General features: G+C 47.5%; 55 protein-coding genes and 1 tRNA gene (2 of these 56 cut by a window edge). 35 read left to right on the top strand and 21 right to left on the bottom strand.

Features of this window, described 5'->3' with window-relative positions; all coding sequences use genetic code 11:
• A protein-coding gene (locus DHAF_RS16655) for an aspartyl-phosphate phosphatase Spo0E family protein (protein WP_005811219.1) crosses the window boundary here: on the top strand, positions 1-131 show its 3' portion. The gene continues 22 nt to the left of window position 1, outside the view; the window shows 131 of its 153 coding nt (coding positions 23-153); its start codon lies off the left edge, out of view; the stop codon is at positions 129-131.
• Positions 132-204: 73 nt separating this feature from the next.
• Here DHAF_RS16655 and DHAF_RS26145 read toward each other — a convergent pair whose 3' ends face one another.
• Positions 205-381 (bottom strand): hypothetical protein, encoded by a 177-nt coding sequence (locus DHAF_RS26145; protein WP_015944548.1) that lies wholly within the window; start codon positions 379-381, stop codon positions 205-207.
• A 130-nt stretch (positions 382-511) separates the two neighbouring features.
• Here DHAF_RS26145 and DHAF_RS16650 point away from each other — a divergent pair.
• Positions 512-598 (top strand) — tRNA-Leu (locus DHAF_RS16650).
• Positions 599-940: 342 nt separating this feature from the next.
• A complete protein-coding gene (locus tag DHAF_RS16645; protein ID WP_015944547.1) occupies positions 941-2,011 on the top strand; it encodes an HD-GYP domain-containing protein in 1,071 nt (356 codons plus the stop codon).
• 80 nt (positions 2,012-2,091) lie between these two features.
• On the opposite strand, the gene DHAF_RS16640 is transcribed toward DHAF_RS16645, so the two are convergent.
• Positions 2,092-4,191 carry a thioredoxin domain-containing protein gene (locus tag DHAF_RS16640; RefSeq protein ID WP_015944546.1) on the bottom strand — a complete coding sequence of 700 codons (2,100 nt, stop codon included), beginning with the start codon at positions 4,189-4,191 and terminating at the stop codon, positions 2,092-2,094.
• 812 nt (positions 4,192-5,003) lie between these two features.
• Here DHAF_RS16640 and DHAF_RS16630 point away from each other — a divergent pair.
• Both DHAF_RS16630 and DHAF_RS16625 read left to right on the top strand, forming a co-directional pair.
• Entirely contained in the window at positions 5,004-5,714 is a 711-nt protein-coding gene (locus DHAF_RS16630) for an ABC transporter ATP-binding protein (RefSeq protein ID WP_015944544.1), read from the top strand.
• Positions 5,711-7,300 (top strand): putative ABC exporter domain-containing protein, encoded by a 1,590-nt coding sequence (locus DHAF_RS16625; RefSeq protein ID WP_015944543.1) that lies wholly within the window; start codon positions 5,711-5,713, stop codon positions 7,298-7,300. Before DHAF_RS16630 ends, DHAF_RS16625 begins: the two co-directional genes overlap by 4 nt.
• Before the next feature lie 11 nt (positions 7,301-7,311).
• On the opposite strand, the gene DHAF_RS25290 is transcribed toward DHAF_RS16625, so the two are convergent.
• A complete protein-coding gene (locus DHAF_RS25290; protein WP_338009686.1) occupies positions 7,312-7,434 on the bottom strand; it encodes a VOC family protein in 123 nt (40 codons plus the stop codon).
• Positions 7,435-7,464: 30 nt separating this feature from the next.
• Positions 7,465-8,103 (bottom strand): hypothetical protein, encoded by a 639-nt coding sequence (locus DHAF_RS16620; RefSeq protein ID WP_015944542.1) that lies wholly within the window; start codon positions 8,101-8,103, stop codon positions 7,465-7,467.
• Positions 8,104-8,360: 257 nt separating this feature from the next.
• Between DHAF_RS16620 and DHAF_RS16615 the strand changes: the two genes are divergently transcribed.
• The 4 genes from DHAF_RS16615 to DHAF_RS16600 all read left to right on the top strand — a co-directional run bounded on the left by DHAF_RS16615 (position 8,361) and on the right by DHAF_RS16600 (position 10,890).
• Positions 8,361-8,927, top strand: a complete 567-nt coding sequence (locus DHAF_RS16615; protein WP_015944541.1) for an RNA polymerase sigma factor — start codon at positions 8,361-8,363, stop codon at positions 8,925-8,927.
• Entirely contained in the window at positions 8,917-9,681 is a 765-nt protein-coding gene (locus DHAF_RS16610) for a DUF4367 domain-containing protein (RefSeq protein ID WP_015944540.1), read from the top strand. Before DHAF_RS16615 ends, DHAF_RS16610 begins: the two co-directional genes overlap by 11 nt.
• An 87-nt stretch (positions 9,682-9,768) precedes the next feature.
• Positions 9,769-10,200, top strand: coding sequence for a hypothetical protein (locus tag DHAF_RS16605; protein ID WP_015944539.1), 432 nt, complete (start codon positions 9,769-9,771; stop codon positions 10,198-10,200).
• A gap of 108 nt (positions 10,201-10,308) precedes the next feature.
• Positions 10,309-10,890, top strand: a complete 582-nt coding sequence (locus DHAF_RS16600; RefSeq protein WP_015944538.1) for an alanine--tRNA ligase — start codon at positions 10,309-10,311, stop codon at positions 10,888-10,890.
• Between the two features lie 152 nt (positions 10,891-11,042).
• On the opposite strand, the gene DHAF_RS16595 is transcribed toward DHAF_RS16600, so the two are convergent.
• Complete coding sequence (locus DHAF_RS16595; protein ID WP_015944537.1) at positions 11,043-11,708, bottom strand: hypothetical protein; 666 nt, start codon at positions 11,706-11,708, stop codon at positions 11,043-11,045.
• A gap of 220 nt (positions 11,709-11,928) precedes the next feature.
• Here DHAF_RS16595 and DHAF_RS26140 point away from each other — a divergent pair, with 220 nt between their 5' ends.
• Positions 11,929-12,105, top strand: coding sequence for a hypothetical protein (locus DHAF_RS26140; RefSeq protein WP_015944536.1), 177 nt, complete (start codon positions 11,929-11,931; stop codon positions 12,103-12,105).
• A gap of 28 nt (positions 12,106-12,133) precedes the next feature.
• Here DHAF_RS26140 and DHAF_RS16590 read toward each other — a convergent pair whose 3' ends face one another.
• The 3 genes from DHAF_RS16590 to DHAF_RS16580 all read right to left on the bottom strand — a co-directional run bounded on the left by DHAF_RS16590 (position 12,134) and on the right by DHAF_RS16580 (position 13,623).
• Complete coding sequence (locus DHAF_RS16590) at positions 12,134-12,955, bottom strand: DUF3102 domain-containing protein (protein WP_015944535.1); 822 nt, start codon at positions 12,953-12,955, stop codon at positions 12,134-12,136.
• A 169-nt stretch (positions 12,956-13,124) separates the two neighbouring features.
• Positions 13,125-13,367, bottom strand: coding sequence for a DUF2922 domain-containing protein (locus tag DHAF_RS16585; RefSeq protein ID WP_015944534.1), 243 nt, complete (start codon positions 13,365-13,367; stop codon positions 13,125-13,127).
• Positions 13,368-13,401: 34 nt separating this feature from the next.
• Positions 13,402-13,623 carry a DUF1659 domain-containing protein gene (locus DHAF_RS16580; RefSeq protein WP_015944533.1) on the bottom strand — a complete coding sequence of 74 codons (222 nt, stop codon included), beginning with the start codon at positions 13,621-13,623 and terminating at the stop codon, positions 13,402-13,404.
• A gap of 225 nt (positions 13,624-13,848) precedes the next feature.
• On the opposite strand from DHAF_RS16580, the gene DHAF_RS16575 reads away from it, so the two are divergent.
• From DHAF_RS16575 to DHAF_RS16550, 6 genes are all read left to right on the top strand, one after another.
• Positions 13,849-14,901 (top strand): ArsR/SmtB family transcription factor, encoded by a 1,053-nt coding sequence (locus tag DHAF_RS16575; protein ID WP_015944532.1) that lies wholly within the window; start codon positions 13,849-13,851, stop codon positions 14,899-14,901.
• A gap of 2 nt (positions 14,902-14,903) precedes the next feature.
• Positions 14,904-15,713, top strand: a complete 810-nt coding sequence (locus tag DHAF_RS16570) for an ABC transporter permease (RefSeq protein ID WP_015944531.1) — start codon at positions 14,904-14,906, stop codon at positions 15,711-15,713.
• 21 nt (positions 15,714-15,734) lie between these two features.
• Positions 15,735-16,733 (top strand): ABC transporter ATP-binding protein, encoded by a 999-nt coding sequence (locus DHAF_RS16565; RefSeq protein ID WP_015944530.1) that lies wholly within the window; start codon positions 15,735-15,737, stop codon positions 16,731-16,733.
• Positions 16,730-17,545, top strand: a complete 816-nt coding sequence (locus DHAF_RS16560; protein ID WP_015944529.1) for an ABC transporter permease — start codon at positions 16,730-16,732, stop codon at positions 17,543-17,545. The genes DHAF_RS16565 and DHAF_RS16560 overlap by 4 nt, the downstream gene beginning before the upstream one ends.
• Positions 17,546-17,784: 239 nt before the next feature.
• Complete coding sequence (locus DHAF_RS16555; RefSeq protein ID WP_005811261.1) at positions 17,785-18,453, top strand: PspA/IM30 family protein; 669 nt, start codon at positions 17,785-17,787, stop codon at positions 18,451-18,453.
• Positions 18,454-18,489: 36 nt separating this feature from the next.
• Entirely contained in the window at positions 18,490-19,023 is a 534-nt protein-coding gene (locus tag DHAF_RS16550; protein ID WP_015944528.1) for an NfeD family membrane protein, read from the top strand.
• A gap of 325 nt (positions 19,024-19,348) precedes the next feature.
• Here the strand turns inward: DHAF_RS16550 and DHAF_RS16545 are convergent, their stop codons facing one another.
• Positions 19,349-20,650 carry an IS110-like element ISDha10 family transposase gene (locus tag DHAF_RS16545; RefSeq protein WP_015942795.1) on the bottom strand — a complete coding sequence of 434 codons (1,302 nt, stop codon included), beginning with the start codon at positions 20,648-20,650 and terminating at the stop codon, positions 19,349-19,351.
• A gap of 343 nt (positions 20,651-20,993) precedes the next feature.
• On the opposite strand from DHAF_RS16545, the gene DHAF_RS16540 reads away from it, so the two are divergent.
• The gene (locus DHAF_RS16540) at positions 20,994-22,481 is read left to right on the top strand and encodes a flotillin family protein (RefSeq protein WP_011460095.1); all 1,488 of its coding nucleotides are present in this window, start codon (positions 20,994-20,996) and stop codon (positions 22,479-22,481) included.
• A 74-nt stretch (positions 22,482-22,555) separates the two neighbouring features.
• Here DHAF_RS16540 and abc-f read toward each other — a convergent pair whose 3' ends face one another.
• Together abc-f and DHAF_RS26800 are read right to left on the bottom strand one after the other, a co-directional pair.
• A complete protein-coding gene (gene abc-f, locus DHAF_RS16535) occupies positions 22,556-24,466 on the bottom strand; it encodes a ribosomal protection-like ABC-F family protein (RefSeq protein ID WP_011460094.1) in 1,911 nt (636 codons plus the stop codon).
• Between the two features lie 198 nt (positions 24,467-24,664).
• Positions 24,665-24,775, bottom strand: a complete 111-nt coding sequence (locus tag DHAF_RS26800; RefSeq protein ID WP_015944527.1) for an RAxF-45 family protein — start codon at positions 24,773-24,775, stop codon at positions 24,665-24,667.
• 313 nt (positions 24,776-25,088) lie between these two features.
• On the opposite strand from DHAF_RS26800, the gene DHAF_RS16530 reads away from it, so the two are divergent.
• The 13 genes from DHAF_RS16530 (at position 25,089) to DHAF_RS16470 (ending at position 40,863) form a co-directional block, all read left to right on the top strand.
• Positions 25,089-27,101, top strand: coding sequence for a methyl-accepting chemotaxis protein (locus DHAF_RS16530; protein WP_011460093.1), 2,013 nt, complete (start codon positions 25,089-25,091; stop codon positions 27,099-27,101).
• A gap of 123 nt (positions 27,102-27,224) precedes the next feature.
• Complete coding sequence (locus tag DHAF_RS16525; protein WP_011460092.1) at positions 27,225-29,051, top strand: ASKHA domain-containing protein; 1,827 nt, start codon at positions 27,225-27,227, stop codon at positions 29,049-29,051.
• Between the two features lie 132 nt (positions 29,052-29,183).
• Positions 29,184-31,037 carry an AAA family ATPase gene (locus DHAF_RS16520; RefSeq protein WP_015944525.1) on the top strand — a complete coding sequence of 618 codons (1,854 nt, stop codon included), beginning with the start codon at positions 29,184-29,186 and terminating at the stop codon, positions 31,035-31,037.
• A gap of 364 nt (positions 31,038-31,401) precedes the next feature.
• On the top strand, positions 31,402-32,583 hold the full coding sequence (locus DHAF_RS16515; protein WP_015944524.1) for an MBL fold metallo-hydrolase: 1,182 nt from the start codon (positions 31,402-31,404) through the stop codon (positions 32,581-32,583).
• A gap of 12 nt (positions 32,584-32,595) precedes the next feature.
• Positions 32,596-35,385: an NACHT domain-containing protein gene (locus DHAF_RS16510; RefSeq protein ID WP_015944523.1), complete on the top strand. Its 2,790-nt coding sequence runs from the start codon at positions 32,596-32,598 to the stop codon at positions 35,383-35,385.
• Positions 35,386-35,398: 13 nt separating this feature from the next.
• Positions 35,399-35,800 carry a hypothetical protein gene (locus DHAF_RS16505; RefSeq protein WP_015944522.1) on the top strand — a complete coding sequence of 134 codons (402 nt, stop codon included), beginning with the start codon at positions 35,399-35,401 and terminating at the stop codon, positions 35,798-35,800.
• A complete protein-coding gene (locus DHAF_RS16500; protein WP_015944521.1) occupies positions 35,797-36,213 on the top strand; it encodes a hypothetical protein in 417 nt (138 codons plus the stop codon). The genes DHAF_RS16505 and DHAF_RS16500 overlap by 4 nt, the downstream gene beginning before the upstream one ends.
• Entirely contained in the window at positions 36,213-37,274 is a 1,062-nt protein-coding gene (locus DHAF_RS16495) for a radical SAM protein (protein WP_015944520.1), read from the top strand. Before DHAF_RS16500 ends, DHAF_RS16495 begins: the two co-directional genes overlap by 1 nt.
• Positions 37,271-38,194, top strand: coding sequence for a hypothetical protein (locus DHAF_RS16490; RefSeq protein ID WP_015944519.1), 924 nt, complete (start codon positions 37,271-37,273; stop codon positions 38,192-38,194). The genes DHAF_RS16495 and DHAF_RS16490 overlap by 4 nt, the downstream gene beginning before the upstream one ends.
• 237 nt (positions 38,195-38,431) lie before the next feature.
• The gene (locus DHAF_RS16485) at positions 38,432-39,010 is read left to right on the top strand and encodes a HEAT repeat domain-containing protein (protein WP_015944518.1); all 579 of its coding nucleotides are present in this window, start codon (positions 38,432-38,434) and stop codon (positions 39,008-39,010) included.
• Positions 39,011-39,342: 332 nt separating this feature from the next.
• Complete coding sequence (locus tag DHAF_RS16480; protein WP_005812819.1) at positions 39,343-39,591, top strand: type II toxin-antitoxin system Phd/YefM family antitoxin; 249 nt, start codon at positions 39,343-39,345, stop codon at positions 39,589-39,591.
• Positions 39,592-39,593: 2 nt separating this feature from the next.
• Positions 39,594-39,917 carry a type II toxin-antitoxin system RelE/ParE family toxin gene (locus DHAF_RS16475; RefSeq protein ID WP_015944517.1) on the top strand — a complete coding sequence of 108 codons (324 nt, stop codon included), beginning with the start codon at positions 39,594-39,596 and terminating at the stop codon, positions 39,915-39,917.
• 160 nt (positions 39,918-40,077) lie between these two features.
• Positions 40,078-40,863, top strand: coding sequence for an immunoglobulin-like domain-containing protein (locus tag DHAF_RS16470; protein ID WP_015944516.1), 786 nt, complete (start codon positions 40,078-40,080; stop codon positions 40,861-40,863).
• Positions 40,864-41,179: 316 nt separating this feature from the next.
• On the opposite strand, the gene DHAF_RS24770 is transcribed toward DHAF_RS16470, so the two are convergent.
• The 7 genes from DHAF_RS24770 to DHAF_RS16430 all read right to left on the bottom strand — a co-directional run bounded on the left by DHAF_RS24770 (position 41,180) and on the right by DHAF_RS16430 (position 50,608).
• Entirely contained in the window at positions 41,180-43,300 is a 2,121-nt protein-coding gene (locus tag DHAF_RS24770; protein WP_015944515.1) for an RCC1 domain-containing protein, read from the bottom strand.
• Between the two features lie 248 nt (positions 43,301-43,548).
• Positions 43,549-45,132, bottom strand: a complete 1,584-nt coding sequence (locus tag DHAF_RS16455; protein WP_015944514.1) for an ABC transporter permease — start codon at positions 45,130-45,132, stop codon at positions 43,549-43,551.
• Between the two features lie 2 nt (positions 45,133-45,134).
• Positions 45,135-45,908 (bottom strand): ABC transporter ATP-binding protein, encoded by a 774-nt coding sequence (locus DHAF_RS16450; protein WP_011460087.1) that lies wholly within the window; start codon positions 45,906-45,908, stop codon positions 45,135-45,137.
• A complete protein-coding gene (locus DHAF_RS16445; RefSeq protein WP_011460086.1) occupies positions 45,890-46,516 on the bottom strand; it encodes a TetR/AcrR family transcriptional regulator in 627 nt (208 codons plus the stop codon). Before DHAF_RS16445 ends, DHAF_RS16450 begins: the two co-directional genes overlap by 19 nt.
• Before the next feature lie 130 nt (positions 46,517-46,646).
• Positions 46,647-49,160 (bottom strand): phosphoenolpyruvate synthase, encoded by a 2,514-nt coding sequence (locus DHAF_RS16440; RefSeq protein ID WP_015944512.1) that lies wholly within the window; start codon positions 49,158-49,160, stop codon positions 46,647-46,649.
• Positions 49,157-49,762, bottom strand: a complete 606-nt coding sequence (locus DHAF_RS16435) for a TetR/AcrR family transcriptional regulator (protein ID WP_242659896.1) — start codon at positions 49,760-49,762, stop codon at positions 49,157-49,159. The genes DHAF_RS16440 and DHAF_RS16435 overlap by 4 nt, the downstream gene beginning before the upstream one ends.
• Positions 49,763-49,918: 156 nt before the next feature.
• Positions 49,919-50,608 (bottom strand): TerC family protein, encoded by a 690-nt coding sequence (locus tag DHAF_RS16430; RefSeq protein WP_011460083.1) that lies wholly within the window; start codon positions 50,606-50,608, stop codon positions 49,919-49,921.
• A 388-nt stretch (positions 50,609-50,996) separates the two neighbouring features.
• On the opposite strand from DHAF_RS16430, the gene DHAF_RS16425 reads away from it, so the two are divergent.
• From DHAF_RS16425 to DHAF_RS16405, 5 genes are all read left to right on the top strand, one after another.
• Positions 50,997-52,139: a glycerate kinase gene (locus DHAF_RS16425; protein WP_011460082.1), complete on the top strand. Its 1,143-nt coding sequence runs from the start codon at positions 50,997-50,999 to the stop codon at positions 52,137-52,139.
• 219 nt (positions 52,140-52,358) lie between these two features.
• Positions 52,359-53,798 carry a diguanylate cyclase gene (locus DHAF_RS16420; protein WP_041271982.1) on the top strand — a complete coding sequence of 480 codons (1,440 nt, stop codon included), beginning with the start codon at positions 52,359-52,361 and terminating at the stop codon, positions 53,796-53,798.
• A 114-nt stretch (positions 53,799-53,912) separates the two neighbouring features.
• A complete protein-coding gene (gene lepB, locus DHAF_RS16415) occupies positions 53,913-54,434 on the top strand; it encodes a signal peptidase I (protein ID WP_011460080.1) in 522 nt (173 codons plus the stop codon).
• A gap of 61 nt (positions 54,435-54,495) precedes the next feature.
• On the top strand, positions 54,496-55,656 hold the full coding sequence (locus DHAF_RS16410) for an aminotransferase-like domain-containing protein (protein ID WP_011460079.1): 1,161 nt from the start codon (positions 54,496-54,498) through the stop codon (positions 55,654-55,656).
• Between the two features lie 2 nt (positions 55,657-55,658).
• A complete protein-coding gene (locus DHAF_RS16405; protein ID WP_018211349.1) occupies positions 55,659-55,841 on the top strand; it encodes a hypothetical protein in 183 nt (60 codons plus the stop codon).
• Here DHAF_RS16405 and cobS read toward each other — a convergent pair.
• The 3 genes in view from cobS to cobT are tightly spaced (at most 19 nt apart) and all read right to left on the bottom strand, a layout consistent with a single transcriptional unit that may run on beyond the window.
• Complete coding sequence (gene cobS, locus DHAF_RS16400; RefSeq protein ID WP_011460078.1) at positions 55,832-56,596, bottom strand: adenosylcobinamide-GDP ribazoletransferase; 765 nt, start codon at positions 56,594-56,596, stop codon at positions 55,832-55,834. The two genes, DHAF_RS16405 and cobS, sit on opposite strands and share 10 nt — an antisense overlap.
• On the bottom strand, positions 56,589-57,203 hold the full coding sequence (cobU, locus tag DHAF_RS16395) for a bifunctional adenosylcobinamide kinase/adenosylcobinamide-phosphate guanylyltransferase (RefSeq protein WP_011460077.1): 615 nt from the start codon (positions 57,201-57,203) through the stop codon (positions 56,589-56,591). Before cobU ends, cobS begins: the two co-directional genes overlap by 8 nt.
• A 19-nt stretch (positions 57,204-57,222) precedes the next feature.
• Positions 57,223-57,671: the end of a nicotinate-nucleotide--dimethylbenzimidazole phosphoribosyltransferase gene (cobT, locus tag DHAF_RS16390; protein WP_018211350.1), read on the bottom strand. The gene runs 691 nt beyond the window's last position; 449 of the gene's 1,140 nt are visible here — the last part of the coding sequence; its start codon lies off the right edge, out of view; it ends in the stop codon at positions 57,223-57,225.

Here is a 57,671-nt window from a genome sequence, read left to right as displayed (position 1 = left end):
GGCTCATTGAGGATATGAGAAAAGAGCTTAATCAATTAGGTAAGAGAAAGCCTCTTACCGACCCGGAAGTGATTAGTTTAAGCCAAAGGCTGGACGAGCTTCTCAACGAATACCACCTTACAGCGAAATAATGATTATTAATATGTAGCCCTATCAGCAGATAGGGCTTTTTTGTATCTTTCCGAACGGTCTACATCCCATGCTTCAATTACTGGAATTAAAGATATTCCAAATATAATCTTTGATGGTAATCATCGCTTTTTGGTACCCTTTGCTCCATATCCTAACCTCGTAGTTGTAGTCTTCGAGTGGTTTTTCGGCTTCGCGCTCGACAAAATCCAGTAATTGTTTTAGTTTTACATACAGTTCATCATTCATCATAATGCTCACTCCCTATTTGCCCTCTCTTTAATGTATGCACAGGGCGGCAGAGTCGTGTACAAGCTTTTAAAGTAAATTAAAATATTCTATTGACAAGTCGGCTCAGTTTTCATATAATGAATATTGTCTCGCGGACGTGGCGGAACTGGCAGACGCGCTAGTTTCAGGTACTAGTGAGTGTACGCTCATGGAGGTTCAAGTCCTCTCGTCCGCACCATAATGAAATTTTGAAGCCCTTGAAAAATCAAGGGCTTTTTCATTTACACCTTGCAATGACAGAGCGCCTAGAAGAGTTATTTCGGTAAAGGATGTAATTTTAATTATTATAAATATAAATTTTTTTGTTAATCTTAATAATTGGTTGTTCATTTTTCACAAAAGCATAAGTATAATGGTTTTAAGGGAAATAGGCCCGTTTAAAGCCTTATAGGACCAAAGGGAAAATATTTGGAGCAGAAAAAACAGAAGAGGATAAAGAATAATTTTGGCGAAATTGTATATACGTTTTGTTTAAATGAGATAAAAGTACATATTTGTAAATTGAGAGCAGGAGTGTTATATGCGTTTAGTAAATATTGCTTATGTGGGCGAAGGAGAAGTGCTTGCTCGTCCGCTGGTTAGTCCCAACGGAAAGGTCCTATTGCAGGCAGGAGTAAAGCTCACTCGTAATTATATAGATAAATTATCTCGTTTGGGGTTTGATACCATGTTTATTGAGGATGATACATTTCAGGATGTGGAGATTTATTCTGCGGTATCCATAAAAACACGTGAAGCAGCTTACGCGTCTCTGGAAAATCTGAGCAAAAATCTCAATGAAGCACAACCTCACACCGTTAATCTGGGTGAGGTTAAAAAGGCAGTGCAAAACATCATCGCTGATCTTCTTTACAGCAAGGACATGCTGGGAAACGTTATGGAGATTCAGGGATACGATGATTATACTTTTCATCATTCCGTGAATACCACCATTATCGCCTTAATTATGGGAATATCTATGGGCTGGCATAACGGAAAACTGCTGGAGCTTGGCATGGGTGTGCTCATGCACGATGTCGGCAAGATAAAGATCCCTTCGGAGATACTTAATAAGAGAGGACCCCTTACTCCTGAAGAATTCGCGGAGATTAAGAAACATGCTGAATATGGATTTGAAATCCTCCGGAAAAACCATGACATTAACTTACTGTCTGCTCACATCGCTCTTCAGCACCAAGAGCGTTGGGATGGCAGCGGTTATCCGAGGGGATTAAAAGGGAACCAGATTCATGAATATGGCCGGTTAGCTGCTGTTGCGGATGTTTATGAGGCATTAACCAGCAAAAGGGTTTATCGGAATGCTCTGCAGCCGTATGAGGCCTACGAATATGTTATCGCCAATTCGGATACCCTTTTTGAACCTAAAGTAGTGCAGAACACCTTTTCCAAATGCATTACGCCCTATCCTACAGGTACAGGGGTCCGTCTTACCAACGGACTTCGCGGTAATGTGGTAAAGCAAAATTTCACTTTTCCGACCCGGCCTTATGTCCGAATGACCCATGAAGGAGAGATTCGCCTCATTGCCCCCATTGATTATAACCTGGCGGAACATCCTTCCTTGATGATTGTCGGCATAGAGAACAAATAAAGTATTAAGATTAAAGATGAAATAAAGAAGCAAAACCGGATTGGGTATAGTATGCCCGGCTTTGCTTCTTTTTGCGTGGATTAGGTCAGTAAGGCAGACAGCTCTTCAGCTTTATGAACGGGTTTATGGCAAGCGTAATTCTGACACAGGTAGGCGGTCATCTTTTCAGAATCCAGGGGATAGTCTTTTAACCAAGGAATAAGCTCAGAAAGGGTACCCTCCTCATAAAGAAGAGTGGTATAGGGATGGAACTTTTTAAAGATTGCGGTCTTCATGTTCTTTAGCTCAGGATGCTGCAGAGGGCCGGCCAGGATAATCTCCCTGCTTTCCTGGAGAGCAAACTGGATGGCTTGCAGAAAAGCGCTGTACCCTGAAGGATAAGTGGAAAGGGTGGCTTTAAAGGCATTTATCTGTTCATAGGCTCTCTTTTCCAGTTCCCCGTCGCCGGTAAGCCGGGCCAGGCGGATCAGGTTCAGGGCAGAGATAGAATTGCCGGAGGGAGTGGCCCCATCATAGATTTCTTTAGGGCGGATCAGCAGTTCCTCAGCATCCCGGCCTGTTAAGAAGTATCCGGACTTTGCCCCATCCCAGAAAAGTTCATCCTGTTCTCTTTGCAGCTGGAGAGCGAATTCCAGATGCTCTTTTTTTCCGGAAGCTTGATAGAGTTCAATAAGGCCCCAGATTAAAAAGGCATAATCATCCAAATAGCCTAAATGGGCGGAATCCCCATCACGGTAGCGGGCTAACAGGCGCTGGTTGGCATAGAGATTTTTCCGGATAAAATAAACAGCCTGCTCTACCGCTTCAGCATAGGCGGGCTCGCCAAGGACTTGAGCGCCTTTGGCTAAGGCAGCGATCATTAATCCATTCCAGGAGGTGAGGAGCTTGTCATCCTTGTGGGGAGGAATCCTTTCCTTGCGGACAGCAAAAAGCTTTTCCCGGGATTTTTCAAGGCGTCTTTTGAGGACTTCGAGGGAATGCTGCCTCTCTGAGCCCAGAGCTTCCCAATCTGTATCCAGAAGATTGGGGATGCTTTTCCCTTCGAAATTGCCTTCCGGGCTGACTCCGTAAGCTTGGCAGTAGAGCCGGCCTTCTTCACTGCCAAGAATTTCGTGAATTTCCTGAGGAGTCCAGACATAGAATTTTCCTTCCACTCCTTCGGAGTCCGCATCTTCTGCAGAGTAAAAGCCTCCTTCCGGAGCGGTCATATCCCGGAGGACGTAGGAGAAGATCTCCCGGGCCTTTTGTTCGTCATGAGGATCATGCTGAGCCTGATAGTTTTCAAGATAGGCGATGGCTAATAAGGCATTGTCATAGAGCATTTTTTCGAAATGAGGAACAAGCCAATGACGGTCCGTGCTGTAACGGGCAAAGCCAAAGCCCACATGGTCAAAGATACCCCCTTGCCCCATGCGCTCCAAGGTGGTTCGGACCATAAGAGCTGCTTGCTGGGCTTCCAGCCCATCACTATGGTCATGGGCGTAACGCAGGAGAAAGGTTAAATGATGGGGAGTGGGGAATTTTGGCGCCCGCCCAAACCCTCCGTATTGACGATCAAAGGACTTCTGCAGGGTTTGGAAAGCTGTGTCCAGAATCTCCTTAGCCCAAGGAATAAAATCATCCTGCAGAGCAGGGGTCAGTGAACTTACAGAGGGCTCTTCACGAGAAGTAACGGCCTTATAGATAGAGTCAGCCGAGCCGCGAATCTTGGGCTGATCTTTTGCCCAAAGCTCTCCCAGCTGGGACAAAAGATCGAGAATTCCCGGTCTTCCGTAGCGGCTTTCTTTGGGGAAATAGGTCCCGGCATAGAAAGGCTTCCGCTCATCTGGAGTCAGAAACAAAGTCAAAGGCCACCCCCCTGAGCCGGTGAGGGCCTGGCAGAATTCCATATAGATATGGTCTACATCGGGACGTTCTTCCCGATCCACTTTAATGGGTACAAAGTAACGGTTGATGAGCTGGGCGACCTCTTCGTCTTCAAAGGATTCCCGTTCCATGACGTGACACCAATGACAGGTGGAGTAGCCTATGGATAGAAAGATGGGTTTATCTTCTGCTTTTGCTTTGGCAAAGGCTTCTTCTCCCCAAGGATACCAGTCCACGGGGTTATGGGCATGCTGAAGGAGATAGGGTGATTTCTCCTGCAGCAATCGATTGGGTACTTTGTTTAAGTTAGTCATTATATCACCTTTTTTCACCATCAAATTCGGTTTTAGTATACCCTTAATGAGTGAAAGATACCATGAATTGTCTTATGATAAGAGAAGGGATAGAGGAGCACATGGTTGAATTTACAAAAGAGCACTTGGATTGGTGCTCTTTTTGTAAATCATAATCAGTATAAATATCCTGAAAAATATATTTATAAATATTCTTCAGGTGGGTAATCCCAAATTTCCCTTTCACAGTCTGTTCACTTTCAAGCTCATACTGCCGGATTAATGTAATATCCGCTTCGTACTCAGCCAGTGCTTTTCCGTCACGGATATTTTCTTTGTTTATTAATACATCTGTCCCTCTATAGCAATAGGCCGATTGCCGATTATCAGTAGGGTCATAGGTAGAAAATTTACTGCTCATTTTGTACGAAAGTTAGAAGCATGTTTCGCTTTTACTTTCGCGACAGCTTCTTTAGCGGTAATTTTATTTTCGAGATATTGTTTGCCAACAGTCCTGGCATGGGAACTTGGCTGTAAACCTTCCATAGCCATTGATGCCCCAACACTTGATATGGACTCTTGCATTGTTTTTTACAGGTTTTCTGTTTATTGCTTTCAAAGCCCTCACCTCTTAGTATTATTATACGAAAATCCAAGGTAAAAGACAATTTAGATAAGGCTATTTAAAGTCACTTATTGGTTATAGTAACTGTTTTGCCATTAATACAGTCCACGGGGTTATAGGTGTGTATAATCGTATTGCCATATTGGAATCATGAAAGGCAGGGAAGGACTTTTTGCTCTAGTTATCTGAACAGGGAAGGAAGATTGCAATGATCGACGTACATAATATGACCAAAACCTATGGCAAGTTAAAGGCTAACGATAATATCAATCTTTCGGTGTCGGCCGGGGAGCTGGCCGTTCTTCTGGGCCCCAACGGCGCGGGAAAATCCACATTAATAAAATCCGTATGCGGGCTGTTGCGGTATGAGGGTTCCATCACTATCGGAGGGCATGAAAATCATACGGTGGAAGCGAAGCGGCTCTTGGGGTATGTGCCGGAATTCCCCGTACTCTACCCGATGCTGACGGTGGGCGAACACCTGGAGTTCATCGCCAAGGCGTACCGGCTGGAAAGCTGGGAGGAAAGAGCCCAGGAACTGCTCCGCCGCTTTGAACTGGATGATAAGCAGCTGAAGTTAGGCAAAGAGCTTTCCAAAGGAATGCAGCAAAAGGTCAGTGTCTGCTGCGCGCTTTTGCCGGAACCCAAGACCGTTATTTTTGATGAACCGCTGGTCGGGCTTGATCCCCATGGCATTCGTGAGCTGAAAAACCTGATTGCCCGTCTGCGGGACAGCGGCTGCGCCCTGATTGTGAGCACCCATATGATTGAAAGCATGGAAGACAATTGGGACGTGACCTATATTATGGTCAAGGGCAAAATAGAGCGGGTGGTCCGCCGTGGGGATATAGCAGGCCAAAGCCTGGAGGATGTCTATTTTGCGATCACGGAAGGACAGCTTCAAGGGGGTGCACAATGAGCAGCCTGGTTTTCCTGTTGGTGAAAAGCGCCAAAAACAGTTTTTTTGAGTTACTGCGCAAGCCGGCAAAGCTGATCATGTGGATTGTATTCCTAGCCATGATTGTGGGGCTCATTGTTCTTTCGCTGTTTACCACCCAGGAAGGGGACAGTTTCCAGGATATCATCTGGCTCAAGGGTATTCTTTTTCTGCTCATTCTGCTTTTTGTCGGGATTGCGGTTCAAAAAGGACTTTCCAACGGTGATGCGATCTTTGACATGAATGATGTTAATTTGCTGTTCATTTCTCCGGTCAATCCCCGCCTGATTTTGATGTACGGAATTGTCAAAATGGCAAAAACGTCCTTTCTCGCCGGATTTTTTATTCTCTTCCAAAGCAATTCGCTGAAGCTCGGCTTTGGGGTTGGATTTGACGCAGTGCTCATTGTCCTGCTTGGGTTTATGCTGGCCAACAGCCTGCTTCAGGTTATATCCCTGTTGATTTACACCCTGACCAACAGCAGGCCCAGGCGGAAAATGGCGGTGAAAATCATCGCTGTAGCGATCTTTCTTCCGCTTATAGCAAAGTTGGGCATCCAGCTTGCCGGGGCCGGTAACCCGATGACTGCGCTGGAAAACACCATGCGCTCACCGGTATTCTCCTGGACACCGGTAGCAGGCTGGACCTCGGAGGGTGTTGTTGCGCTGATTGCCGGCGACCTGGCAAAGGGCCTGCTGTTTCTGGGCATAACGGTGCTGACCGGTGCGCTCCTGATTCTCTATATCGCCTTGAGCAACCCCGATTATTATGAGGATGTACTGGTGGCCACGGAAACCACCTTTGAGAAAAAACGCAGCCTGTCCGAGGGGCAGATTAACCCGGAAGCTGCTTCGACTAAGAAAATAAAGGTGGCCGGAACGGGCATCAGCGGACTTGGTTCGAACACTATTTTTTATAAACACCTGCGTGAATCCTTCCGCGCCAACCGGTTTGGTCTTTGGGGATTACCATCCGTGATTACGATTGTGAGCGTGGCGATTCTTTCTTCGTTTCTGCCTTCCGATGCCGGCGGTCTATTGATTATCCTGCAGATTCTGATGTGGATGCAAATTTTCATGATTGGGACAGGGAGAGGGTTGAAGGAACTTTATACCCATTATATCTACCTGATTCCCGAGAGTTCTTTTCGGAAAATCGTCTGGAGCAATTTGGAGATTGCTTTTAAGGTTCTGGTGGAAAGTGTGGTTTTGTTCTCTGTCAGCGGTTTGATCATGGGTGAAACTATTGTGTTGATCGTTCTGACCATTGCGGTTTATACTTTGTTTTCTTTCCTGCTGCTGGGCATCAATTATTTATCCATGCGCTGGACGGGTGCGGACATCAGCGCCGGGATGATGATCATGCTTTACATGTTCGCCGTCATGATCATCATGGCACCGGGTTTGGCGGCCGCGATTGCCCTTGGCACTACGATCGAAGGGATTGGGGTGTTGATCGGAATGGGAGTTCTCGCCGGATGGGAGCTCCTTGCCGGCCTCCTTTGCTTTGCCCTGTCCAGGGGAATTTTGCATAACAGCGATATGCCTGTGTTAAGAACCGGAAAATAATGCGGAAACTATCACTCAACGACAAAACAAAACGGATGTCCCACAGGGTCAAACAGGACCGTCCACTCGTCGCTATACTGGGTAGCTGCTTTGGTTGCGCCGCATGAAATGACGTGTTTCACAGCACGTTCCATTGAAATATATTCCAGGTATTGAGCAACTTCTTAAACCACTTTTTTGATGGACAAATACTGATAACCTTCCGCAGTAAAACGAATGGTATAGGCTTTGGTATAGAAAACATTTTTATATTGATCGTCATAATAATCAACTATCAGCTTCAACGTATCATTGTTCTGCTGTTCTTTCGCAACTAATTTCGGAAAGCGGCCTCCGCCGAATCCACTCAGGCCGCCGACCACAATCTCTTGTGCTTGCGGCTGGTAACCGTCGATTTGAGCTGGGTCGAAGTTATGTCCGTCAAAATAGCGGTTTAACACCTCCTCGATATCAGCTATCGGGACATGATATTTATCATCTGTTTTGGAATACCATTTCTTGTCTTGGTAGTTTCGCTCATATACATATTGATTGCTGGTCATATAACAGAAAAAAGTAAAAAGTGTTTCAGAAGGAATATCTTTTGCGTAGGCGAAAAGCAAATCGTCCCCAAGACAAAGGTCTATACCGCTGCAGTAGCTGTCCAGCAGTTCTTCATCCGGCAACTTTAACGCCTGCTCCAGCCCTGGGACACTTGCCGGGGCCGGAACGTCATTGGCGCTGGGTGTGCTTTTCTTGTTGCAGCCTGACAGCAGACTCGCGGTAATCAATACTAATAAGAAGAGATAGACAGCTTTTTTCATTTTCTCATCCTCCCAAATTTTAATTTCTATATAATATAAACAACCGACATGAGTTTTTGCAACAAGTTATTTTGATTCTGAATCCAAAGACAAGCCTGGGCAGAAATGCCAGGCTGAATTTTTTAGATCGGCTGTTCCTTAGTTACAAAACAAAATCATGTTCAGATGCTTCCCTCCTAACCCCTCTGTAGTTACCATAAACACCTATTTAAAGGAATATGTGTTATTATTGTTATGAGAGGAGGAGTGAATGTGCGGTGCTGATGTTGTTAACCGGTATAAAGGATGATGGCGATAGAGCTTTTATATTAAGTTTATATCAGGATTATTACGGTCTCGTCCGTAAGAAGATTATGGATATCACCCGTGATCAGGAAAGCCTGGAAGATCTGATCAATGATACCTTTATTAAACTTATGGAAAAGATTTCTTTAATTCGAACTTTAGAGTGTTGCAAAACTGCCGCCTATGTTGTCTATACTGCTAGAAGCGTGGCGATTAACTTTATAAAACACAGAGATGTGGAAAATAAATATTTGTTTTATGGGGCAGGGGAAGATTTAGCTGAGAAGATTCCTGACTATGAAGCAGTTGAGGAGAGCATTATTCGCGAGGAACGAATTGAAGAGCTGGGTAAGGCCATAGCCAAGCTTCCTGAAAAAGAAAAAGATTTGTTGTATTTTAAATATATCCTGGAAATGGATAATGAGCAGCTTGGGCAAATCTTAGGCATAGCTTCCGCCAGTGTACGGCAGTATTTGACCAGAAGCCGCCGCAAGGCCAAAAAGCTAATCGACAAGGAGGTGAATCAGGATGGCAAATAAGAGCTCGGAACAAACCCGCAAAAAGCTCTATGAGGATTATGAAGACAGCTTATTCAGGTTGATTATGGATGAAGCTGCTGAAAAAGAGGGAAAGGGTTATTTAGAAGAAATTGAACGCTTAAAAAGTGAACCGGAGTTTTTGCCATCCCAGGAAGCACTTGAGAAATTTAACCGACGACTGGATACCTACTTCAAAAAAGGGAATGCCGCCCTCAGAAGGAAGCGTATTATAGGCATTTCCAATAGAGCGGCTATAGCCATGCTGATTGTCATTGCGTTGTTATTTACTACAGTAGCGAGTGTGCAGGCGTTAAGAGTTAAGGTATTGAACTTATTTATAGATATTCAACAGGATCATACCTCTTTTCAAATAAGGGATGAGGATAATCGTGCCAATAGGGAAGGACCGGTTGTTAATTGGACTAAGGCCTATGTGCCGACATATATACCGGAAGGATATGAAGTCAGCAAAGTTTCCAACGGAACTTTTGTAAAAACAATTGTGTTCAGCGACCAGCAGGATTCCACTATCTCCTACTCGGAATTAAGAGAAGGAAGTGAACTCGCACTGGATACAGAGAATGCTGATAAATTTGAAGCCATCGACATCAATGGGCATCAGGGAAGAGTCATCGTTAAAAATTCTGTAGTTACGATCGTTTGGGAAATGGATGGTTGTATGTTTTGGATTTATTCTCAGATCGATGAAGATATAGTGATAAAGATAGCCCGAAGTGTAAAATATGTAGAGTAGCGTAGTATAAAAAGAAAATAAAAATCTGTTGCAAAAACCTTCCTTGGTTGTCTCTTTTTACGAGAAAAACTCAGGAGGGTTTTATTTATGAAAAAAGTTGTTTGTATGTTTCTCATTGTTTTTATGACCGTATTCTCCGTCATACCGGCATATGCGATGAGAGGTGAAAACCTGAAGGAACAAAGTATTATAGCCCCTTTATACACATATATCTACGCTATAGTTCCAGGTCTATCGATTGACTCATCAGGAAGATCAACCTCTTTTGGGGCGGCTTCGACTTACAGCAGTTCTCATACAATAACTTTAAATGTTGAATTACAGAAACTTTCCGGAAACAGTTGGATTAGGATTAAAGACTGGAGTGTATCTGGGCCGGGCGTTCCTGGAGTTGAAACAATAAATGATTACTATGTTACCAGGGGAACTTATCGGGTCTGTGTTACTGTCAAAGTATACGATGCTTCCGGTAGGCTCTTGGAAACCCAATCTGAGTATTCGGCCACAAAAACATATTAATGGTTAGCTTTTAGATTTCAAAGTGGCATAGAAAAAGGCAAGCTACATAAGCAAGCTGACTCCGTACCTCAATGTCAGAAATTTAAAATGGAACAAGGGTGATTCGGAATGAAAATTTCACAGAAAGCTATCGTCATCCTCCTTGTGCTGCTCACTATAGGTCTGGGAACCGCCTTGGCAATCCAGATTAGCGAAAAAAATGAACTGGCTTCCCAACTGAGGAAAGCTACTGCTGAAGTGGATCAAAGAGTAGAAGAGATACTAGACGAAAGAAAAGCAGCAAGAGAAAAACATCAGGATGCACAGGACAAACTGTATCAAGCAGTATCCCTATGCGGTGTCTACGACAGCTTTTTTGTGAATTCAGCTAAAAACTGGGGAATAGAACTCCCGCTGTATGAATATGACCTAAAGGATCAGGAGATTGTAGAGAAAGCGGAAGCCTATATCCAAAGCCAGATAAACCCTGAGCAGGAATTGATCTATAAAATGGGGCCCGTCACTCAGAAAGAAAACGGGGACTATATTGTAAAATTTATCACCTATAACAAATTGGGTTTGGATACACATTTGAACAGAGATCCTGCTGATTTGGATAAGGATTTGGCTAAGATTACAAGAATTATGCTGATTCCGCTAAAAGGCTATAGTCTTAAATATAGTGATGGTCATTTTGAGTACTGGGGGTAGCATGAAAAAGTATCTTATGTGATCTTGGCTGGTTTATCCTTAGATTAAGGGGGAGCCAGCTTTTTCTTGTTGCAAAAAGGGACCTTGGTTGTCTTAACTTATGAGAAAGCAAGGTATTGCTTGCAGATAGGTAAGATTTTAGGCTCAAATTTTTACAGTGCGTTTGTCATATAAGCAAGCATATCAATTTCTTTGGCCAGCCAGGGTCCGCAGCCAGGAAGGGCATGAATCTCCCAGAGGTTATCATTTTGAGGGTCCTGAACTCCTAAGAAAGCGTTACTCTCACAATCAGGATCAATATAGATAATGAGATCCTTATGGGTCCAGGTATTCATTCCCTGACCGGGGATATAAGGCTTGTAATTCAGCCTGATCCAACTATGCTTACTGCCGGTATGATCATAAAAAAGCATCGTTTCATCATGGGGAAGGTTTAGCTCGCTTTCTTTAATGACGGGAAGCTCTGCGGCACTTTTTTTCTCACTTTCAGTATCGGTGAATTCACTGCGGGATACCATCCACAGTATCTGCTCAATATCGGATATCAGTCCATAACTGCCAAGAGTTCGTAATTTATCGGAAGCATCATTGTTTATCCCCACGCATAACCAGAGCTTATCCCAGCCCCGTTGGTAAATGATAGATTCCAGTACCGGCCGATCCTGAGGCAGATCTTCCAGGGAACGGGATAATCCGGGAAGGGATTCCGGCAGCGTCTCCGGGGAATTTACTGTGTTTGACTTAGCCGCTGTGCTGCAGGCAGTGCTCAGGGTCAGGGTGAGTACCAGTATCAAGCCTATAGACGATATTTTTTTCATTCCTCATTCTCCCCAATGATTAGTTTCGTAAATATTAGACAACTAACCTGATAATTTGCAACAAGCAATCTGGCTGTATCAACCCCAAACTTACCGTGCCATAAAAAAATTAAATAGTTGATTCTGTAACCTTATCGCCGGATAAACCCTCTAAATAGTAGGGGAGTAAATTCGGCCGGCTGTTAAGCACAGTAGGGCAGCTAAGAAAGGAGGTAAGGGAATGAAATGGAAGAGTATGAACGAGCGGCAATTGGATGAGGCGATCAAAAGGGAGATTGAAAAGGAATTATCCCTCATTCCAGTTCCCGATGTGGATGAGGAATGGAAAAAATTTCTCTTGCGGCTTGAAGAATTGGAGTCTGAAAATAAGAAAGACCGGGACGGCAGCCCCGGTTGAGATGGCCGCTAAGGTTAGCTTCGGCTCTTTATGACGACAGCATGTTTCCCATTTTTCCGATAAACTCACCGATCTCGCCTTTGTATTTTTGGTGGGTTTCCGGGTCTGCCGGGGCTAATTTCGTCAGCTCCTTCAGCAACTCGTTGAAGGATTTGGTCAGGCTATCGAAATGAAAAATAATTTTGTTGGCTGATACTTTAGCCCGGGCGGTCTGGAGCTCTTTTTCCAGGGCGGCGATTTTGCCGGCCGAGGCGTCCCCTTTTTTGGCGGTCTCCAGTTGCTCCTGCAGGGTTCTGATGGTGGCCTCATTCGTTCTGCCCGCCGCCTTCAGCCCTGAGGCCTGCTTTCTCAGCTCGTCCCGCTCGGCGGTTAATTGAGTAATGGTGCCGGTGTTGGAATCCACGGTTTCCTGGAGCTCCGCATTTTTGCCGAGAGCCTCATCTCTTTCTTTAACAGCTTGCTGGAGTTCCCGGGTGGACATAGCGGACACATCATTCTCGACGATGAATGACTCACGTTCAGTCTCCGGAACCCCCAGAAGGATAACCGCTTGGGTGTAGCTTAAACTCGTCATCGCTTCCGAATTTGCGCCGGCCTGGTGGTCGGCGGCCAGTTTGGACCCGTACTCCGCGAAGACGCGCATCAGTTTATTGGCCGTGCTTTGGGAGTAACTCACCGAACTTTCCAGCCATTTCTGCCATTCACCGTGATTGACCATGGCCTTGGCCTCCGTCAGGCGGCGGCCAATCTCAATGGCACTGTGCAGGAGGATCTTTCCGGTTTGCTCTTTGATACTGTTGATTTCAGCCGCAATGATTTGAGGTGTGCGGCTGTTTAGTTCCAGATCCATACAATCTGCCCCTTTACTTATTATTCAGCTTTTCCAGTAGAAAAGCTCCATAAGATTCCGGCGGCAGGGCCGGACCCGGTCAGAAGAGCGGCCTGAATGGCCGCTAAGGAGTAAATGGTTTCAGCCGGCGGGATCTCCCCCGCCCGCAGGATATCTCTCATCTGCAGAATTAATACTGAGGCGGATCATATAAATCCGCAGTGGTCGTATCGACGACCTTGATGTCCTTCAGGCCGATCAGTTCCCCTCCGGCTGTCATGAACATATTTTTAGCCAGGATAAGGTTCGTGGCGGCCTCTGCTTCGACAGCGGTTAAATCCTCCCTGGGAGACGGTAAGGTAAGAGTAAAGGTGCTCCCCTGGGTAGTGGCGAAAGTCAGACGCAGGATCTTCTGCTGCGTGCTCTCTGCCATAGTAATCCCTCCTTATGATGGGTTTTTATTAGACTTACTCTTCAATGAGCTCAAAGCGGTTATTCCGGGTTACGGAGATCAAGGGATAGTCCAGCAGCTCGAACAGCGCAACCGCTACTTCATAAATATCTTCGTCAGCTGTGTCCGTCTTAAGCCAGGAAATGCTCTTTTGCCGGATAACCGGAGAGCCGTTGACCATTCCGGTCTGATACCGGAGGATCATTTCAGTGACCAACGGCGTAGAAATGACGGTCATGATTCTTTTCCCCCTTGTGCTGGTTTTTGACCGGCCTTGAAAGGCCCTGTCACTATACTCTATGCACCCTGTCCAGCCGGGGTTACTCTTGTCTCCTAAAAGATCTTGACATCCGATAGACATATCTCTATAATTTAGACAATTTACCTAAATCCAATCAAGGATTAGCCGAATGGCTAATCAAATGGGGGGAGCGCACTGCTCGGCAATTGGCTGCAAAAACATGTGCTGATCGAATACTCACCGTTTTTAGAGATGGTGGCCAGCCTTCATGTTTTACAGGATCCGGAACACCATCTGGGGAGACTGAACTGGGCACGGGAAACAGAGGCCTTACTTTCCCCTGCTCTGAAAAGGCAACTAGTCGAATTGGGGAAGATTTCCAACGATTGGCTGAATCTTTATGATCTCCATGATCTGGGTAATTTTCAGGAGTCCTCGGTAGAAGAAGGAATCGAAAGGCTTTTGGCAGTTGAGGAGAGACAGTTTGTCTACTGCTTGTTGGGACAGGTCATGCCGCTGGACCACGTTGATCAGTGGTTACAGGGGAACGAGGTAGATAAGGAGCAATGGCGGAAGCAACGGCCCCTTTTACTCAAGCCTGCCACTTGGCGCCGACAGTTTGCAGAGGTGCTCTTCACCTATTATCAGGAGTATTTTTCTAAAGAGCTGCGCCGGATCGAGCCCTGGCTGATTTCCTCCGTACATACCTTCCAGGAAAGGCTTCGTAAAGAGCCTTTGGAGGCCATGGAATCCATTCATCCGCGTTTTGTCCTGCGGGAACAGGAAATTCTTTTCTATAAAGCTCAGACCTGGCGCTTTTCCTATCAGGATATCTCCGGAATTATGGTTCGGCCGTCCACTTTTATAGCCCCTCATCTTTTAATGGGGACCAATGAAGCTGCAGTTACTGTGGGATACGCGGTAACCGTTCCCGGTGCGGAACGCTATGACGCTGTCCCCAGGGATTTGCTGGGTATTATGAACGCCATGTCGGATGAGAGCCGGATGAAGATTCTCAGGCAGGTGTTTTATCATCCCTACTGTACCCAGCAGTTAGCAGAGATGTACAATCTTTCCGAAGCAACGGTGTCCAAGCATTTGAAAGTTTTAAGCCGGGCGGGGTTGGTTTATAGTCAACGTAAAGGAAACTATGTGTTTTATTACGGGGACAGGAACAGGATTCAGCTGATCCCTGTAGATTTGAATCAGTTTTTTGACCAACCTCTTCTTGACCAACCGATCCTTGATCAATTGAATGAGCGGAAGGGGAAATAGAGATGTGGCAAACCTTCAGAGCCACTTTCCGGCGCAATTATCTCACCATGCGCCGGGCTTATCCGTGGTCCTTTTTTATAGGCAATATCTTAAGTGCCGTCTACACGGTTTTGTTTGCTTATCTAACCTATAACTACGTCTTTTTAGGCCAGATGGAAACCCGGTTTGCGGATTTTGCCGGAACCGGGGATTATATCTCCTACGTAGTGCTGGGAGGAACAGTGTATTCTTTAGCTGTATCCATGCTCATGATCGTCAGCCGTGCTCTGATCACGGAGCTCAGGGAAGGAAGCCTGGAAGCACTGCTGTTAACCCCATCTTCCCGCAAAGGTTATTTCCTGGGAACAGGGCTGCAGGGATTGATGCGTGTCGGAATAGAGTTCAGTGTTATCATCCTGATCGGCTGGTTTCTTGGGCTTAATCTGACCCATATCAATGGGCTGACCGCCTTTATCGTCCTATCGATCACGATAGGCTCTTTTTTTGCCCAAGCTTTAGTCTTGGGGTCAATCATGCTCTACTTTCGCGATACTTACATAACTCAAAACACACTTTTCATCGTGATGGCGCTGGTGTCGGGGGTGACGTTTCCCGTTCAGTACTTGCCTGGCTGGCTGCAGCCACTGAGCATGATGATGCCGCTGAATTATGGGCTGCAGGCTTTCCGGAGCAGTGTCATAGAGGGAAGTGGGCTGTGGGCCAGCAGAAATGAGCTCACTTCATTGATCGTCCTCAGTTTAATTTATTTTGGGATTGGGATATGGGCTGTTCAGGTCACAGAAAAAAGGGTTGTGGAAAAGATCTTTGATTAATTGATATAGGGAGGCTGGAACATGTTAACAGCTATAAATTTGCGCAAAGTTTTTGTCACCAAGGAAAAAAAGGGGCCTTGGCGAAGCCGGAAAAAAGAAGTAGTGGCCGTCAATACCTTGGATTTGGCAATAAGACCGGGGGAAATCGTTGGGCTGCTGGGAATAAACGGAGCCGGTAAAACCACCACGATCAAAATGCTCTCCACCCTATTGGTGCCTACAGCCGGAAGCATTATGGTTGATGGAACAGATGCCGTAAAGGAACCTATGAAGGTGAAGAAACGCATTAATATGATTGCCGGGGGCGAGCGGATGCTCTACTGGCGATTGACGGCACGGGAGAATCTAGCCTATTTTGGCAGTTTATATGGATTAAGCGGGAAAGCGCTGACGGAGCGCATCCATCGTTTGCTGCAAGCGGTGGAACTGGAAGCTGCCGCCGATACTCCGGTGGAGCAGTATTCAAAAGGGATGAAACAAAGGCTGCAAATTGCCCGGGGCCTGATCAATAACCCCAGTTATCTTTTTCTTGATGAGCCGACTTTAGGGTTGGATGCCCCTATCGCGAAACATTTGCGGGAGCATATACGCAATCTGGCTGTTAAGGAGGGAAAAGGGATCCTTTTAACCAGTCATTATCTCACGGAAGTTGAGGCCCTGTGTGAACGGGTCTATATCATTGATCAGGGTGAATTGGTGCTCCATGATAGCCCGGAGAGGATTATCCAGAAAGTGGCTGCAGGTGAAATTCTTTCTCTTTGGGTTTCCGGGCTTCTGCCTGCAACCCAGGAACACCTGAGACAAATGCTGGTGCCCCTTGAAGCTTCATTAACCATCCTGGAGCAAAGTGATGGGGTGGAGCTGCGTATACAGTCTAAGGGAGAGATTACGGCACAGGTGCTGAAATTTTTATTTGAGCATGGTGTCATTCCTCATCGTTTGGAGGTGGAAAAACCAAAGCTTGAGGATGCTATCCTAAAGCTGGCCGGAAGAGAGGAAAAAGGGAGGAAAAAAGCATGAAAGAACTCATTCAGGTTTTGGGGGCCGAGATGAAAAAAAGCCATCGTCTCAATTTTCATAGCTCACTTATTTATTTCTCTTTACTTGTCTGGCCGGCTATTACTTATGTCTCAGCCTACTATTCATTTAAGCCCTTTGATTTGGGGGAGTACAGTCCTCTGAACCGTTTTTTGAGCGCTGAGAATATAGGCTTGTTTCTTTTAACCGGGTATTTAGGATATATTTTCTTCTGGTCCCTGGTCCAATCCGCCTGGCAGATGTCCTTTGAACGGTATGCCGGGACCATAGAACTGATCTTTCTTTCCCCTGTATCCCGCTTGGGAGTAATTTATGGGCGGGCTGCCGCTGATCTTTTGGCAGGAGTATGGCTTTTTTCCACCTTCGCTTTTTTGGCGGCGGTGTTGGTGGGCGGCGTTCAGATAGCCGGTTGGTGGAGCGTTCCTTTAGGGTTGCTGGTTCTGGCAGTTTCAGCTGTGATTTGGGGTGGATTTTTAAATGTGATTTTCTTATTTTCCAGGGACTCGGGTTTTCTCTACACTATCCTGGATGAACCCATGCTGATTTTTTCCGGAGTGCGTATTCCCGTTGCCGCCCTGCCTTGCTGGGGAAAGCTGATCGCCTTGGTATTTCCCCTTACCTATGTCTTGGCGATTCTGAGAGACCTGGTCATCGAAGGATATGGCTTTACTCAGATTCTTCCCTCTTTGGGGGTCTTGCTGGCAGTGCTGGCGGTACTTTTTCTTTTCAGCAGCCGTTTGGTGATCCTTGCCGAAAAGCATGCTTTGAAGACTGGGAATCTTAATTTGTTCTAAAGGGACAAAGAATGGGGATGTGAAAGTGGGGAAACATAATATTTACTAGATTTCCACAAGATTCTTATATTGGAAAGGAATATATCCTAATGATGACGAAATATAGTAGTAGTGCTACTTGAATAGTGCTGCTTAGTGGTCGCGGTCAAGGCTCGATTGTGCAGATGGTTTCTTAGTCAGTTGATGAGAGCCCCCATAGGGCGGCGTCGACTAGGAATAATCTAAAGGGAGTGAGAGTTATGAGTTTATTCAAAAGGGTGAGTGACAACATCAGGGCCAATCTTAACAGTTTGCTGGATAAGGCAGAAGACCCGGAAAAAATGTTGGATCAATATCTGCGGGATATGGAAGAGGATATTGCCGAGGCGGAAGTGGCTGTAGCCAAGCAATTGGCAGTGGCCTGGAAATTCAAAGCTCAGCTGGATGATGCGGTGGCTCTGGTTGAAAAACGGGAAGCTCAGGCTATGGAGGCTTTGGGAAATAACCGTGAAGACCTGGCCCGCCGAGCCCTTGAGGACAAAAAAATCAATAAAGCTAAAAGCGAGGAATTCCGCCGGCAACACGAAAGCAGCAGTGCCATGGCGGAACAGCTTCGCTCTGAATTAAAAGAGATGAAAAACGAATACGAAAAGCTGCGGATTAAGCGGGATACCCTAGTAGCCAGAGCCCAGGCGGCTAAAGCCCAGCAAGAAATCCATGGGGCTGTGAGCGGATTGGGCAAGGACAGCACCCGGCGCAATTTTGACAGAATGGAAGACAAAGTCCTGCGTATGGAAGCCGAGGCCAAGGTTGCGGGGGATTTAAGAGAAAAAGATCTTGATCAGGAATTGGAGTCCCTGGGCAAGGATGCCGAAATAGAGAAAGAATTGGCAGCATTAAAAGAACGCCTTATGACTAAAAACGAGTAAGGGCCGTAGGTTGAACAGCGCGGGGAGGGGATAGTAGTGCTGGAAGTATATTGGATGTGCTTAAGCGGCGGAGTGCTGTTCGCGCTGGTGAGCATTATCTTTGGTGATGTATTAGGAGATATCTTTGACGGTGTATTTGATGCCCTCTCTTTCGATCATGTTGATTTTCTCCATCCCATGGTTTTGGTGGGAGGAGTTACGATCTTCGGCGGGTCCGGGGTGATGTTGAGCCGCTATACGGCTATGGAGCCTGTTCCCGTGGCTCTTCTTTCCTTGATGATTGCTATTGCCCTCTCGATTTTGGTCTATTTTGCCTATGTGAAGCCCATGAAAAACAGTGAGAATTCCACAGGTTTTTCCATGAAGGATCTTGTGGGAAAAATCGGTGAAGTAAGTGTTCCTATCCCGGTGGGAGGTTATGGAGAAGTGATTCTTAGGGTTGGGGCCGGCAATACCAACCAGATCGCGGCCACTCTTGAGCAGGCGGACATACCTGCCGGAACGAGAGTTGTGGTTGGGGAAACGAAAGACGGAGTACTTTATGTATTCCCTTATGATAAGACCAGCTAATTAAAGTCAAGGTGTAATGTAAAAAAAGTTTAGTTCCAAGGTCCAAGAAAAATGGGTATAAGAAACCAAGTCATTGAAAAATCCGAACAATGACCAAATCGAGGTATTTACTATGGGGGGAACGAAACGCTCGGCGCTTGCCAGGCAAACTCTCTTTAATATGGAGTAATACTTTGGGGCATTAGAGACTTTGCCGTCTTCAAGCTTCTAGGTGTTGTTCCGTGTCAATGGGATGATGGCGAGCATATCCTCGGCCTGAGGGCCTCGGTATCCCTCGCATCACCCTTGACACGGGCAAACTTACAATCATGCAACAAAGAGATGTTTAAGCAGCAGGTGCTTGTCTGAGCTTAGTATTTCTCCAGGATTGATGATCCTCAGGTTGCCTGATTTCAAAGGGTTTCTGGTCACGAAGAACAGCAAAGATGTAGTGGAGAAGTTTATGCATTACGGCTACGAGAGCTACCTTTTTCTTCTTGTTCACGCATTTTGCCGCGTAGAATTCTCGCAGAACCGGATTGATCTCATCCCCCTTACGTGTTGTACGAATGGAGGCCATAGCGATGGTAAACAGAATTCTTCTCCCGATCCGTGTGCCGCGTTTCGAGATTTTATTTCGGTCACCCTGGAATTTTCCAGACTGATTGACGGATGGATCCAGCCCAAAGAAAGCTGTCAAGGCCTTAGCCGAGTTGAAAAGCCTAAAGTCTCCGATTTCTGCAATCAGCGTAGCTGCTGTCAGAAAGCCAATACCAGGTATACCATCAAGAAGCTCAATATGACGCTTAGCATCGGCAGGAAAGAGCTCAGAGTCAATCATCGCTTGTATTTGCGTTACAACCCCGTCTAAACTGGCCTGCATGCTTTCGATCCCGTCGATATGGACTTTGATCTTAGCATCCAGCCAAGAGAACTCATGAGGCATGGAGGAAGCAAGCTGGGCACAGTCTTTGAGTTGGTTCACCTTCTTTGTTGCCCAAGCGGTCCCCTTACGACTGGTTTTCGAGATAAGAGAAGTCAGTGAATCGGTATCAGCGGCTAGAATGGCCCGTGGTGAAGGGAAATCTTTCAGAATGGCTAAAGCTGTTTTGCCAAAGGCCCCAGAGAACACATCAAGGAATCCCGGGAACAGAAGATAGAGGTCCGTGGATAGTCTGTTCTTCATCTCGGTGAGGGTATCCGACAGAGCATAATACTCCCGAGTCATCATGCGTAGAGCCAGAATTTGGGGCTCAGGAACCAGAGAAACCTTCACATCTTGGTATTTAGCCAGTCTAGCAATCGCTTCGGCATCCTTACTATCATTTTTCACTTTTCTTAAGTCGAAATTTTTGGTAGAATGAACACTCAAGGGGTTCAGCACAAAACCCTTAAGGTTATTCGACCTCAAGAAGAAGAAGAGTGGTAAATGAAAGATACCCGTAGATTCTACGAAGTAGATGGGCTTTCGTTGTAACCGCTCTTCTTCCTTTTTTAGGATATCGAGCAGTTTATGAAAGCCAGCGGGATTATGATCAATCCGAAAAGGTTTGCGGATGAGTTCCCCAGAGGGAGCGAGCATAGCAACGACAGAGAATTCAGAAGAAACATCGATTCCAACAACAAAGTCATGAAGAAACTGGGACAAATTAACACAACCTTTCCAACAGATGAGTCAGAGCATCCACTAAAAAAGAATGCCAACACCCTTGCATTTGAAACGGGTAACACGAAATCCGTGACCCAACCAGCTAAACATCGAATCATTCTTGTGGAGTGACACGCTTTTTCACGGATAAGCCTCAAAGAGGGATCCAGGAGGTACGCACATCTATCTCTCTGACCAAGAAATGATTATACCAGAGGTTTAGCGATATTGGTTACGTAGAGTGTCAGCTCATTCATCTGAACAATAAGGATTAGGTTTTCAAAGAACGTTCGGGTAGGTTTTTTAACTTAACCCAATATCTATCTTACAAGGAGGAAATATAATGTTGGATTTTTTAGCCATACCGATGATTGTGCTGGCGGTTATTATTGTGCTCGGGTTGGCCTTTTGGGCCAGGTATAAGACGGTAGGTCCGGATCAGGCCATGATCGTCACCGGTTCTTATCTGGGCACGAAAAATGTTTATACCGACGAATCGGGCCGCAAGATTAAAATCGTCCGCGGCGGCGGGGCCTTTATTCTGCCGGTTTTCCAGCAAGCGAAATTTATCTCTCTGCTTTCCCATAAGCTTGACGTTACCACTCCGGAGGTGTACACGGAGCAGGGGGTTCCGGTGATGGCGGATGGGGTGGCTATCATCAAAATCGGCGGTTCGGTGGAAGATGTGGCTACAGCGGCTGAGCAATTTCTCAGCAAGCCTGCTCAGGCTTTAAGTCAGGAAGCCCAGGAAGTTTTGGAAGGACACCTGCGGGCGATTTTGGGGATGATGACTGTTGAAGAAGTCTACCGTAACCGGGATAAGTTCGCTCAGGAGGTTCAGGGGTCGGCAGCCAAGGATTTACGGAAAATGGGTCTGCAGATCGTCTCCTTTACCATCAAAGATATCCGCGACAAAAACGGTTACCTGGAAGCCTTAGGTAAACCGAGGATCGCTATCGTCAAGAGGGATGCCGAAGTTGCGGAAGCGGAAGCAGTGCGTGATGCCCGGATTCAGAAAGCGAAAGCCGCCGAAGAAGGTCAGAAAGCGGAGCTGTTGAGAGATACCAGCATCGCTGAAGCAACGAAAGAAAAGGAACTCAAAGTCGCTTCTTTCAAGAAAGAACAGGATACGGCTATGGCTGAGGCTGACCAAGCCTATCATATTCAGGAAGCCCGTTCCCAACAACAGGTCACAGAAGAGCAGATGAAGGTTACTTTGGTCCAGAAAGAAAAAGAAATCGAGATTCAGGAAAAAGAAATATTGCGCCGCGAGAAGCAATATGATGCTGAAGTGAAGAAAAAGGCCGATGCTGACAGGTATGCAGTGGAACAGGCTGCGGAAGCGGATAAAGCCAAAAGAATGCGGGAAGCTGATGCCCTAAAATATAAGATCGAAGCGGAAGCCAAGGCCAATGCCGAGCAGAAACGCCTGGATGGTCTGGCTATAGCCGAGGCTGAAAGGGCGAAAGGAACGGCTGAAGCAGAAGTGGTCCGCCTGAAGGGATTAGCTGAAGCCGAGGCTAAGGAGAAACTGGCGGAAGCCTTTGAAAAATACGGTCAGGCTGCCGTTCTGGACATTATCGTCAAGATGCTGCCCGAGTTAGCCGGCAAGATCGCCGAGCCCTTGAAAGCCATTGATAAACTGACGGTTGTCGATACCGGAACGGGGCAGGGGGCGGCTAAGTTAAGCAACTATGTCACCACCCTGATGGCCACCGCCCCGGAAATGCTCAACAGCGTGTCGGGCATCGACTTGGACAAACTGGTCAAGCAGCTCACCGGTGAGATTGTGGATGCAGCTGAGCCTGAAGATAAAAATAGGCAGGGATAGTCAGGCCAACCAAAGGTGCGGAAAATTTTCCGCACCTTTATCAATGTGCACATGGCCGCCAGTGGTGCCAGGGACTACTCCAGCAGCTCAAAGATCTCCAGCCAGCGCTTTTCCAATCCTTCCTTCTCTGCATAGACCTGTTGCAATTGGGCCAGGTCCACAATCTCCCGGAGTTGAAGATCCAGGGATGATATCTGCTCCTCCAAGTTCTTGAGCTCTGATTCCAGTTTTTCGAGGCGATAGTCCGGAGTTATTTTATCCCTGGTCGGGAGGGAGTCACTCCCGCCTTGTTTGACCGTCGGTTTCTCTCTTTTGAGTTGTACTTCCTCGTTATGAACCCTCTCATTTTGATGGTGGGCGGTTCCCATCTTCTCTTCCGCATAGCTGAAGTTTCCCTCAAAGCAGTGCACCGCTCCGGCTTCAAGCCAATACACCTTGTGAAAGAGCTTATTGAGAAAGTAACGGTCATGAGAGACAGCCAGCAGGGTTCCATCATAGTTTTCCAGGGCATCCTCCAGGACCTGCAGGGAGTCCATGTCCAGATGATTGGTGGGTTCATCAAGGATCAGGAGATTATTGTCCTGATACATAAGCTGGGCTAAGCGGAGCCGCATCCGCTCCCCGCCGCTCAGCTGAGATACCTTCTTATAAACCATAGGCCCGTAAAAGAGGAAGCGGGCGAGAGTATTTCTGGCCTCTCCTTCAGTCATGGGGATGTCTTCACGGAAAAGATCGATCACTGTTTTTTCTTTCGTGTCGGAGAAAACCTGCTGGGATAGATAGCCAATTTTGACATTGCTGCCGATGCGCACTTCTCCTTGGTCCGGGCTCAGTTCCCCTAAGATCAATTTAATTAAAGTGGATTTTCCCGTGCCGTTTTCACCGACGATGGCAGCCCGCTGCCCAAAAGCAAGGTGGAGGTTGACGTTGGTGAAAAGGGGTTGATTGCCGCTGAAGGCCTTGGCGACATCTTGGAGCAGAACCACATCTTTACCGCTGCGCTCTGAAGCCTCCATCTCCAGATTCATTTTCTTGCGGTTGAGCTGAGGGCGGCTGAGTTTTTCCATGTGCTCCAGGGCCCTTTCGATATTCTTGGCCTGCCGGTAGAGTCCTTCGCCGGAGGGATAAGCCCGATTTGCCCATTCCCGCAAACGCTTGATAGTTTCCTTCATCTTCTTGATCTGCTTTTGCTGTTCTTCGTAATCGTGGAATTCCTTAAGAAGGCGTTCTTCTTTTTCTTTCACATAGCCCGTGTAATTGGTATGGTAATGGTACAGCTCACCGTCCGCTAAATCCAGGATCTTCGTCACGACTTCATCCAGGAAAAAACGGTCATGAGAGATAACCAGGACAGTGCCGTTATAAGTTTTCAGGAAGCTGCCCAGCCACTTGACGGCAAACAGGTCGAGATGATTGGTGGGTTCATCCAATAATAAGAAATCCGGGTTTTTAAGAAGAGTGAGAGCCAACCCGACCTTCGTTTTTTCTCCTCCGCTGAGAGTAGCAAAGGACCTGGGCAGCAAGTCTCCGATGTTGAGTCCCTGGGCTATTTTTTCAAGGTTAGCCTGGATTTCGTAGCCACCTTGGAGTGTGAACTGATTGAGGAGAAGGCCGTAATGTTCCATAAGTTTGTCCAGTCTGGGGTGTTCTTCTTCCATAGACATGGCTGTTTCAAGTTCCCTCATCGTCTCTTCCATCTCTAAAAGTTCGCGATAAGCGATCATCAGAACATCACTGGCCGTTAATCCATCTTCAAAGTCCGGGATTTGCGTAAGATAGCCGGTTTTTGAACCTTTCTTCCAATGGACCTGCCCGGCATCAGGATCTTCTTGGCCGGCCAGCAGCTTGAATAAGGTGGTTTTGCCGCTGCCATTAGGGCCGACCAAGCCGACCCGCTCATTTTCTTGGATCTCCAGGGATATATTCGAAAAAATGGTATTGCCGCCGTACATTTTAGTCACTTTGTTAACACTGCATGCAATCATAATTTACCTCCGTTGTTCATTCAAGCGTTATTCATTCAAGATCTGTAAACACAAAAAAGCCATGGAAAGACATTACCCCCATAGCTAAAAAAGGATACGATGGCACAAAAAAGAGGAGCTTTCAACTCCTCAATAACCACCACATAGTATATAAATAGAAATGGGTAAGAGATGTTTTCGCCGTTTTAGATTTGCTATTCAATTGCTAAAAAAGGGTATAGTAATCCCCTTAAAAGCAAAAGTGGCAAATTTAGCACGGTTAATATATAAGAATTCCATTAAAAATCCGTGCCTAAAAACAGCTTGCATCCCTACTCACCTCCTCAGTAATCCCAGTGATTTTACTATTCTATTCTATCAGGAATAGCATAATTTTCAAGAGCCAGGAAGAATGATTATTAAAAAATAAAAAACGAAAAAACACTTGTTAAAACAATTATTAACAGGTTATAGTAGATTATCGGATAATATTACCTTTTAGCGATAGTATTAAATAAAAATAGGGAGGGGGGAAGGGAAAGCAAGATACAATTTAGGGATAGTTACTTTGGCTGTGACGGTAAGAAGTAAGGGAGATCTCTTAAGTAAAAACAAAGAGGTTCCGGTGGAAAGGTTGAGGAGAATGAATTTTGGCTTGAGAAAGAAATTAGTAGTGAGTTTCATAATACTGATTTCTATTCCTGTGGTTGTCTTGGGGTTTATGTCCTATACTATGGCTGCCAATGCCTTGCAAGAGACGATAGAACAGCAGCTAAGCGATACTACCAAACAAACAGCTGAAGCTATTTCAGGGGATATGAAAGCAGCCCGGAATATTTTAAATGTAATGGCCACCAATGAAAATTTGGCAGAAGTTATTCTTGATCAAAACAATGGGGAACTAAGCTCCCGGGTGTTCACCTATCTGAGTACCCTTCAGAAAGAAAACAGTGATCTGTTTGAAAGTCTGATTCTGACAGATGCTCAAGGCCGGGGGGTAATGGATAACAGCAGCATTAATACGACGGCTGATTATGCCCAGCGAGAGTATGTGCAAGAGGCTTTGCTTGGCTCGGTCTCACTTAGTGATGTGATCATCTCTATGGTTACGGGAAATACTGTAGTCGCGGTAGGCCAACCGATTAAAGCGGATAATCAAGTTGTCGGGGTGCTTATTGGCACAATAAATTTCAATCAGATCGTCAAGCATGCGACAAAAATAAAGATCGGTGAAAGCGGTTATGCTTATATGGTGGATCGGGAGGGATTGCTGGTAAGCCATCCTGTTCAGGAAAAGATACTGACCGAAAATCTGTCCGATACAGCCAGCGGAGAGTTAAAACAGCTGGTCGAGCGCATGAAAGCGGGAGAGGCCGGGGAAGGATTCTATAGCTATGAAGGGGTATATAAATATACTTGTTTTGAGCCTGTAGAGAGCTGGGTAGTAGCTGTGACAGCCAATTATGATGAATATATGGCAGCGGCCTTATCGATCAGGAAACAAACCATTATCCTCATCTTCAGTGCTTTAACCATCGCGCTGCTCATTGCCGTGCTCATCGCCAATAATATTGTCAAGCCGATCAAGCAACTGCAAAGTCTTATGGAGAAGGCAGGACAAGGAGATTTGACCGTTCAGTCGGAGATCAATACCAAGGATGAAATCAAGACTCTGGGCGAATCCTTCAACCAAATGATCAATAGCCAGTCAACTATTGTCAAGCATGTGCGAAGAGGTGCCCAAGATCTTGCCGCATCCTCTGAAGAGCTGGCAGCCTCTTCAGAGCAGGTAAGCACCAGTAGTCAGGAAATCTCAGCCAGCATCCAACATGTGGCCAGGGAGGCGGAGGAGCAGAGCCATGCGGTTTTGGATGCTTCGCAAACTCTAGTGGAATTGTCAAGCATGGTTCAGCTGGCTCAAAACCGGGCTTTAAAAATCAATCAAAGTTCGGAAAATACCAAGCAAGCCGCTCAGGAAGGCCGAATTAAGGTTAATAATACAGTGGAAGCTATCGAAATGATCAATATAAAATCACAAGATACCATGACTGTCCTCCAGGAATTAAATCAATTGTCCACAAAAGTGGGTGAAATTATTACTACGATCAACGCCATTGCGACTCAAACCAATTTGTTGGCTTTGAATGCTGCGATTGAAGCTGCCAGAGCCGGTGAACATGGCAGGGGGTTTGCCGTTGTTGCTGATGAAGTGCGCAATTTAGCCGAGCAATCCAATCTTGGCTCCACTGAAATATCCACCCTGGTCACAGAGATGATTAAACAAACCGAGAAGGCGGTCCAATCGATGCAGCAGGAAAAAGAAGCCGTCGAGAAAGGGGTGGAAGTGGTCAGAGAAACGGATCACACCTTTGCGCAAATCATCAAAGTAGTAGAGGAAACGGTTGGCAATATTAAAGAGATCGTTGAGCTTACGAAGGAGGAGGTTGCTACTTCCGATCAAGTCATTAGTTTGATTGATAAGGTAGCGACGATTACCGAGAATACAACTGCAAACAGCCAACAAGTTGCCGCGGCGGCAGAAGAACAAACCGCTTCAACAGAGACGGTTGCGGCAAGTGCTGAAGAAATCAGTGCCTTAGCGGTTTCTCTTGATGACTTGGTACGGCAATTCCGCACCAAAGAAGCGGGGAAATAAACAAGGGGAGCTCTTGTTCTAAGAAGTTTTTTTCCTTATTGTAAGAATAGTGTTACAATAGAGCCAGAAGCTTAATCATCTGCACTGGATGAGGCATGGGCAGCATACAAGGAGGAGAAAACGATGGTCCAAGTTACGTTTTTACCAGGGAAGAGAGCAATTGAAGTATCGGAAGGCAGCACCGTTATGGAGGCAGCCATCGCGGCAGGGGTGCCCTTGGAAAGCACCTGCGGAGGCAGAGGAACATGCGGGAAATGTAAAGTTCAAGTCGATCCCACCCTGGTCGATCCTGCCCTTGATATGGGGAAATTTCTAAGTGACTCGGAACGAAAGGCCGGCTGGGTTTTAGCCTGCCGCTATAAAGTGGCGGAAGATTTAATCGTCAATCTCAGTGAATCCAAAGATGCTCACCAGCGCAAAACCAATTTAAGCCAGTTGGAGGATATCGACCTGGTGCCAAGCGTAAAAAAATATGAGCTTAAATTGGCTAAGCCGACGGTTCATGATCAGACGCCGGATTGGGACCGCCTCATGGCCGCTTTGCCTTCACCCAAGATTCATTTTAACCGTACTCTGGCGGCAGGACTTCCCCAAATCCTTCATCAGTCCAATTTCCATGTGACTGCGGTTGTGGACGGGAATGCCTTATTGGCTGTGGAGCCGGGAGATACCACTCAGAAAAGCCATGGCTTGGCCATCGATATTGGCACGACGACTACGGTGGTTTATCTGGTGGATCTGCTTCAGGGAAAGATTCTGGACAGCGACGCACTGACGAATCCTCAGCGTGTCTTTGGGGCTGATGTGATTTCCCGGATTACCCATGCGGCTAAGGGACCGGAGCAGTTGCAGCAGCTGCAGACGGTGGTGGTGGAAGGTCTGAATACGATCATCTCCAGATTATGCAAGAGAAATGACTTGAAGCAGGAGGACATCTATCAGGCCGTCGTGGTGGGAAACACCACTATGAGCCATTTATTCCTGGGGATCGACCCAACCTATCTGGCGCCGGCGCCTTTTATTCCCGTGTTCCGTCAGTCTGTTCAGGTGAAGGCTGCGGAGTTGGGACTAAATATTCTTAAGACAGGTCATGTGGTGGTGGTTCCCAATGTGGCGGGTTATGTGGGAGCGGACACGGTAGGAGTGATGATCGCCGCTAAAGTGGATCAGCTGCCCGGTTATACTCTGGCTGTGGATATCGGTACCAACGGAGAAATCATCCTAGCCGGCGGGAAGCGGATTCTTACCTGCTCGACAGCCGCAGGTCCGGCCTTTGAAGGAGCAGAGATTAAATACGGCATGAGGGCAGCGGACGGAGCCATCGAGCGGGTCAAAATCACCGATGATGTGGAACTGGCGGTGATCGGCAATGCCAAACCCATTGGTATCTGCGGTTCAGGCTTGATTGATGCTATTGCCCAAATGGCAGAAGCGGGAGTCATCCATGAAAGCGGACGGATTGTCAATACACCGGAGGATCTGGCCAAGCTCCCTGCCAGGATTCAAGAGCGGATTCGTAAGGCAGAGGGCGGATTTGAATTCGTATTGGCTTGGGGAAAAGACACCGGTTTAAAGGAAGATGTGGTTCTGACCCAAAAAGATATCCGGGAACTGCAGCTGGCGAAAGGGGCTATTCTGGCCGGGATTAAGATTCTCATGAAAGAGATGGGAATCGGCCTGGAGCAGCTGGACCGGGTACTGCTGGCCGGAGCCTTCGGCAACTACATCAGCAAGGAAGCGGCACTGCGGATTGGCCTGCTCCCGGATGTGCCCTTGGAGAAGATCAGAGCGATTGGCAACGCAGCCGGTGATGGGGCCAAAATGATCCTGTTATCCAAAGAGGAACGCAAAAGGGCTGCCCTGTTAGCCGAACTTGCCGAGCATTTGGAATTGTCTACCCGGAGTGATTTCCAGGAGGAGTTTATAGAGGCCTTGTCATTTGAAAAGTAGCACACAGGGGACTGTCGCAGTGGCAGTCCCCTGTATTTTGGCAGGGGAAAGGAAAGAGGAAATGAAGGAAGGATGTGGAATAGTAAAAAGATTGTGAAATAGGCTCAAAAGGAAAGAAAAGAGGTCGCTGTGATGTGGAACTCGCTTAAAAAGATATTGTTTAGTGAATCAATACTCAATGATTCTGTTTTTGAGTGCAGACTTTGCCAGACCACATTCAATATCAAGGAAAGACCTTCGGAAGAGTATCAGCTCTGCCGTGCATGTTTTAAAAAAGCAAATGATCATGTGGAATCAATGATAGAAAGCTTTGAAATGTTAAAAGAAAAAGCAAATAAGGCAGGGCAAGCGGGCAATTCTTATGTGCAAATGCACTATCTAAAGGAAATTCTGGCTAGGCTAACCGAATACAAAGAATCCTATTACAATAAGGGTGTCAACTTTATTGCTGAGGATATCAATCAATTAATAGAAGCGGCTCGTAAAGTACGTGCTGAAGCGGCGAAAGAAGCCAGAGAAAGCAGACGGCGCAGAGTTAAAATGGATGTATCAGAAATGGAAGCCCAGACCGGAGAACAGTGGAAGGAACTTCGTGCCGCTCAGACAAGTGCTCTGAAAAGTATATTAAATTTATACGATACTATAGATAGCAAAGGATATGGATTAAAGGATGGCAGATCTCTGGCCAACGAAGTACTCCAAACCGCAGTACACTTCTTAGCTTATATAGCGATAGCGGATGGTGACTTAACAGAGCTCGAAAGCCAAGTCATCAAGGATTATCTAAGTGTAGGCAGAGCTTATGCCATAGATACGGAAGCCTCAAAAAAATATATAATAGAGAATCCCCAGTTTGCAGAAGAGATCCCATCTTTTATGGATATCACTAAAAAGTTCGATGAAGCCCTGATTGAAGCAGGTGAGCGCTCAGAAGGAACATATGATACTATGACTGGGATTGTCACGCTTTTTGGATATCTGGGTAGGCATTTCTTGTATGAAAGCTGCAATGACATTGATATTAACAAATCGACGGCGTTATACGAGTATTTATTGCATCTCAATGAGTACTTGGAAGATAACGGATGTGAAACAGAATACCTGGGAGAATTCCAAGAGATAGACTCGGAGGGCGTGGCTGTAACCGGCAGTTCTGAGCGCACAGGTTCTGACAAAAGTCTTGAGCAATTACTCCAGGAATTGAATGAACTGATCGGATTAGCCCGGGTTAAAAAGGATCTGAATAGTCTGGTTAATTTGATTAAAGTGCAGAAAATACGCGAGGAACGGGGCTTTAGTCAACCGGCGATGTCCTTGCATTTAGTGTTTTCGGGAAACCCTGGAACAGGAAAAACAACGGTGGCCAGGCTGCTGGCCGAAATATATAAAGCCTTAGGATTGGTTTCCAAGGGCCAGCTTATTGAAACGGACCGTTCAGGACTTGTTGCCGGGTATGTGGGACAAACCGCGCTAAAAACCCAGGAAGTGATCAGTAAAGCGAAAGGCGGTATATTATTTATTGATGAAGCCTATTCGCTTACAGAAAACCGGGGAGAAGCGGATTTCGGAACGGAAGCCATCGATACCCTTGTCAAAGCCATGGAGGATAACCGGGCCGATTTAGTCATCATAGTGGCAGGGTATCCTGAACCAATGGAGCGTTTTCTGGATTCCAACCCAGGCCTGCGGTCACGGTTTAATAAGTTTATTAGCTTTGATGACTATAGCGCGGAGGAATTGCTATTAATTTTAAAATCCATGTGTAAAAAAACGAATCTGAGTCTGTCAAGCCAGGCAGAAGCATATGCCTATTCATTCTTCCAAAAAAGATGTGATTCAGATACATTTGCCAATGCCAGGGATGTAAGAAACTTTTTTGAAAAAGCGCTTGTTAACCAGGCGGATCGGTTAGCACATATTGAAGATTTGAGTGATGAAATGCTGTTTGCCATAGAATATGATGATATAAAGGATATGACTTGTTGAACACAGGGGACTGCCGCAGTGGCAGTCCCCTGTATTTTGGGCTGGATTTGGCGGGGAGCGCTGGTATGGCGCGGGGCAAATTCGGAATCGATTACGAATTATGAGTGAGGTCTTAACGGTGATGGGGCAGAGCAGCCGGGGTGTTTGCCGAATTTAATCGGTCACAGGCTTGCTAGTGGGTATGAAGGAAGATTAGTCATGCTTCAGATGTTACCAGCTCTATCATGTTAGTCCAAAATATGGCATAATATAAGAAAATTCTTAATTTGTTTGGTATCATATGATGTTATTCAAAAGGTTAAATCGTAGAGGTAAAAATGTTGCATAAATAGCGGCGGTCAGCCGATAGAAGGAAGGAGCTGCTGTGGGCAATTGCATAGTACATTTTCTTCCCGCCAAAGCCGGAGACTGTTTTGTTGTGGAATTCGACAACGGGGAATGTATCCTGGTCGACTGTGGCTATAAGTCCACATACGAATCCGAGCTGAAGCCCTTATTGACTCAATTAAAGCATAAGGGCCGCCGTGTGATACTGATGTTGATTACGCACATAGATCAGGATCATCTAGAAGGAGCGATCGCATTTTTACGTGAGAACGGTCCCGCAAATGCGCCTCATATTATTGAGGTGGAAAATATTTGGTTCAACGGATTTTTTAACACGCTATTTATGCGGGATGAATTCCAGGAGAGAAAACGGGCGGCAATCGGGGAGCTGCAAAAGAAACGGATGAATATGATCTTGGGCCAGTTGTCCATGCAGAGCGATGGCAATGTCGGCCCTATATCAGCAGCACACAGCAGGAGTTTCGAGGAGCTATGCGCTCAGAACGGATATCGGTTAAACGCACAGTTTGCAGACCGAGTCGTTAAAAGAAATGCTGACAACAGGAATCAGCTGGTCGATCATTCCATTCAAATTGGAGAATGCAAACTGATCGTGTTGTCACCAAACGAATCGTCCTTGAACAGGCTTGCCCACAAATTGAATATTGAGATGATCCGGAATTTTGGCATCCACTATGAGCTTTCGGAAGATATGGAATTTGCAGCATTGTTTGAGCGATTAATGGAGTTGCAAATAGAACCGGGCTGTTTGGAGGAATATATTTCGGCTTCAGAGCCGCGGCTTGAGCGCTGGGTTGGTACATCTACACTGGCGCCGATGAACGAGGTAAATAATGCGTCCGTTGTAATCGAAATTGAATATAAGGGTACGAAGCTGTTGTTTAGCGGAGACTCGGATAGCGACAGTTGGGCGGAGTTTTTGACGGATGAGTATGATCTGATTAAGATATCTCATCATGGTACGACCAAACCGAATATAAAGTTGCTGGAGAAAGCAAAGGGGAGAACGCTTCTCATATCGACGGACGGCGGAAAGCAAAACCGGCATCCGGAAAATGACCTGTTGGCTAGAGCTATTCTAGCCGGAAATAAAACCATATGTTTTAACTACGACATTAAACAGAAACAAGAGCTGATGGATATGCAGGAAAAATACGGATATTCAGCGATGTTTGGGTACCGGGAAATCAGATTGTAAAGGGAAATAGGTATGGAGAAATATATAGTCAAGGTACGTTCTTATCTTAGAGAAGAGTGTATTGAATACGGAACCGGGATCATGATCGGGAGAAATCTCGTGCTGACTCCCAGGCATGTGACCTGTGGAGAGCGCCATACGGTGTGGGTCGGTGGCAAAGAAGAAGAGTCCTGCGTCGTAAATGAGAATAATGTGGCAGTAGTGCTGGAGATCGGCAATTCCGATGATAGCTACTGTATAGCTGATATTTTTTCCGATGATGAGGTCTTGGATGAAGAATCCAGATGGTCGGTCAGTGGGTTTATTACATCCCAGCAATGTGAGCATCATGTGCGGGGGACCGGGATCATCATTTCACCGGTAAAGGATGAGGAATGGGATTATCATCTGGCAGCAATTACGGCTGGAATAGCGGACAATTATCAGGGATTGTCCGGCTCTCCCGTATTCTGCGATCACAGAATCGTCGGCATCCTGCAAATGCAGGCGTATAATAGCAGCGGCGCATTGGGCGTACGCATGTCATCGGTGGAGATGTTTCAGGACTTGCTGGCGAAGGAAAACTTCAAGCCTAATGCATATCACATGCTGCTGAAAGAGGCCTGTGTTCAATATACGAGAAGCCAGATTGATAAAAACGTAAAAAGCAAAAAGTATATTGCAGACATATTTGTGGAAGAAGGCGACTATAAAGAAAACCTCCGATATTTTGCAGACCCTATGTTGTTTTTGAAGAAGGCGATCCGTGATGCGAAGATGCTTGATTTTAAAAATGTTAATTTTTATCTTGGAAAGCAAGGTAAACAGGAAATTGATTTTTCCGATCTGACTGAAAACTTTTCAGTGACGGAATTGGAACCATTACATAGTTGCCTGGGGGACCGGGTTTCAGATGGGATTTCCTTGTTGGCGGAATTAGATAAATATTTCTACTCTGATACTTCCAGTCTGGAGGAGAGTTATGATCTCAGACAGAACAGTCTCAATAATTCCGTTAAATACTACTTATCTGACATAAAAGACAATATCGACTTTATAGAAAAGAAATATATTCTGCTAACCAAAGACGCCGGTCAGGGCAAAACCAACTTCGTATGTGACTTCACAGCGAATTTTCTGATGAGAAAAGGCTATTGCGCGTTATATTTTAATGCCTATGATTTCAGGGAAAATCCAATAGCGCTTCTCAAGCAAAAGCTGTCGCTGGACGGGGTGTATTCGTTCTCTTATGGGAATAAAATTCTCCGCCGGGAATGGAATCGTACCAAGAAGCCCCTCGTCGTCATCATCGATGGTTTAAACGAGAATTCGCTGGTGAAGAACTTTGGCCAGTGCATACGGGATTTTCTTGAGGAATGTCAGGCCTACCCATATATCAAAGTGATCATGACCACCCGGAACGAGTTCCTGAAGGAGCGGTTTGAGGTGATCGAGGAAGGAACGTATTCAAGGGCATATAAACATATCGATATGTGGCAGAGGAGCGACGACTTCAAGGGGCGGATCTTCCGAGGGTACCTGAACTTTTTCGGGATCACGATCAGAGAGAATACATTAACAAATCGATTCTATGATGCCTTAACGAGTGATGTGCTGCTGCTGCGATTTTTCTGCGAAGCAAATGAGGGCAAGAAGCAAATCTACGTCTATGATGTTTACAAATATGATGTATTCCGGCAGTATTTGAATCTAAAATCACAGGAATATCAAAAGGATCAGCCGGTCTTAAATCCTCAGGATTCTTTGTATACCTTGCTTGATAAAATTTCGGAATATATGATTCGTAAAAAAACGTTCTTTAATGTCCCCTCCGGAATTTTCAACAAATCTGAGCAAGAGCTGCTCTATCAAATGCTGGATAACGAGGTGATATTCAAGGACGAGCAGATATTGAAAACAGGTATGTTGATGAAAAATACTATAGTGATCAGTTTTACATTTGATGAATTCCGGGACTTCTGTATTACAAACTATATTTTGACCCATCTTGCGGAGCAGGATGCCTTTCTATCGTTCTGGGATCAGATGAATGAAGAAAATCTGACAATCAGGGAAGGCGTTCAAAAATACATTTTCTATTTGGCGCGAACTGAATCGCAGGAGGATTTATTGCCGATCATCGAAGCTCTTCCTGAATACGAAAATCTCTACTGGCTCTATATATGGGGGCTGGAGGATCGTCATTTTACCGCTCATGATAAGGAAGCCTGGAGGATGCAACTTGTGGCGAATGGGCCTCATGCGGAAAAAGTTGTTCATGATCTGCTTGGCAAATATGATTGTGAGTTTTTTGGTAAGATTAATATCCGTTTGCTGTTCGAGGCGCTGGATGTGCTTGCCGAAAAAATAGACTTGTATGATGCTTTTATTAAAAGGATGTTTGGTGTCTACCGTGAGAAGAAAGGTGCTTATAACAATCCTCGGCCAGAGTCTGTATGGCCTTTTAACAGGATGATCCAGCGCATTGCGGAAGACGTAAATGATGATGCTTGGAATGTGCGCCATTCTGAGTGGTATCGACTGAGCATTTATTTACTTGAACTGGAGAACCGGGGCGCGTTGGATTTATGGTGCAAGCTCTATGAAGTGTCACCGGAAGTGGCTGTGCGCATTCTGGAAGAAATGAACCGACACCAAAGCAGCTTGATTTTAGGCAATGTTAAGGAGATTCTGCAACATCTTGAAAAATTCAGGAAAGGTGAGCCATGGGATCAGAGAATAGAACGGCTGGCTCAGGAAAACAGCTTTTGCCGGGATATACCTGGTGGTAGGGAGCTGTTTTCAAAATTGCTGTTCGATTAATCCGGAGGATAACATGCGGATACTTAAATTAGCAGGTGAATATTATTGCATAGCTGACGATAGCTTCGCTTATGCTGAACTTGAAAAAAGGATATCCTCTGCATTACACCTGCAAAAGGGTTCCTTTGCCGAATTCTATACCAAGAGGATCTTTCAGTCTTTTTTTCAATATGCCAGAGACTTGAAAAAGGAATATCTGACCTACTATGGACAGGAATATGATAGCTTTGCCGATTACTTATACAAAAAAGAGCTATTGGATTGGGCCCATATGGAGTTTATAGATTTGAACGAACAGCAAACCTTGTTTAAGCTGAACATAGATCTGTCCAACTATAATACCCGCTCTTTGATCGAATATGAAGATAAGGGTATCGATATCCTGAATCAGGCATTGGAGGAAATTGAATTATGAAGATCAGGCAGGGCTTTGTAACAAACAGTTCCTCTACCTCTTTTATTATTTCCATGAAGGATGACTTAGATAAAGAGGGTTTCATCAAAGGCATCGGGGTCGAAGGACCGTCTCCGATGAGTCGGATTTTTGAAGAACTTTACGAAGCGGTAGAGGAGAACAAACAGGATATTATGAAATACATGAAAGAGTCCCGAACAGCATATGGCAGCGTAGCGGAATTTCTGCAAGAAGAATCTTACGATGAAGAGACAATCCGAATCGTCGAAAAGCTGCTGGCCGAAAACAGAAAGGTGTATTATGGAAAACTTCACTCCGATGGATATTCGGCTGCGGAAGTCTATTTTTGTATGGAAAGCTTTCTGATTTGTGAAGATGACTTGTATTTTAACGGCAAGATCGGTGGCTGGTGATGGGAAGCTGCTTGATTCGGAATTGCAGGGAAAGCGGGTATATTCTGGGCTTTGATCGGGATGAGGGCACGTTTATCCGCTATGGCAAAAACGGCAGCGACCCATTTTCTAATGCAATAGGGCCTGAGCTGCTGGATATCGCAATTACAAATTATTGCGAACGGGAATGTGATTTCTGCTATCGCGCTTCAAACAGACAAGGGAGTTTTATCCATCTGGAAGATTACGAATTTATTATGGAGCAGGCGGAAAAGGCGGGCGTTTTACAGGTTGCCTTAGGCGGGGGAAACCCGAACCAGCATCCTCAATTTGTGCAGATTTTGCAGAAAACCCGCAGTCATAAGATTGTTCCATCCTATACAACAAACGGACAAGGCATGACAGACGAGATCTATGGGGCGACGAAACAATTCTGCGGCGCAATGGCTGTCAGCTGGTATGAACCCTATGCTGATGCACAGGAAGTGATTAAACGGGCCGGCGCATACGGAATTAAGGTAAACATCCATTTTATGCTAAATAAACTAAGCCTCCCCCAGGCGATGGAATTGCTGGAAAAACACGCCGATTTGCTGGAAAGCGTCAATGCCATCGTTTTTCTGAATTATAAACCTGTCCATTCTTCTGACGCCTTGTGCCTGAGGGATGGATACGAAATAAAAGACTTCTTTGAAATGGTGAAGAAGGTCAAGAATTGTAAAATCGGCTTTGACAGCTGTATGATTTCGTTTTTGCCGCTGATGGGAGACGGTCTGCTGAAGGAGACTGTGGATTTTTGTGAGGCGGCAAGGTTTTCTGCTTATATCTCAGAAAATCTGCTCCTGTATCCGTGCTCATTCATGAATGATATCTCCGGGAAGGGAATTGATTTAAGAAGGCATTCGCTGCAGGATGGATGGAGATTCGGGGAAGAATTTATTAAAATGCGGGAGAGATTGAGCAGGCCCGGAGCACAGAGGCATGCCATTTTGGCGTGCCAAACCTGCGAAAACTATGGGATGTGCCATGGTGGCTGCCCGTTTTTTAATATTAATAGGTGCAGGGGGGAGTTAACGCCATGACAGGGGAAGAACTAATGTCGGTATCGGAAACAACTGCAAGGCGAAGGAACTTATTAGTTTCCATTGTACGTGGAATTCTTAAAGAGAAGTATGAAGTGACACGTGAGTTTACAGTGGCGGAGATTGAGACTGTCTTTCATTTTCGGAAAAGGGATATTGCCTATAATTTAGACTTTTTCTTTGAACAAAGAAGTGGAAAGTTTATCCTCAAGACAGAAAAGCTGGATGAAGCTCAAAAAATAATTCGGAATCATCACCAGGCACTCGGACAATTGGAAACTGCCAAGGTCTTATTTATAAAGTCTTTTGGAAGATTTTACGACGACTATGAAACTAGCGAAGGCTTTTCGTTTGATCATGAAAGGCTGCGCCGCATTTTTTCTGACTTACATCCGGTGATTCCGATTCTTCATTGGGGTATGTTGCCAATTCTGTCAAAATGGCTGATGATCAATAGCGGTAGGCTCCCGGAGAATGACATAATCGATTTCTACGATCATTACCATATGCTTACGGCCTTGTTGAAGGAGATAAGAGGGCGGGGAGAGACGATGGAAACCAAGGGAGACGATACGCTAAACAAAGAAATGACCTTCTCCGTATATACGAGAAGGTGGGGGCATCCGAATGTTTATCGAATCGAACGGACGGTCGACGGATGGGAGGTTCGCCATATCGCTATCAATGGTAAGTGCGCTAAGGACGGCGAAGGGGCTCTTATGAGAAATTTACATCATGATAGTATATTTTTTCCGGAAGAGGGAGTGAAATGCGCACTTAGCAATCTGTGGGACGATGCGGAAGACGGGGAGATCGGGCTAGAGGAATTGCAGATAAGGCTCCAACAGGTCGCGGACTGGATCAGCAGTGTGGAAAAGGCGGTTGGAGAAAATCAGCCGGATTGGGTCCAATATTGCTGAACAAGAAAACCCTATGATTCACTGGAACAGATGAATGAATAACAGGTCACTGCGCTAGGAGGAGCTGCGTACCGGCTTGCAAAATTGAAGAAGGATTTCAGTTGCTTACAAATTATAAGCAACTGAGATTGAAAGCCACAGATAGAAAATTGGCCTGTGTGTAGGCGGCCGTTTCAGACCCTGCTGCCAAGAGGACACCAGTAATAAGCAAAGTTAGTTTAAACTGAGGTGGTACATATGTATAAAAATATATTGACTCCAAAATTCTTCAAAGACAATCCGGTAAAGAACCTGACGGCCCAACAATTTGTATATGGTCAGATCGAAATTCCCGAATTGTCTGAAGTCGCAGCTGATGTTGTACGGAAATATGATGAAAGGGCAGACGAAGAAAGAGAAGAAATTCTTCGTGAGAACGATCTTGATATGCTCCTGAAAAGGTTAAAAGGGAAGTGCGAGCCGCTAAATTCTCATCTGGTTCTGCAAAAAGCTATGGAGCAAGAAGAGCTAATCATCCCAAGAATATTGGAGCTGCTTAAAACAAGTCTCAATGATGTGTTCATCGAAAATGCAGTTAAAATACTCGCCAACACCGGTAAAGATTATGCAAAGACGCTGTTGGAAATGTTTGATGAAATAAGGTCCCCATACGCATCATCGCTTGTTTGTATTGCACTTGGGTTTATTGCTGATGAAGATGCGATTCCGGTATTGATGAAAAAATATAACGAATTTAAAAGCCTTTATCCCCAAGAAAATTACGAACAAGGCCCTCTTTTAGGTTTAATCAAGCTGAATGAAAGGTTTTATACTTAAGCAATGGAATATGAAGAGCTTTACTATTGGCGTGAGGCTTTGTCATTTGAAAAGTAATACACAGGGGACTGCCACAGTGACAGTCTCCTGTGTATATTGGGCTGGGATTTTGTGGGGTATTTGTTGGTATGGTGCGGGGCAAATTCGGAATCGATTACGAATTATGAGCCGGGCCTTAACGGGGATGGGGGCAGAGAAGAATGATTATTTGTTCCAATTGAACATACATAAAAGCGGGATGAATTGAGAATTTGCTGCTAAATATAACATTGAATTTTACGAAGTATTTGCATATAATAATTACAACACAAAAAACTGTGGAGGTGTAAAGAATGCCCAATATTAAACCGGTTTCAGACTTGAGAAATTATAACGAAGTTCTTCGTTCCTGCCAGGTTGGGGAGCCTGTTTTTTTGACTAAAAACGGCAGAGGCCGTTACGTGCTTATGGATATACAGGAATATGAAAGGCAACAGGCTGTAGTTAAACTTTTATCAAAGCTTGCTGAAGCGGAGGATATCATTGAAACTGGAAAGGAATGGAGGACCCTTGATGACCTCAAGAAAGCATTGGAGGTCTGAGGGTGAAATACAAAATTAGAATCAATCCTATGGCCATTGCTGATGTGCAGGAAATAAAAACCTACATCGCCGAGGATAATCCAGAAGCAGCTATACAGATGGGAGCTGTCATTTATTCCAAAATAGAGAATTTGGCTGATTTTCCCGAAATGGGAGTCTCGCTTGGTGCAAAGATTAATTTAAAAACGGATTATCGTTTTCTTGTTTGTGGAGCTTATCTGGTATTTTACAAGATCGAGGGAGAATTCGTTTCAGTTTATCGTATATTGAATGGGGCCAGGGATTACCTGACAGTTCTTTTTTCAGAGGAGCCGTCCGAGAACTAAAATCAAGGATTGTTTAGCCGTCACAGGAGTGGCGGCTTATTCGATATAGAGTGTTAGTGACGGTTATTTAGCAATGGAATATGAAGATTTGATTCAGAGAGGGATGGTGGAGCAAGATCAGACCACTAATCAGCGTCTAACAAGTTGAGGTGATTTTAATATGAAAAAGCATTCTTGCTTGTTGTTATGCACAGTGGCCATAGGCTTAATCTTTTTGTCAGGATGCGCAAGTGCCGGCGGCAGCTCAACTGCAGGGACCAATACCATAATCAAAGCTGATTCAGGTCAATCTCCTGAAACAACGGACTGGGAGTCTACCACCCATGAAATCGTCAACAACTTTGAGGGTGTAACCATGGGAGTTAAGGAAGGGACTGTGTCTTTAAGCGGCTTGACGTTAAACTTTACCAATAGTTCAGACAAGCAGTGTATCTACGGTGATTATTTCCTGCTGGAGAAGAGGGTCAACGGAAAATGGTATCAGGTTCCGACCATTATTGATAATTACGCATTTAATGATATTGGTTATGATTTGGCTACCGGGGGGAATGGGGAGTGGAGAGTTGATTGGGGCTGGCTCTATGGGGAGCTGGAGCCTGGTGACTATCGTATCGTGAAGGATATATCGGATTTTCGGGGTACAGGAGATTATGAAAAATACTATTTAACAGCGGAATTTTCAGTTGATGAGCGGACGAAATCAGCTGACTTAGCCCCCATGGTCATGATTAAAGGGAAGCTATATCAAGATACCGGCAAAGAAAGTGATATCAAAGCAAGATGCGGAGTCATGGATGGAGAAGTAACGTCAACAGTAGGGCCTTTTGAAAAACCTACTCAAGATAATCAATCTAATTTTGGCAGTGAGTATGGATACCAGTTTGTTGATGAACGCAGTGTCGATATCTTTATGAATGAAAAATGGCTTAGATTTGAGCTTTTGTAATCTGTGTTGTTGCTGATTCTTGTAATATACTAAAACCAGTATATTGATGGTAAGGATTAGGCGGTGTGAGGCGTGGATTATATGACCGTAAAGGGAGCCGGGGAAAAATGGGGACTTAAAGCTCCATAAGCTGTATATCCTGGGTGGAGAAGGTGCGGTTTCCGATAAGGTGAAAGAAACGATTTACTAGAAATTTTAAGAATCTAATCTTATTGAAAGGGCGTGTCGCCCTGCGTTTACACATAAACGTAGGGCGACACGCCCTTTAGAATGTCATTATTATTTTTATATCCTCAAGGCATAAGGCAGCAAAAACTTAATAGCCGATTCGACTATAAATGCTTTCTATAACAGAATCCGGAACGGCACCTGAACCCCCTAGTACATAGGACTGCTTTATATCCCTGCTGTTCCACCAAAACCATTGTGCTGCTGCTTCCGCACCTGAACTTGAATTAACTAAGATAATAGGACTGTTGCTTCTGGCCGCAAGAACTGAACCGGCAAGTGCATCCGGAAAGTTAGTTCCTGTAGCTAAATAGACGAGATAGGGATCGGTGCCCATACCGTTGGCAATAGCAATAGCTGTTGCATAACGGTCATTTCCTGAGTACCGTGTAGGCAGCGGAAGACTGCTCTCTACTGCAGTCCCCACGACCCCGGTACCACCGACAATGAATGTCTCGTTTATACCAAGGCGCTTTAACGCTTCACCGGCAGCATCAGCTAATACATCTTTTTTGGTTAATAATATCGGCATATGGGCATGGGCCGCTACCGAAGATACCGCCAAAGCATCCGGGAAATTTTCGCCATAAGCTATGACGGCTTTATTTCCTAAAATCAAATGATGATCGTGCATATACTGGGCGATGGCCGCAGCTGTTTCATAGCGATCCTGGCCGCCCACTCGGGTTACCTTGTAATGCTTCTGAAGGTCTTTTTCAATGGAAGATGAGATAGCCCCTTCCTGGCCTAAGATAATGATGTTTTGCGGAGCTAAGCGATCTAATTCATCTTTGGTATCATTTGACAATCTTGCCGAATCCGTTAGTAATATTGGCGCGTTTAATCCATAGGCTAATGGAGTCCCGGCGAGAGCATCCGGAAAATTATCCGCCCTGGCCAGAACGACAGTTGCTGCGCCATAATCCCATCCCTCAATGGAAATAGCAACAGCCGTTTTGAAACGATTGGCCCCGGAAATCCGAAAAAATACAGGTTGGCGATTCGTTCCGGAATAGGGTGCTGTCGGATTCAGGACATGCTCAGTCAAACCATTGCCTGTTTGCCCAAATTGGTTATATCCCCAACTCCAGTTATCAACGCCGTTATCATTGCCGAGAAAGCCGCGGGATACGGTGTGTCCCCATCCTGGAGAGATAAAGGAGGCTTTGATGTTGAGCAGTGTTGGTGAGGATAAGTTCTCAACCGCCGAACTATTAATCTGGTTGGCTGAGTTGTCACCAAATCCATAGGTCGCATTTTGCTGGGCAATAATAAAGCTGGAGTTATATCCGGCCGCAATCCGAAAAGCGGCCTTAATTCCTTGAACCTTGATCGGCACATTGCTATAATCGGAAATTTTGGGGTCTCCCAGTTGCCCCAACGAGTTATCTCCCCATGCATAGACACTTCCATCAGCCCCCAAGGCCAGGCAATGCCTTAACCCGGCTGAGATGGCAGTAATATTGCTTAATGAAGCTATCTTTACAGGTTGATAACCGGACGCTGATCCACCATCGCCAAGTTCACCCCGCTCATTGCTGCCCCAAGCATACACACTGCCATCCATGTGCAAAGCTAAGGCATGGGTACCCCCGGCAGCGATGGCAACAATACTGTCTAAGCCTGGAATCTGTGCCGGGGTATTCCGACTCCCGACAGAGCTGTCACCTAATTGGTTAAACTCATTGCTCCCGAAAGAGTAAACGGTTCCATCATTTTTGAGGGCGAGACTAAAATCGAAACCTGAGGAAATGGCGATAATTTCGCTTAGACCAGGTACCTCCACAGGAATAAGACTATTGATATCAGAGCCAATGCCAAGCTGCCCTTTTTGATTATTTCCCCATGCCCGCACTGTCTGGTCATCAATAAGGGCAAGATTATGAGTACCGCCTGCCGAAATATCCGCAACACGGGAATAGAGATTATTAATGGTGACAGGCAAGGAGCGTGATATAGTTGTACCATCACCAAGTTGTCCATAATCATTGTTGCCTGAAGCTGTCACATCACCACCATGAGAGGTGTCAAACCAAACGGTATGAAGCCCTCCTGCGCTGAAGCCAAATTGCCTCTCCTCCTGATATTTGGGAATGACAGCATTCAAAGGATTCGGATCGGCTGAAACGGGCACATTGGGAAGACTCGAAAACATAACCAGTAAAGCTAAAACAATTGAGATTTTTTTAGAAAAGTATTTGACTTTCACGTTTTCCTCCTGCTTCGCTAGATTACGATAAAAGCGTAAACGAAACATGAACATCCATAAGAATAGAAAAACATAAAAAGACTCTTTTCTCTACCTGTAATTAATTCCAAGCTTATTTGCTTGATTCTATCAAGAACTTCGAAGGAAAAAACGTGAACCTAACATAAAGGCGCTCAACTGCCGGTCCCATAGTAACCGGCAGTTGAGCGGGCATAATCAACGATTGAAGATATTGGAGATGTATACTATCAATGCATGGCGGCATCTCTGCGCTCAAACAAGACGATCCCCAAAACGGCCGACAGCATTGACAGGGCGCATAGCAGCACAAGCACCGACGGCGGCTGGGCGACTTTGAGCGGGGTCACCCAGGAGAAGGGGGAGAGGGCATACACGGCATCGCTCACCGACTGCTGTTCCCAGAGGATCTCCAATAACACAAACAGCACCATGAGTCCATAGCTGAGCCCGGACATCCAATGGGGCAGTACGCCAAACAGCAGCATCGAAATCCCGCCGAAAGCCCAAATCGCCGGTATCTTTCCTGCCATCTCGAAAAACAAGCGGACAAGAGCGCTTTGATCCCCGGTGCCGATCATCGCCCCCAGTCCCGCACAAAGGCCGGAAACCAGAGCGAGAGCAGCGGAGCCGCCGAAGATATACACCAGATGCCCGAAGGCAAAGCGGCTGCGCCGGACAGGCAGGGAGAGCAGCAGTTCACCTTTGGCCGTCTCCTCCCGGCGCAGGATACCCGCCGACATCAGCACGTAGACTGAAATGAGCATGGAAACAATATACAGCATCAGTGACATGAAGGCACGGTCCACGCCGCCCAGGCGCGCGATCAGCTCAGCCAGCGTCTTGGCCGAACTGACTGCGCTTACCATCAGGTAGCTGGCACAGCCCAGAGCGAAGGAGAACACCGCGTAAAAAATCAGCCAGGAGAGGAAGAGTCCCTTTTGGGTACGCCATGCCAAAGCGGGCAGGGAGCAGAAGCCAGGCTTGGCGAAGGCGCGTCCTTCCCGCTGGGGGATAAGCCCCGCTCCCACGTCCCGTTTGTGGGTCATCCACAGGGAGAGGGCCGCCGGCAGGATCATGATGATCAGGGAAATCAGCAGGACGCTGAAGCGCTCCCCGGCAAAGGGCCGGATCAGAAGCGGCCATTCCAGAGGGTTGAGATAGGCGGCGGGATGGTTTCCCCCGCTCACGTTCCAGAGGATATGCAGGGCAAACAGCAGCCCCAAACACCCGAAAGAGGTTCCCCGCGCCGCCGAGGCCCCCACAAAGAACTGGGCGACCAGGCCCGCCATCAGGCCTAACGCGGAGGCGGCGGCCAAAAAGCCAAGACAGTGGGCCAGCGATCCTGTGAAACCAAGCCCCAGAGCCGTCATCCCGAGCAGGGCAAGGAGGGCCGCTGCTGCGTTGATCAGCAGCATGTTCAGCAGCGCTGCCGCCAAGGCCGCAAGACTGCCGGTCACATTGGCCTCAAGCAGCTCCCGCTTGCCCTGCTCCTCGGCCAGCCGGGTGTGCCGCACCACATAGATCATGCTGAAGATCCCGCTTGCCAGAACCAGAAAGACCTTGGTGCGCCAAGTGACAAATCCGGCCACCGAGACGTCCAGCAGCGGGCCGTGTATAGCCACGGTGAGCGGGTCGATCAGCGTGACGCCCATCTCGGCGAGGGCCTCCTGGGTGGGGAAGAGCACCAATGAAGAGAGGGTGTTGATAGCGACCCACAGCCCCGGCAGCAGCAGCCAGGCCAGCGTGAAAACCCGGTTCTGCCGCATAGACAGTGTCATGATGGCCGCCGTACCCTGAAAGTAACGCTTCATGCTCAGCGCCCCCTTTCCTCGTCCTTGCCGTCCTTCCGGTAGTAATTCATGAACAGGGTTTCCAGGGTAGGGGGGTCCTGTTGGCTGATAAGGGCCTTCAGATCCTCCATACTGCCTTGCTCAATCATCCTGCCCGCCCGGATAACGCCGATGGTGTCGCAAACCGCCTCCACCTCCGAGAGAATGTGGCTGGACAGAAACACCGTCTTACCGGCATCCTTGGCCTCGCGGAGGCACTGCTGGAAGACCGTTTTCATCAGCGGGTCCAGACCGGTGGTGGGTTCGTCGAGGATGTGCAGCTCCACATCCGACACAAAGGCGGAGATCAGCAGCACTTTCTGCCGGTTGCCTTTGGAGTAGGTTCTGCACTTCTTTGTCGGGTCCAGATCAAAGTGTTCAATCAGTTCGGCCCGGCGCTTTTTTGTATAGCTTCCCCGCAGCCGGCCCAGAAAGTCGATCACCTCGCCGCCGGTCATGTTGTCCCAGAGCTGTACGTCGCTGGGGACATAGGCCAGCCGCTTATGCAGCTCCACCGCATCCCGCCGGGGATTGCCGTTCAGCAGGCGCACCTCGCCCTCATCCTTGTTCAGGAGCCCCAGCACCATACGGATGGTGGTGGATTTCCCCGCGCCGTTGGGCCCGATGAAACCATAGATTCCCCCTCCGGGTACGGACAGCTCCAAACCGTCCAGGGCCATGGTCCTGCCAAAGCGTTTTTTCAGGCCGCGAATTTCTATGGCAGACATATATTTCCCTCCTATTGTTGATAGAAGCATTTGCGCAGGACATCGAGATACTCGTCAAAGTCCGCGTTAAGCGCTTCCATGTCGATCTCTGCCAGGGGTTGGTCTTGAACCAGCTCCATCGTGCGATATCCGTAGTTTTCCAGCGCCCAGATGATCAGATCCCGGAGCTTGCCCATGGGCACATCCTGGCGGAAGAGGGATTCATCCAAGTTCCCCAGCAAATGGCTGTAACCTGCCTCCGTGATGCGGGAAAGCTTTTGGGCAAGCTCCCCGGCAATCTCGGCGGATTTCTCCTGGGCCAGCTTCTTGACAAATTCAAACAGCGGGGGATAGCGCAGGTAGACGGAGCCCTTGAGCCGCGCCGCTCTGGCGTACCGGGTCAGCAGATCCCCTTCGCAGTGACCGATTTGTTCGTAAAACTCCCGGTTGACCACCTCGTACACATAATCGCAGAGAAAGAAAAACAGCTCCCTTTTGCTGGCAAAATAGTGGAACAGCGCTCCCTTGGAAATGCCGGCCGCCCGGACCATCTCATTGGTGGAGGCGAGGTCGTATCCCTTGGCGGCAAATTCCGCCAGCGCTGCGTTGATGATGGCATCCCGCTTTTCCGCTTTGAGACCGACAAAGTTTTCATGCATAAGGATCACATCCTAATCGAAATTGACCATACTGGTCGGTAATTGCATTGTAGCATAAACCGACCAACATGGTCAATGTTTTAACAGGAATATTTGGTTGCTGTTGGTGCCTGTATCCTTTGCTTCGGATTCAAAGGATTTCCACATAGCCCTCGTCGCCGTTTACGCGAATGCGCTCACCGTCCCGGATGAGTCTGGTTGCGCCGACAACGCCGACCACAGCAGGCAGACCGTATTCCCGGGTGATGACCGCGCCGTGGGTCATCATGCCGCCCACTTCGGTGACCAGCCCTGCGATGGAGACGAACACCGGTGTCCAGCTGGGATCGGTAAAGGAGGTCACCAGAATATCCCCTTTTTCCATGACCGCGTCCTCAATGGACTGGATGACACGGGCCCGGCCTTCGACCACGCCGGAGGACACCCCCAAACCGGGCAGCGCTCCCCTGGGGATATTCTTTTGGTAAGCCATCTCCGGCACCTCGCCGTCCGAAAAAATGACACGTGGAGGGGTGAGATTGGCAAAGTGGCTGTAGTCTCTTTTACGGCGGGCGATATTGGTATAATCCACACGGCCGGTTTGGATGGCCTGCCGCAGCTCTTCCAGGTACAGGTAGAAGATATCGCCGGGCTCCTGGAGGATGCCTTGCTCCACCAGGCGGTTTGCCTCCCGCATAATCGTTCGTTTGTAGACATCGTAACGGCAGATCCAGAAGTACTTGGGATACTCCCGTGTGCCCAAATAATTGCGGAAGAAGGAGATATAGCGGCGCAGCCTTTTGGCTTGGCGGGAACCCAGTTTTTGTTCCGCCAGGGCCACCAGTTCTTCCGTGAGCCTTGTCATCTCCAGGCGGCCCTGTTCAAAGGACGACTTGCCGTGTCCCTTGGGTAAGGTGTGGATGTTGGTGAGCATGGCGCCCACCAGTTCGGCGGGATTTTCCCGGAAGCGGGTCTTGGCGATGTCGATCTCGCCGGTGGCCCGCATGCCGTAGTGCCCCAGGAAACTCTCAAAAGCATCCGCCACCGCGCCGCCGCCGGCCACTTGGCGCAAATCATCCAGGCGAAAAGCTTCGCCGGCTGCTTCGAGATACTTTACCACGGGGGGATGCTCCCGGGCCAGATCTGCGACTTCGCTGAGGGCAAGCCCCATTTCGGAGGTGGGATTGTGCTCCACCGATTTGGAGAGGCGGTTGCTGATGTTCTCTTCACCTGTGAGTGTTTTGCCCATGGCATCGATTTTTCGGATGATAAACTGGGTGGCCAGCACCATCCCAAAGCCGGAGGCGTCGTAAATGATTGCGGAAAGCTGCTTTTGATCCTCCAGAATGGCCTCGATGGCCGCTGTTCCCGCAAGAGGCTCCAGCTGCTCCTCCAGCCGGGCAATGAGGCGTTCCATCCGCTGGATATAGAGATCGATGTCGGCGGGGTCGTTGCGCCGGTAGAGACGGATGCCCTCCCGGACGATGGGCAGCCAGCCGCTGAAAGAGGAGAAGCTGCCGGGACCTTTGGGGATGCCGCGGATATAGTCTTGGCGCGCCAGCACTTGCTCGATGGCTTGGTGAGTGAGCGGGTCGGTGGCGGCCAGCTTGGTGCGGATCATCTTTTTGCCGTAGGCGGTCTTCAGGTCGTGGGTGATATCGATAAACAGCCGCCCGCCCACCTCCACCATCCGGAAAAGGGCGATCAGTTTCATGAAGGACATGCCCAGGGGCAGCATTACATCCGTCATCATCTGCATGTGTCCCGCTGAGACAAAGACGCGTTTGAGACCGTCCCTGCTCTCCGGAAGGGGATACAGGGTAGTGATCGCCCGGGACTGCACGATGAAAAATCCTCCGTTCACCCAGCACCATTCGATGTCCTGGGGCGCGCCGAAGGCAGCCTCGATCCCCTTGCCGATGGCGGCAAATTCCTCCAATTGACTGTCTGAGAGGGGCGGAGGGGTCTTGCTGTCCGCGTTGATTTTTCTGCCTCGCAGCCGCCAGGTGAAGGGTGTTTTGCGCCCGGATACCAGCTCCTCCCCCAGTCCCACCACAGCCTCGATGACACAGGTGAGCCGGTCGGAGGTCATGGGATCGGCGGTAAACAGCACGCCGGAAACCTGGGAGGGTACCATCTCCTGCACCACCACGGCAATGGCCACATCCTCGTGGCGGTAACCGTTTTTGCGGCGGTAGGCCACCGCCCGGTCGTTATACAGGGAGGCGCAACAATCCAGCACAGCGCGGGGGACATCGGCGGCCCTTACGTTCAGGTAGCTGTCCTGCTGCCCCGCAAAGGAGGCGTCGGGCAGATCCTCCGCTGTGGCTGAGGAACGCACGGCAAAGAGGATGTCCGGGGGATAGGAGGCCAGCGCCGTCTCAAGCTCCCGCAAAAATTCCTCCGGAATGGGGATATCCCGGATGGCCTGCCGGATATCGGCCCCTGCCCGGGCAAGTTCCGCCGGGGAGGAGGCCTCCAGGGCTTCCCCCCGGGACCCAACCACACCGGCGCAAAGCTCCCGGAAGGCGTCGGTGGTGACGACAAAGCCGCCGGGCACCTGGATACCGTCCAGGGCGGACAGCCTGTGGAGATTCGCACCCTTGCCGCCGGTCAGGGAGATATCCCCGGCAGCACTGTCACTGAGATTCAACAGCCTCTTCATTGGTACTCCTCCTTGTAAAATGCTTTGCGCATCAGATTAAGGTATTCATCCATTTCCACAAAAATATCCTCCAGCACGAAGTCGTCCTTGTGCTCGGACAGAAGCCCGTCGGTGGTCCAGGAAATAATTTTGGTCACTTTCTCCAGATCGATGCCCTCCCGCAATTTGGATGTGTCAAGCCCCGGCAGAAAGGTTTCCTGCCACGGCGGAAAGCTCTTCACTTTAACCCGGGAAAGTTCCTCTCGCAAGGATTCGTCGGTTTCCCTGCGGACCGAGAGGAGAAAGTCCAACACATAGGGGTATTCGTTGACCACAGCCAGTTTGATCCGCTCCGATTCGCGGATGCGCTCAAACAGGTCTTCCTGCTCGAAGGACTTGACGATGCGGTCATAGACAAGGCCGTAGACAAATTCATAGAGATAGAGGTACAGCTTTTTCTTGTTGCCAAAATAGTGGAAAATCAGGCCCTTGGAGATATCCGCCGCGGCGACGATTTCGTCCATGGTTGTTTTTTTGTAGCCGTTTTTGGCAAAGTGCTCCAGGGCTGCGCGGATGATCCGCTGCTTTTTATCTTCGGGAATATGAATCTCCGGCATCATCATCACCTCATTGACTGTTTTAGTCAATTTCTATTGTAGTGTCATTGACTGATTTAGTCAATAAAAGAATGCAATGTGCTTTATATATTGCCGTAGAAGAAATAATATAAGGAGCATCACCCCTGCTTAGATAAAGCAGTATGCGATGCTCCCCTGATGTTAAGCGGCGTTTTTGGCCGCTTCAAGAACTTTTTTCTTATTGGTCCGATGACCCAGATAGAGAACACCGGCGATGAGAACTGCGCTTAATCCCCATTCGATGAGGGCGCTTTCTCCGATGATATTGACAACAAATTTTTCATGCACAAGCATGGTCACGGCGGTATGGGTAATGACGGCCGAGCCGATAGGGATAATCACCGGGAAACGGTTAATCGCCTTAATGACCAGGGTACTCCCCCAAACCACAATGGGGATACTGATAAGCAAGCCGAAGACAACAAGGATGGGGTGGCCATGGGCGGCACCGGCAACGGCCAGAACATTATCCAGTCCCATAACGGCATCGGCGATGATGATTGTTTTTATAGCACCCCAAAAGCTCGCGGCACTATCGACCTGTTCATCGTGTTTCTCATCGGTCAGGAGCTTATAGGCCATCCAAACCAGGAGAAGGCCGCCGGCAAACATCAGCCCAGGAATTTTTAGCAGGTAGACAGCCACTAAGGTAGCTAAGGTCCGGATTAAGATTGCGCCTCCTGTGCCAAAGAGGATCACTTTCTTCTGCTGTTGTTTGGGCAGATTGCGGGCAGCCATGCCGATGACAATAGCATTATCGCCGCCCAGGACCAAATCCATAATCACGATAGCGAACAATGCTTGAAAAAATTCGGGGCTAAATAACTCCATCTTGTTCTTCCTTTCATTCTTTAAGATAACCCATAATCCTTATTATGTGTTTCAAGAGGTAGTATTATTGCATCAAAAAAGACCTTCACCCCCTTGTGGGCAAAGGTCTTGCTTACAACAGTGTTGTCAACAAAGCCGGGATGTTAATCCGTAATGACGACTTTGCTGTCCAGCTACTCCCCTTTGTATTATTACCTTTTTAGTATAGCTTATAGGTGCTTCCAGCGTCAACGATAATTTTGTAAAGATAAGCAACCTCAGGAGGCCAATTCCTGACCATTCACCTGTCGATTCATTGTGTTTTGCAGCTATTTAGGATAAAATGCGAAATAAATACTCAAGGTGATATAGAATAGCATCCTATCTGAACTAGAGGAGAGCGATAAAAATGCATGTACTTATAGCCGTTGATTCATTCAAAGGAAGTTTAAGCAGCCAAAAGGCAGGGGAAGCCATTACCCTGGGCATTCAGCGGGTTTTTCCTGAAGCGACTGCGGAGATTATCAGTATGGCAGACGGCGGGGAAGGAACCGTTGAGGCCATTGTCCATGCCGGTCGGGGGAAGGTGTTAAAAACCAGAGTCACCTCACCTTTGGGGGAAGAGGCCGAGGCCATCATGGGCCGGCTTCCCGATGGCACTATCGTGCTGGAAATGGCTTCGGCTTCAGGCTTACCTATGGTCCCCCGCCATAAGAGGAATCCTTTGCTGACCACCACCAGGGGTACAGGGGATCTGATTCGGGCTGCCCTGGCTCTGCAGCCCCGGGAAATTCTCATCGGTATTGGCGGCAGTGCGACCAATGATGGGGGAGCGGGAATGGCTCAGGCCCTTGGGGCAAGACTCCTTGATCGGGAAGGACAGGAGCTGAGTCCCGGCGGAGGTTGCCTGGATCAGCTTGCCAGGATCGACTGTTCAGAACTTGATCCCCGCTTAAAAGAGACGAAGATCACGGTGATGTGCGATGTGGATAATCCCTTGTGCGGCCCGCGGGGAGCTTCGGCAGTTTATGGACCGCAAAAAGGCGCCACACCGGAGATGGTGGAGATTTTGGATGGGAATCTTGCTCATTTTGCCCGGAAAATCCGGGAAGATTTAGGAGTGGATCTAAAAGATGTGCCAGGGGCAGGAGCCGCCGGAGGCCTGGGAATGGGACTGCTGGCCTTCACAGGAGCTCAGCTGAAGACCGGTGTGGAGGCTGTGCTTGATACAGTAAACTTTGATGGTAAACTGCAACAAGCGGATATTGTCATTACCGGTGAAGGGCGCATCGACGGTCAGTCGGTTTATGGCAAGGTGCCCATGGGTGTGGCCAAACGAGCCCTTCAGTATGGCAAACCCACCCTGGCTATCGTCGGTTCCATCGGTGCCGGATCTGAAGCCCTTTATGAACATGGCATAAGCTCTATCCTTACTATTGTTAATGGTCCCATGACCTTGGAGGAATCTATGGAAAGAGCCTTTGATTTGACGGTGGACGCTGCGGAGCGGGGATTCCGTATCTTAAAAATGGCCTATTCCGACAAAAGATGATGAATCTTTTTGTAGCTTAGAAATAGTTCGATTTTCTGAGAACCAACATATATTAATGGTATAGCGGTATAGTGTTTATGAGGGGGCAGAGTCTTTCAACTTAAATCGTTAACTAATTTAAAATTAATTTATTAAAAGAATCATGGAAATCAAACCATTTTATTAATATAATGTGGTAAAATATTTACAGTATGAACTTAGCATTCAAATTGCTCTTAAATGGAGGGTGAGGAGTCAGTGCAATTACAGAGTATTGAAAAGAGGGTATCTTCCGGTCATAGCCCTTCCTGTGCAGAGATATTGCTGTCTACCATTCAAGAGATGAATCGTGAGGAGAATCTCTTGAAAGCATTAGATCTCTTTACTCAGCGAAGCTTGGTGTTGTTTGACTGTGATGTAGCTGCAATCTACCTTTTGGAGCAAGGGAAATACAAGCCTTTCTCTGTTAGCTTTCGTGATGATAAGGACAGGGAAACGCTGATGTTAAGGGAATTTCCTCAGGATTTCCGGGAAATTGGTACTGAAGTCGTCGAAACGGATGAGGAATGGGTTTTGGCATTAAGCCATTTTGGCAAAACCTTAGGTGCTTATGTTCTCAAAGGCAGGCGATCTCAGTGCAGGGATGAGGGGTCAGCAGTCTTTGTAAAGCAAGTCATTTCGATTATATCTTCTTTTATATTCGAGAGAATATTGAAAATCGACTCTCTGAGCAGGGAACAAGCCTTAACCTTATTATTGCGGGGAACGGAGATTCTTGTTCGTGCTGACTCTGAGGAGCAGCTTTTATCGGAAGCCGGAGAAATGGCCATGGAAATTCTGTTTTTGCCCGGGGGATTTTTTCTCCTGGAGGGGGCCGGAGGGACTTGGGAAATCCGTTCACCCTTTGGGCGGCTGAAACAGGAGATGGAGTGGGATTGGCGAACTTGGGTCAGGCAATACATCTCTAAAGAAGAATGTTGTCTGAGAAGTGCTAAGGTTCACTTTTTTGATATTGAAAATAATCCTTTTAAATGGGAACGTGTGTGGATACATCCTCTCCAGACCCATAGCGGGGTGGTCGGCGAGCTGTGGCTGATGAATGCCGGTAAGTACCTTAATGATCAGGAGCAGGAGATACTGACTGCCTTTATCCGGGTGGTTGGGGTTGCTTTAGAGACCATTCGCCAGCGTGAGGAGCTGGCCCGCTTGGCCAATACGGATCGTTTGACAGGAATACTGAACCGCCAGGGGTTCGAGCAGCGTGTTCGGGAAGAAATAGCCAGTACCTTAAGGAGAGACTCACGTTTTCTGTTCCTGGTTCTTGATTTGGATCGATTTAAACAGCTCAATGATACTCTGGGCCATCCCATGGGTGACCGGGCCCTGAAAGAAATTGCTCAGAACCTGCGCTGCGCGGTACGGGAGCAGGATATTGTGGCCCGGACCGGTGGTGATGAATTTACAGTGGTGCTGACGGACATCGCCCTGAATGAAGAGTCCCTGACTGTGATTGAACGGATGAGAAAGAGCATGCATCTGGAAGAATATAATTTAGGAGTCAGTATTGGAGTCGCAGAATTTCCAACGGAAGGCCGTACCTATGATGAATTGTACCGTTTAGCAGACCAAAGGCTTTATAGAGGCAAGAATTCAGGGAAAGGAAATATCATAGCGGACTAACCCTCCAAACGGGGGGGTCTTTTATTTGATAGGGATTTCGTGGTATCCTGAAACAGGCAGCGAAACCTTGGATCTTCCTCACAGAGGATAACTATTGCAGAGGGTGTGACATGAATGAAGAAATATTTACGCACAATTTTGGAATGGGGAATTTTGATTGTAGTCGCCTGGGTGTTGTCCTTTGGCATCAGGACCTATCTTATTGACACCCGCATCGTCCCGACCGGTTCCATGCTCCCTACTATCCAACTTCAGGATCGCTTAATCTTCGATAAGGTGTTTTACAAAAATAAACCCCTCCAGCGTGGGGATATCATTATGTTTACCGCTCCGGAGGGTTCGGGAGAGCATGATGATTTGGTGAAGCGGATCATCGGTTTGCCTGGGGACACTTTAGAGGTCAGAGAAGGCAAGGTCTGGATCAATGGTGAAGCCATCGAGGAACCTTATCTGAAAGAGGCTCCTGAATATGAATATGGACCTATCCAGATTCCTGAGGGAGCGTATCTTGTGTTTGGGGATAATCGCAACAACAGCAAGGACAGTCATGTCTGGGGGTTTGTTCCTGAAGAGAATATCGAAGGCAAGGTTCTGCTGCGTTATTGGCCTCTGGAACGCTGGGGCGCCCTTAAGTAAGAAATACTGATTCAGGTATATTACCTATTAAATTTAATCGTGGAGTGGAAAGGAGAAGCCAATGAAATACGCCAAATGGATGAAGAATGTAGGGGAAGGATTTATCGGGGAAATGCTCAGAGCAGCCCAAAACCCCGCGATGATATCTTTTGCCGGAGGATTGCCTGCCTTGGATCTTTTTCCTACCCAGGATTTACAGGCCGCCTTTCAAAAGGTTTTTGAAGAACAGGGGAATGCGGCCCTGCAATACGCACAGACCGCGGGATATCCGGAATTAAGGTCATGGGTTGCCTCTCAGCACCAACGCAGCCAAAGGCCGGCCCGAACTGCCGAGGTTATCATCACTACCGGAAGCCAGCAGGGATTGAGCTTATTGGCCCAAACTTTTTTGGATCCGGGAGATACGGTATTCCTGGAGACGCCCACCTATTTGGGGGCTATTCAGGCTTTTGAAGGATTTCGGGCTGATTTTCAGATGATTCCCTGTGATGAAGAAGGGATTCTTCCCGATGAGCTGGAGAAAGCTTTGGCTTTCACCACCCCTAAATTTCTTTACTTAATACCTAATTATCAAAACCCTTCAGGGAGAGTTATGGGGCTGGAGCGGAGAAAAGAGCTCCTTAAAGTGTCCCAGAAATACGGCCTGCTGCTTGTCGAGGATAATCCCTATGGAGAATTGCGCTATGAAGGAGAGCCCATCCCCCATCTGGCGGAATTAGGGGAAAATGTCATCTATCTGGGGACTTTTTCCAAGGTTTTGGCACCGGGGCTGCGCATCGGCTATGTGCTTGCCGACGAAGATATTATTATGCATCTGGAGCAGACCAAGGAAGGTGTGGACCTTCATAGCAATAACCTGACTCAGAGAGCCATCTATGAATATTTGCAAAAGGATCTTTTGCCGGATCATATACTGAAGCTGCGGGAAGTCTACAATGTTCGCCGTAAGGCCATGGTGGAGTCCATCCAGACCTATCTGGGAGACAGGGTGGAGATGAAGGTGCCGGCAGGCGGCCTGTTCCTCTGGGCCAAGCTCATGGGGGTGAACAATAGTTTTGACTATGTGCAAGATATGATTCGCCAAAATGTTCTTTATGTTCCCGGCGCTCTTTTCTACGCCGATGGCCGGGTGTCCAATGAAATGCGTCTCAACTATTCCTGTTCCACACCGGAGATTATCGAAGAGGGAATGAGGCGCTTGGCCCGGGGCTTGAATCAATAGGGTTGAAATATAAGCATGAAAAGGCTTTGCTGACCGTACTGAAAGCAAAAATGCCGTTGCACGAACTTTACAGTTCCTTGGGCAACGGCTTCTTTGTCGTCAGAGCAGATTGTCTGCTGTCCGGCTGCCTGGCTCCCTGGGCGGCACAGCTCAAATTCGTAAGCGATTCCGAATTTCAGGGGTAAAGCAATGGGAAGGCCCCTAAAAGAAAGAGCAGTTCGGAAAGTTCAATGCTGGCACCATAGAGATCCCCGGTTAACCCTCCGAGGAGGCGGGAGACCTTGCGGGTGAACAAGAGGATGAAGAGGGTGGCCAGAATAAAGCCGGCAATCCCCGGCCATTGCAACACCCAATAGGTGAGGAAAAGGAGCAGCAGCCCCTCCCCCAGGAATAGCCACCGGGTTTGGCGGGAGGTTTCATGAAATCCCTGGCCAAATCCCTGGGCCCGGGCATAGGGGAAATAATGAACCCCAATCAGAAAAATCCAGCGGGAGAGGATGGGCATGAAAAGAACCAGGTAAGGAACTAAAGGGGAAGAGAGGGCGAGGAGCCCGGCCAAAAGACTGAATTTGAGCAGCAGGTATACCATGGCGCTCAACGCACCGAAAGCTCCCACATGGCTGTCTTTCATAATCTCCAGCATGCGTTCAGGTGTCCGCGCTGAAAGCAAGCCGTCCATACTATCCATCAAGCCATCAAGGTGAATTCCCCCGGTGAGAATAAGTTCCAGGGCAAGCAGCAAGGCAGCCGTAACCAGGGGCGGGTAGTGAGGAAGGAGCAGGGTTAAGGCCAACCATAAGGCTCCGCCCAGAATCAGGCCCACCAAAGGATAATAATGCTGACTTTGGGTGAATTCTTCCGAGGTCACCTGCTCCGGCTGAGGGAGTGGTATTCGGGTCAGGAAGGTCAGGGCGATCCATAATTTGCGCATGCTAGGCATCCTCTCGCCGCAAGGAATCCAGTAAGGCCTGACCGGCAGCTTTGATCTCCGTCGGATAGCCGGCGACCACGGAATAGACCTGCTGGGCGCTCTGTCCCAGGATCTGGTTGGCCCTGCCGGCCAGATCCCGGTAAATCCTGGAAAGGGGATTATCCGGGACGATACCATCTCCCACTTCATTGGTGACCATAATCACCTGAGGGGTAATATCCCGGGCTATACGGGCGACAATGCGGACCTGTTCGAGAATCTTCTGCTCCAGCCTATGGAGGGCCCGGGTATACTCCTGCTCAGTCAGATGATCTTCTGCTGGATAGTGGGCAAGGAGGAGATTGGTCAGCCACAGGGTTACACAATCCACCAAAAGGACCCCTTTGTTCTGAGCATGGCGTTCCAACACAGAGGAGAGGGCAAGGGGTTCTTCCACTAAGCCCCAATGGGCAGGGCGCTGGTCCTGATGTTTTTTGACACGCAAAGCCATTTCTTCATCATAGACCTGGGCCGTGGCGATGTAGGTGACAGGCAGGCCGGGATGAGCGGCCAGGAGCTCGGCAAAGCGGCTTTTGCCACTGCGGGCTCCACCGGTTATGAGCACAAAATCTGACATAATTACCTCCGGTGATTGCTTAGTTTTTACCGCTGACTCCTGCGGATTCAAAAGTAGCCATCTCGTTGAGAATGCGGATGGAGGCATCCAGAAGATGGAAAGCGATAGCGGCTCCGGTTCCCTCTCCCAAGCGGAAATCCAGATGCATGATGGGTTTTAGCTCCAGTTGTTCCAGGGCGGCTCGATGGCCGATCTCCGCAGAAGAATGGGAGGGAATCAGGAAGAAGCGGGCCGTAGGGCAGATGCGGACAGCGATGAGAGCAGCGGCAGTGGAGATGACCCCATCTAAAAGGATGGGGACACGGGAATAGGCTGCGGTCAGAATTGCCCCGGCCAGGGCACCGATCTCCAAGCCCCCTATTTTGCTGAGGATATCCACTCCATCCTTAGGATCGGGCTGATTGATGGCGATAGAACGGGCGATGACGTTTTGCTTGCGGATGAGTCCTTCATCATCCAGACCGGTGC

The organism is Desulfitobacterium hafniense DCB-2 (genome assembly GCF_000021925.1).
GTDB classification, from domain to species: Bacteria; Bacillota; Desulfitobacteriia; order Desulfitobacteriales; family Desulfitobacteriaceae; genus Desulfitobacterium; species Desulfitobacterium hafniense.
Note: the sequence above shows the minus strand (reverse complement) of the source record. Positions and strands in the feature narration are given on the sequence as shown.

What these genes read in the sequence shown, in the direction of transcription:
- DHAF_RS26145 (WP_015944548.1), bottom strand. Translation starts at nt 381, where the DNA reads ATGATGAATGATGAACTGTATGTAAAACTAAAACAATTACTGGATTTT.
- DHAF_RS16645 (WP_015944547.1), top strand. Translation starts at nt 941, where the DNA reads ATGCGTTTAGTAAATATTGCTTATGTGGGCGAAGGAGAAGTGCTTGCT.
- DHAF_RS16640 (WP_015944546.1), bottom strand. Translation starts at nt 4,191, where the DNA reads ATGACTAACTTAAACAAAGTACCCAATCGATTGCTGCAGGAGAAATCA.
- DHAF_RS16630 (WP_015944544.1), top strand. Translation starts at nt 5,004, where the DNA reads ATGATCGACGTACATAATATGACCAAAACCTATGGCAAGTTAAAGGCT.
- DHAF_RS16625 (WP_015944543.1), top strand. Translation starts at nt 5,711, where the DNA reads ATGAGCAGCCTGGTTTTCCTGTTGGTGAAAAGCGCCAAAAACAGTTTT.
- DHAF_RS25290 (WP_338009686.1), bottom strand. Translation starts at nt 7,434, where the DNA reads ATGGAACGTGCTGTGAAACACGTCATTTCATGCGGCGCAACCAAAGCA.
- DHAF_RS16620 (WP_015944542.1), bottom strand. Translation starts at nt 8,103, where the DNA reads ATGAAAAAAGCTGTCTATCTCTTCTTATTAGTATTGATTACCGCGAGT.
- DHAF_RS16610 (WP_015944540.1), top strand. Translation starts at nt 8,917, where the DNA reads ATGGCAAATAAGAGCTCGGAACAAACCCGCAAAAAGCTCTATGAGGAT.
- DHAF_RS16605 (WP_015944539.1), top strand. Translation starts at nt 9,769, where the DNA reads ATGAAAAAAGTTGTTTGTATGTTTCTCATTGTTTTTATGACCGTATTC.
- DHAF_RS16600 (WP_015944538.1), top strand. Translation starts at nt 10,309, where the DNA reads ATGAAAATTTCACAGAAAGCTATCGTCATCCTCCTTGTGCTGCTCACT.
- DHAF_RS16595 (WP_015944537.1), bottom strand. Translation starts at nt 11,708, where the DNA reads ATGAAAAAAATATCGTCTATAGGCTTGATACTGGTACTCACCCTGACC.
- DHAF_RS26140 (WP_015944536.1), top strand. Translation starts at nt 11,929, where the DNA reads ATGAAATGGAAGAGTATGAACGAGCGGCAATTGGATGAGGCGATCAAA.
- DHAF_RS16590 (WP_015944535.1), bottom strand. Translation starts at nt 12,955, where the DNA reads ATGGATCTGGAACTAAACAGCCGCACACCTCAAATCATTGCGGCTGAA.
- DHAF_RS16585 (WP_015944534.1), bottom strand. Translation starts at nt 13,367, where the DNA reads ATGGCAGAGAGCACGCAGCAGAAGATCCTGCGTCTGACTTTCGCCACT.
- DHAF_RS16580 (WP_015944533.1), bottom strand. Translation starts at nt 13,623, where the DNA reads ATGACCGTCATTTCTACGCCGTTGGTCACTGAAATGATCCTCCGGTAT.
- DHAF_RS16570 (WP_015944531.1), top strand. Translation starts at nt 14,904, where the DNA reads ATGTGGCAAACCTTCAGAGCCACTTTCCGGCGCAATTATCTCACCATG.
- DHAF_RS16565 (WP_015944530.1), top strand. Translation starts at nt 15,735, where the DNA reads ATGTTAACAGCTATAAATTTGCGCAAAGTTTTTGTCACCAAGGAAAAA.
- DHAF_RS16560 (WP_015944529.1), top strand. Translation starts at nt 16,730, where the DNA reads ATGAAAGAACTCATTCAGGTTTTGGGGGCCGAGATGAAAAAAAGCCAT.
- DHAF_RS16555 (WP_005811261.1), top strand. Translation starts at nt 17,785, where the DNA reads ATGAGTTTATTCAAAAGGGTGAGTGACAACATCAGGGCCAATCTTAAC.
- DHAF_RS16540 (WP_011460095.1), top strand. Translation starts at nt 20,994, where the DNA reads ATGTTGGATTTTTTAGCCATACCGATGATTGTGCTGGCGGTTATTATT.
- abc-f (WP_011460094.1), bottom strand. Translation starts at nt 24,466, where the DNA reads ATGATTGCATGCAGTGTTAACAAAGTGACTAAAATGTACGGCGGCAAT.
- DHAF_RS26800 (WP_015944527.1), bottom strand. Translation starts at nt 24,775, where the DNA reads ATGCAAGCTGTTTTTAGGCACGGATTTTTAATGGAATTCTTATATATT.
- DHAF_RS16530 (WP_011460093.1), top strand. Translation starts at nt 25,089, where the DNA reads ATGAATTTTGGCTTGAGAAAGAAATTAGTAGTGAGTTTCATAATACTG.
- DHAF_RS16525 (WP_011460092.1), top strand. Translation starts at nt 27,225, where the DNA reads ATGGTCCAAGTTACGTTTTTACCAGGGAAGAGAGCAATTGAAGTATCG.
- DHAF_RS16520 (WP_015944525.1), top strand. Translation starts at nt 29,184, where the DNA reads ATGTGGAACTCGCTTAAAAAGATATTGTTTAGTGAATCAATACTCAAT.
- DHAF_RS16510 (WP_015944523.1), top strand. Translation starts at nt 32,596, where the DNA reads ATGGAGAAATATATAGTCAAGGTACGTTCTTATCTTAGAGAAGAGTGT.
- DHAF_RS16505 (WP_015944522.1), top strand. Translation starts at nt 35,399, where the DNA reads ATGCGGATACTTAAATTAGCAGGTGAATATTATTGCATAGCTGACGAT.
- DHAF_RS16500 (WP_015944521.1), top strand. Translation starts at nt 35,797, where the DNA reads ATGAAGATCAGGCAGGGCTTTGTAACAAACAGTTCCTCTACCTCTTTT.
- DHAF_RS16495 (WP_015944520.1), top strand. Translation starts at nt 36,213, where the DNA reads ATGGGAAGCTGCTTGATTCGGAATTGCAGGGAAAGCGGGTATATTCTG.
- DHAF_RS16490 (WP_015944519.1), top strand. Translation starts at nt 37,271, where the DNA reads ATGACAGGGGAAGAACTAATGTCGGTATCGGAAACAACTGCAAGGCGA.
- DHAF_RS16485 (WP_015944518.1), top strand. Translation starts at nt 38,432, where the DNA reads ATGTATAAAAATATATTGACTCCAAAATTCTTCAAAGACAATCCGGTA.
- DHAF_RS16480 (WP_005812819.1), top strand. Translation starts at nt 39,343, where the DNA reads ATGCCCAATATTAAACCGGTTTCAGACTTGAGAAATTATAACGAAGTT.
- DHAF_RS16470 (WP_015944516.1), top strand. Translation starts at nt 40,078, where the DNA reads ATGAAAAAGCATTCTTGCTTGTTGTTATGCACAGTGGCCATAGGCTTA.
- DHAF_RS16455 (WP_015944514.1), bottom strand. Translation starts at nt 45,132, where the DNA reads ATGAAGCGTTACTTTCAGGGTACGGCGGCCATCATGACACTGTCTATG.
- DHAF_RS16450 (WP_011460087.1), bottom strand. Translation starts at nt 45,908, where the DNA reads ATGCTTCTATCAACAATAGGAGGGAAATATATGTCTGCCATAGAAATT.
- DHAF_RS16445 (WP_011460086.1), bottom strand. Translation starts at nt 46,516, where the DNA reads ATGCATGAAAACTTTGTCGGTCTCAAAGCGGAAAAGCGGGATGCCATC.
- DHAF_RS16440 (WP_015944512.1), bottom strand. Translation starts at nt 49,160, where the DNA reads ATGAAGAGGCTGTTGAATCTCAGTGACAGTGCTGCCGGGGATATCTCC.
- DHAF_RS16435 (WP_242659896.1), bottom strand. Translation starts at nt 49,762, where the DNA reads ATGATGATGCCGGAGATTCATATTCCCGAAGATAAAAAGCAGCGGATC.
- DHAF_RS16430 (WP_011460083.1), bottom strand. Translation starts at nt 50,608, where the DNA reads ATGGAGTTATTTAGCCCCGAATTTTTTCAAGCATTGTTCGCTATCGTG.
- DHAF_RS16425 (WP_011460082.1), top strand. Translation starts at nt 50,997, where the DNA reads ATGCATGTACTTATAGCCGTTGATTCATTCAAAGGAAGTTTAAGCAGC.
- DHAF_RS16420 (WP_041271982.1), top strand. Translation starts at nt 52,359, where the DNA reads ATGGAGGGTGAGGAGTCAGTGCAATTACAGAGTATTGAAAAGAGGGTA.
- lepB (WP_011460080.1), top strand. Translation starts at nt 53,913, where the DNA reads ATGAAGAAATATTTACGCACAATTTTGGAATGGGGAATTTTGATTGTA.
- DHAF_RS16410 (WP_011460079.1), top strand. Translation starts at nt 54,496, where the DNA reads ATGAAATACGCCAAATGGATGAAGAATGTAGGGGAAGGATTTATCGGG.
- cobS (WP_011460078.1), bottom strand. Translation starts at nt 56,596, where the DNA reads ATGCCTAGCATGCGCAAATTATGGATCGCCCTGACCTTCCTGACCCGA.
- cobU (WP_011460077.1), bottom strand. Translation starts at nt 57,203, where the DNA reads ATGTCAGATTTTGTGCTCATAACCGGTGGAGCCCGCAGTGGCAAAAGC.